The organism is Streptosporangium sp. NPDC049046 (assembly GCF_040649155.1).
Taxonomy (GTDB): Bacteria; Actinomycetota; Actinomycetes; order Streptosporangiales; family Streptosporangiaceae; genus Streptosporangium.
Window position 1 is genome coordinate 57,672 of sequence record NZ_JBEZEZ010000017.1, and the last position, 57,671, is coordinate 115,342.

Sequence of the window (57,671 nt, forward strand, 5' to 3'; positions counted from 1 at the left end):
CTCCTCACAGAGGTGGCCGGTGCCGCTCCGGTCGAGCTGTCGCGGCGAGTCGGCCTTCGCAGGCCGCTCTCACCTCCCGGGGAAGCACCCCGAGAAAGTCGAGGCTGTCGAGGGCATCCAGACTCCGGAATGGTGTCGGGGTGGATTCACCGACTCGCCGGGTGCACCGCAGGACCGCTTCCCCACCTTCGCGGTGGGCGTACCTTCCCGGACTCACCGCAACCGGTTCGCCCTCTCCGGCTCACCGTCCCGGAGCCACTGCCATCGGTTCGCTTTCCCAGGTCTCCGGGATCGGCGAGATCACCCTTCCATCGCCTGCAGCGACCCCGGAGCCATCGTGCCGATGATGCGCTCCAGATCGTCGATGGTCGCGAACTCCACCACGATGCGTCCCTTGCGGCGGCCGAAATCGACCTTCACGCGGGTCTCGAAGCGGTCGGAGAGACGGTCGGCCAGATGCCGGAGGGCCGGCTCCTCGTCGGGCTTCGCCCGAGGAGCTCGCGGAGCGGGTGCCGGGGCCGCCTTGGCATCGCCCACGGCGACGATCTCCTCGACCGCGCGGACCGACAGCAGTTCGGCCGAGATCCGGTTGGCGAGATGTTCCTGGGCGGCGGGGTCGTCCAGGCGGAGCAGGGCTCGGGCGTGGCCCGCGCTGATCGTTCCGGCCGCCACCTTGCGCTGCACCCCGGGCGGGAGCTTCAGCAGGCGCACCGTGTTGGTCACGTGCGAGCGGGAACGGCCGATGCGGGCGGCGAGCTGCTCGTGGGTGGCGCCGAAGTCGTCGAGCAGTTGCTGGTAGGCCGCCGCCTCCTCCAGGGCGTTGAGCTGCTCGCGCTGGAGGTTCTCGATGAGCGCGTCGAGCAGGAGCTTGTCCTCCTGGGTCTCCCGCACGATCGCAGGGATCTCGGAGAGCCCGGCGAGCTTGGAAGCGCGCCAGCGGCGCTCACCCATGATCAGCTCGTAGTGTCCCTCGCCCGTGGCGCGCACCACGATCGGCTGGAGCAGGCCGACCTCGCCGATCGAAGTCGCCAGATCCTTCAGGGCGTCCTCGTCGAAGATGTCTCGCGGCTGACGTGGGTTGGGCGCGATGTCGTCGACGGGGATCTCAAGGAAGTAGGCGCCCTCGACCGGGGCGGGCCCCGGCCGCTCCGGTGTCACCGGCTCCGGGGCGACCATGGTCGCGGTCATCGACGCGGGTGGCTCCGCGACGACGGCCGGGCCCGTCGGGATGAGCGCCCCCAGCCCTCTGCCCAGCCCTCTCGGCTGCTTGCTCACTTGCCCCTCCCGAGACTCAAGGTGTCGCACTCACTGACAGGCCCGTGACCGCGGCCACGAGATTCCCGGCGCTCATACGGCCGCACCGCGATAAGCGATCTCGCGGGCGGCGTCCATGTAGGCCATCGCACCGCTGGAGCCCGGGTCGTACGTCATGACCGACTGACCGTAACTCGGCGCCTCGGAGACGCGCACGCTTCGGGGGATGAGGGTACTCAACACCGTCGCGCCGAAGTGGGAGCGAACCTCCTCGGCGACCTGGGAGGCGAGGCGGGTGCGTCCGTCGTACATCGTCATGAGGATGGTGGAGAGGTCGAGTGTGGGGTTCAGGTGCGCGCGGACCAGATCCACGTTTCTCAGCAACTGGCCAAGGCCTTCCAGCGCGTAGTACTCGCACTGGATGGGGATCAGCAGTTCGTTCGCGGCCATCAGCGCGTTGACCGTGAGCAGGCCGAGCGAGGGAGGGCAGTCAATGAGGATGTAGTCGAACTCGACGGCGTCGTACGCGGTCAGCGCGCGCTGCAGGCGGGCCTCACGGGCGACCATGGAGACCAGCTCGATCTCGGCTCCGGCGAGGTCGATGGTGGCGGGAGCACAGTAGAGGCCCGGCATGTCCGGAACCGCCTTCACGACCTCCGCGAGCGGCAGATCCTCCACGAGCACCTTGTACATGTCCGGTACGTCGCCACGGTGCTCGACCGCGAGGGCCGTCGAGGCGTTGCCCTGGGGGTCGAGGTCGACCACGAGCACCCGCTGGCCGTGCATGGACAGCGCCGCCGCCAGATTGACCGACGTGGTGGTCTTGCCGACGCCGCCCTTCTGGTTCGCGACGGTGAAAATCCGGGTTTTGGCAGGACGCGGCCAGTCCCCATCCCGGCCCCCGGTGGAGCCTCCGGGAGCGGTGGCGGTCTTCTGGGCCGATGTTTCACGTGAAACCACTGAGCTGAGTGCCTCTCGTACCAGCGGCGAGTCGCCGGGATTAAGGGGGGTCTGGGTCACGGTCGTCTTCCTTTCAACCGGCCTGACTACGGCACCGGGAGCCGGTGCCGGCCAGCCCAGACCGGAAAGCCGTCCATGGGGCAAAACGGCAGGAACCTCGGGCCAGCCGAGACCGCTCCTCGCGCTGGCGATCGCACTCGAATGGTCTTCCACTGGCCTCGTACTCGCTTTGCTCGGTCTATCTGGGGGCCTCGCGCTACCTGCCGCGCGAGGCACGATCCTTCCGGCGAGAGGTCTTCCGCGCTCCCTCGGGAGCTCGACCGGCGACCACTCGGATGAGAGTTGCGGGCGGCTCGACCTTACCGCGCCCAACCGATGCGAGCTCGGCGGTTTGCACCCCACTCGACCGTAATTGCGCCTCTGCGTCCGCCAACTCCTCAGCGGCACGCTCGCCCTTCATGGCCAGTAGCTCACCGCCCTCGCGCAGGAGGGGCAGTGACCATTTCAGCAGGCGGTCGAGCGGCGCCACCGCGCGGGCGGAGGCGACGTCGAACTCCCGCCTGCCCGCGAACTCCTCGGCCCGGCCGCGCAACACCTCGACGTTGCCGAGTTTCAGCGACTCCACGCACTCCTCCAGGAAGACCGTCCGGCGAAGGAGCGGCTCCAGGAGGGTGACGGTGATGTCGGGCCGCACGATCGCGAGGACCAGACCCGGCAGACCGGCACCGGAACCGATGTCGACCAGGCGTACGTCGGCGGGCACGACCTCGGCGATCACCGCACAGTTGAGCAGGTGGCGGTCCCAGATGCGCGGTACCTCCCGTGGGCCGAGCAGCCCGCGCACCACCCCGGGACCGGCCAACAGCTCCGCGAAGGCCTCCGCTCTCGCCCAGGCGTCGCCGATGAACACCTCGCGCGCGACCTCGGGCGGTTCGGGGATCTGGTCACTCACTCGACGCTCACTCTTCCCTCGGAAAAATCGGGCTCAGGCCGGTCTCAAGGCTAATGGCCCGCCTCGGCATCGGGTGACGTCGCCACCGTGGGTTGGGACGTGACGTCACCAGAACGGGCGTCGGCACCGCGATGGATCGAGACGTGGGGTTACGAGAACGAGTGACATCGCCGCCGTGGATCGGAATGTGACGTCACGAGAGCGGATGACGGCACCGCGGTGAATCGGGATGCGGCGTCACGAAAACGAGTGACATCGCCGCCGTAGGTCAGGTGTGACGTCACCAGAACGAGCGACATCGCCGCCATGGATCGGAATGCGGCGTCACGAAAACGGGTGACGTCGCCCTCCTGGCACAGGGTGTGGAGTCACGAGAAAGGCCGCCGCCCCCAGAAAAAACGGGGGCGGCGGCCTTTTGTCAGCGCGTAGCTTCGCGCCAAGGGGTGCTAGGCGGGAAGGACCACCACGAAACGACGGGGCTCCTCGCCCTCGGACTCGCTGCGCAGGCCCGCCGCGGCGACGGCGTCATGCACGATCTTCCGCTCGAACGGGGTCATCGGCTGCAGCGACTTGGGCTCGCCGTTCCGCTTGACGTCCGCTGCGATCTTGGTGCCGAGCTCGCTCAGCTCGCTCCTGCGGCGGTCGCGGTAGCCGCCGATGTCGAGCATCAGGCGTGAGCGCTCACCCGTCTGGCGGTGGACCGCGAGGCGGGTCAGCTCCTGGATGGCCTCCAGCACCTCACCGTTGGGGCCGACCAGGTCGCCGCCCTTGATATCGACGACCGACACCACGGCGCGATCGCCTTCGACATCCATGTCGATGTCACCGTCGATGTCGGCGATGTCGAGCAGACCCTCGACATAGTCCGCCGCGATCTCGCCTTCCTGCTCCAGGGCGGCGAGATCGGGAACCGCCTTCGCGGGCTCCTTCTCGGCCTCGGCCTCGGTCACGTCCGGCCACTCCTTCGTGCTGTCGGGATGAGACGTCAGGACTTCTTGCTGCCGGTCCGCTTACTGCGGGGCTGGCGGGTGGGCTGCTGCCGGATCATCTTGGTCTCCGGTACCGCAGGTGCCTCGGGCTCGGGAGCGGTCTTCTTGACCTTGCTCAGCAGGCTCGGCTTGGGCTCGGGAGTGGTGACGTTGCCCTTGGCGTCGACCACCGGGGAGGGGTTGCGGCTGTAGAACCAGTGCTGCTGGCCGAGGGTCCAGACGTTGGTGGTGACCCAGTAGAGGATCAGGCCGAGGGGGAAGTTCAGCGAGAAGATCGCGAACAGCGGCGAGACGTACATCAGGATCTTCTGCTGCTGCGCCATCGGGTTGTCCGGCATCTGGGCGATCGAGCGGGTCACGCTCTGCCGGACGGTGAGGAAGGTCGTCAGCGAGCTGACCGCCACGAAGATCGCGAGCACGACCTTGGTGATGATCGGGTCGGCGTCCAGCTGGACGATGTCGGCAGAGCTCGTGAAGAACGTCGCGGGGATGGGGGCGCCGAAGATGTGCGCGGCCCGGGCGCTGTCGACGAGGGTCTGCGTCATGCCGAACTTGGCGTGCCCGCCGGCCATGGCCTGCAGCACGGTGAACATCGAGATGAAGATCGGGAACTGCGCCAGGATCGGCAGACAGCCACCCAGCGGGTTGGCGCCCTGCCCCTGGTACAGCGCCATGACCTCCTGGTTCATGCGCTGCTTGTCGTTCTTGTACCGCTTGCGGATCTCCTGGACCTTGGGGGCCAGCTCCTGCATCTTCTTCGAGGAGCGCATCTGCTTGAGGAAGAGCGGGAAGATCAACAGTCGCATCAGCACGGTGAGCGTGATGATGGTCAGCGCCCAGTTGAGCCCGCTGTTCCTCGGAATGAAGGTGCTGTAGCCCTCGTGAATCCAGGTGATTACTTGGGCGACGGCTGTGTACAGCCAGTTCAGCCAGGACAGCTCCACCGAGCTAGCTCCCTTGCGTTTCGTCGGACCGGCCCGGGCGCGGGGGCACCGGGTCAAAGCCTCCGGGATGGAATGGGTGGCAACGCCCGATTCTCCGGATCGTCAACCATGTGCCGCGCAGCGCGCCGTGAACGGCCACGGCTTCGAGGCCGTAGGCACTGCACGAGGGGTGGAAGCGGCAACGGGGACCCAGCAGAGGGCTCACGAAGGCCCGGTAGAACCGGATCGGAGCCATCAGGATCCTGGCAGCCGGAGAAATTCCAGCGGTCTGCTGCGCCGTCATCATCGCCCATCCATGCGAGCCCCTGAGGGCTCCAGCCGCCTGAGTAAACGATCCAGCGCGACATCGAGTTCGGCGGCGATGCGCTCGCTTCGCGCGGACGCGGCCGGTGGATTGGCGCGTACCACCAGCAGGCTACCTCTCGGAAGCCGGTCGAGACGGTCTCGCATGAGGTGTCTCAACTGACGTTTGACGCGATTCCTGATGACCGCGCCTCCCACGGCACGGCTCACCACGAATCCCACCAGGGGGGGAGCATCCCTGTCAGAGCGCATGCCGAGGTGCGCGACCAGGGTGGGGCGGCCTACTCGGCTTCCCCTTCTGATCGCGCCGGCGAACTCGTCGCCCCGGCGCATGCGGGACCCTGACGGCAGCACGAGAGATCTTGTTCACCCTGGGCAGGTACGCCTGTCGCCCACCGGCAGCGATGCCGGTGGGCGACAGGCGCTACTGCCTCGGCCCGGCGAACGGGCGCAACGGATGCGTCAGGCGGAGATCTCGGCGCGGCCCTTGCGACGGCGAGCGGCAAGGATGGCGCGGCCGGCGCGGGTGCGCATGCGGAGCCGGAAGCCGTGGGTCTTCGCACGACGGCGGTTGTTCGGCTGGAAAGTACGCTTGCTCACGAGTGGGCTCCAGGCTCAAGACGCATCCCCAGCACATGGGGACGCTCGACAATGGCTGACCTGCCGGATGCGGGGCATGCGAAATAGCCGCCGCGTGACAAGCCGACCGTCGTACGTTACGGGTCAGGCGTGTCCCAGGTCAAACCAGAGGCTGTTTCCCAAGCACGCCCACACAGGTTATCCACGTTTCCACAGGCACGTTATCCACCGGCGCCTCGCCGTCCACAGGATGTGCGCTCCGTCCCCCTCGTACGCCACTAGGCTGTGGACAACGTCTTGTACACAGCTGTGGACAGGGCTACTGTCGGCCCTTCCAGACCCTCTCTCCGCTGCGAGGACGCGTCGGACCGCAGGTAACGGGCTGTGCACAGCCTGTGGATTCGATGTGGATTTCGTATGGCGCCCACGAAGGGGCCACGGGACTCCCGGCATGTGGACAACGACGAGATCCGGTGCGCCCGGCGGCCACCGTTGTGGATAAACAGATCGCGGTAGGCCAGCGGGGGCCGCGTCGGGAGGAGGGGAGCCGGACCATGGACGAAACGGACCTCAGCGCTGTCTGGGCGAGGGCTCTTGAGAACTCCCTGAACGAGAACGTCCCGTCCCAGCAGCGGGTCTGGCTCAACATGACCCGGCCCTTCGGCCTCATGAACGACACCGTGGTCCTCGCCGCCCCCACGGATTTCGCCAGAGATGTCCTGGAAAACAAACTTCGTCCGCTCATCAGCCAGGCGCTCTCCCAGGAGTTCGGCCGCCCGATGCGGGTGGCGGTCATGGTCGACCCCAGCGCGGCGGGCCCCGAGTCAGGGCTCACCCCCCGCCAGGACACTTATCCCCAGGCCCAGCCGCAGGGTTATACACAGCTCGGCGGGGCCCAGCAAGGTTATGCACAACCCTCTCAGGGCCAGCACCACGGGGGTTCCGGGCCGCAGCACCCCTATCCGGGGGGCAACCAGGCCTCGCAGTCGTCCACCGACTATCCACAGGCACAGGCGTTCTCCTATCCGTACCAGCAGGGCGAGGAGCCGCCCCAGCCGTACCTCCCCGCGGAGCCCTCGCAGAGCTCCTCGCAGGGGGAGCAGAGCCCCGGATACGGCCGTGGTTACAACCCCCAGCCGTCCCCGCCCCGGCCCGAGCCCGACTCCTTCGACCGCGGCGCGCCACCCGTGCCCGGCGCGGGCGGCGCCGGAGGGGTTCAGAACAGATGGGACGGGCGCGGGAGCAGGACGCAGGGCGAGCCGGCCCGGCTGAACCCGAAGTACACCTTCGAGACCTTCGTGATCGGCTCCAGCAACCGGTTCGCGCACGCGGCGGCGGTCGCGGTGGCCGAGGCGCCGGCCAAGGCGTACAACCCGCTGTTCATCTACGGTGACTCGGGCCTGGGCAAGACCCACCTGCTGCACGCGATCGGCCACTACGCCCAGAGCCTGTACGACGGCGCGCGGGTGAGATACGTGAGCTCGGAGGAGTTCACCAACGACTTCATCAACTCCATCCGCGACCACAAGGCCGACAACTTCCGTGGCCGCTACCGGGCGGTGGACATCCTGCTGGTGGACGACATCCAGTTCCTGGAGGGCAAGGAGCAGACGCAGGAGGAGTTCTTCCACACCTTCAACACCCTGCACAACTCCAACAAGCAGATCGTCATCTCCAGCGACCGGGCGCCGAAACAGCTGGTCACGCTGGAAGATCGGCTGCGCAACCGGTTCGAGTGGGGTCTGATCACCGACGTCCAGCCGCCCGAGTTGGAGACCCGGATCGCGATCCTGCGCAAGAAGGCGATCCAGGAAGGGCTGGCCGCGCCGCCCGAGGTGCTGGAGTACATCGCGAGCCGCATCTCCACCAACATCCGCGAGCTGGAGGGCGCCCTGATCAGGGTGACCGCGTTCGCGAGCCTGAACCGGCAGTCGGTGGACCTGCAGCTCACCGAGGTCGTGCTCAAGGACCTGATCACCGAGGACGCGGGCTCCGAGATAACGGTCGCCACGATCATGGCCTCCACCGCCGCCTACTTCGGCCTGTCGATCGACGACCTGTGCGGCGGGTCGCGCTCGCGGGTCCTGGTCACCGCCCGCCAGATCGCCATGTATCTGTGCAGGGAGCTCACCGACATGTCGCTGCCGAAGATCGGCCAGCAGTTCGGCGGCCGCGACCACACCACGGTCATGCACGCCGACCGGAAGATCCGCTCCCTGATGGCCGAGCGACGCTCGATCTACAACCAGGTCAACGAGCTGACGACCCGGATCAAGCAGCAGTCCCGCAATGGATGATGAGGTTTTTCACCCCGTGATGCACAGGCTGTGGAAAACCTTGTGGATCAACGGTTCGCGCGGGCCCCGGGAGCTCGGAGGCGCCGAACCATGATCATCCGGAAACCCGCTGGTCCGAACGCTGTTCGGCGTCTGTGGACAACTCTGGGGACAACCTGGGGACAACCTGGGGACAACTCGTGGATAACCTGGGGACGCCCTGTGGGGAGAGTTTTCCACAAGGACAAAACGACCTCCTACCCCGTGGATAACCTGGGGAAACCTCGTGGAAAACTTGGGGACAGAGGGCACCGAATCTGGGGACGGCCTGTGTGTACTCCGGAGTTCTCCCCAGCCCCAAGAGTTGTCCACAGCGGCCACCCACAACCCCGGTGGATGAAAAAACAGCACTTGACCTGCGGAAACAACGGCTTTCCACAGTATCCACAGCCCCTAATACGAAGGCCACTTGTATCTCTAACTAGGAAACCCAAGAGCCATAAGAGGGGTTCCGAGGGAGCGCGGGTGCGCGAGAGTGAACACTTCAACCCCAGGCACCGAGCGGATGGCGCTCGACACACAGGAGGCGGATCCACGTGATGTTCCGGGTCGACCGAGACGTGCTCGCTGAGGCGGTCGCATGGACGGCGCGCAGCCTGCCCGCGCGTCCCTCCGTGCCGGTGCTGGCCGGCATGCGTCTTGAGGTCACGGAGGACGGGCAGCTCAAGCTCTCGGGCTTCGACTACGAGGTCTCCGCGGAGGTGACCCTCGAACTGCAGACGGGCGAGGCGGGCGTGGTGCTCGTCTCGGGCAGGCTCCTGGCCGAGATCACCAGGGCGCTTCCCGCACAGCCTGTGGATCTCGTGGTGGAGGGCGCGAAGGCCGTCGTCACCTGTGGCAGCGCCCGCTTCACCCTGCTCACCATGCCTGTGGAGGACTACCCCTCCCTGCCCACCATGCCCCCCGCCGCGGGACGGATCGGCAGCGACGTGTTCGCCTCGGCCGTCGGCCAGGTCGCCGTGGCCGCGGGCAAGGACGACACCCTGCCGATGCTCACCGGCGTACGCGTGGAGATCGAGGGTGACACGGTCACCCTCGCGGCGACCGACCGCTACCGCCTCGCCGTACGCGAGCTGAAGTGGCAGCCGGGCCAGCCCGACTTCTCGGCCATCGCGATGATCCCCGGCAGGACCCTCGCCGACACGGCCAAGGCCCTGGGCGGCACCGGGGCCGAGGTCGAGATCGCGCTGAGCTCGGCCGGCGGCACCGGCGAGGGCATGATCGGCTTCTCCAGCGCGGGACGCCGCACCACCACCCGGCTGCTCGACCCCGAGTTCCCCAAGTACCGCTCGCTGCTGCCGACGGAGTTCTCCGCCCGCGCCGAGCTGCCGACGGCCGCCTTCGTCGAGGCCGTCAAGCGCGTGGCCCTGGTCGCCGAGCGCAACACGCCCGTACGGCTGGCCTTCCGCGGCGACGAGGTCGTCCTGGAGGCGGGCAGCGGCGACGAGGCACAGGCGGTCGAGGTGCTCCCCGTCGACTTCGAGGGCGACGACATCAACATCGCCTTCAACCACCAGTTCCTGCTCGAAGGGCTCGGCGCGATCGACTCCGACGTGGCCCGCCTGCAGATGACCACGTCCACCAAGCCCGCCATCCTCACCGGGGGCAAACCCACGGACGACGGGAGTGTTCCCGACTACCGCTACCTGATCATGCCCATCCGCCTGTCCAGCTGATGCCCGCCCACCCGACGGGGGCCCGCGAAGGCCGGGCACGGCGGATCCCTCCTCCACAGGCCATGGGACGGACCGGGAAAAGGATCTCGCGGCGGCACCGGAGACCGGCGGGGAACGCGACCCCGGGGTGGACACAACGGTGGACACGGTGACGGGTGGGGACCCGGGACCGTCCGGCGGGGCCGGAGGGGGAGCGACGTGGCTCAAGGCGTGCCTGAACGGCGCCAGGAGGCCCGGCGAGCACCCGGCCCTTCCCCTGAGCCCTCTGGAGCTCGCTGAGGCGGCCCGTGAGGCTCGTGGGGCGGGTGCGGACGCCGTTCACATACATCCGCGCGACGAGGCGGGCAGCGAGTCGCTCAGCGCCGCGCACATCGGGGCGGCCGTGCGCGCCGTACGCGAGGCGTGCCCCGGTCTCCCCGTCGGGGTGAGCACAGGGCTGTGGATAACCGGCTGGGATGTGGACGCGCGGCGCGAGGCCGTGCGCGGCTGGGCCGGGCTCGCCCCGGGCGAGCTGCCGGACTTCGCGTCGGCGAACCTCTCCGAGCCCGGATTCGAGGCCCTGTGGCACGACCTGCGGCGGCTCGGCGTCGACGTGGAGGCGGGGGTCTGGTCGGTGGAGGACGCCGACGCCCTCGCCGCGACCGGCCTGGAGTGCGCGCGGGTGCTCGTCGAGATCATCGGCGGTTCCGCGGACACCGCCGTCCCACGGGCGCGTGCCATCCTGGTTCGTCTCGCCGAACTCGGCGTCCCAGGCCCGAGGCTGCTCCACGGGGAGGGGGACCCGACCTGGATTCTCCTGGACGAGGCGGGGCAGGCTGGACTCGCCACGCGTATCGGCCTGGAGGACGTTCTCCACAGCCCTGTGGGTGGCCCTGTCGGCGGGAACGCCGAGCTGGTAAGACTTGCGCGGGCGCGCTTGGCGTAGGTGAACACGAAACCCTGAAGGGGGTGCTCGTATGCAGATCGGCATGGTCGGGCTGGGCAAGATGGGCGGCAACATGGCTGAGCGCCTGCGCCGAGGAGGTCACGACGTCGTCGGATACGACCGTGATCCCGAGGTCAGCGACGTCGCCGACCTGGAGGAGCTCGTGGAGCGGCTCCAGGCGCCGCGCACCGTGTGGGTCATGGTGCCCTCCGGTGAGCCGACCAGGGCGACGGTCAGGGCACTCGGCGACCTGTTGTCACCCGGCGACATCCTCGTCGACGGCGGCAACTCGCACTACGTCGACGACCAGAAGCACGGCGCCGAGCTCTCGGCCAAGGGCATCGGTTTCGTCGACTGCGGCGTGAGCGGCGGCGTCTGGGGATTGCAGAACGGCTACGCGCTCATGGTCGGCGGCGACAAGGCCGAGGTGGAGCGGGTCATGCCGATCTTCGAGACCCTCAAGCCGGAGGGCGACGACGGTTTCGTCCACGCGGGCACGGTCGGCGCCGGCCACTTCGCCAAGATGGTCCACAACGGCATCGAGTACGGCATGATGCAGGCGTTCGCCGAGGGCTGGGAGCTGCTTCAGGCCTCCGACATCGTGACCGACGCGGCCGGCTCGTTCAAGAGCTGGCGGCAGGGCACCGTCATCCGCTCCTGGCTGCTGGACCTGATGGTCCGCGCGCTGGAGGAGGACCCGACCCTGGCCGAGCTGGAGGGCTACGCGCAGGACTCGGGCGAGGGCCGCTGGGCGGTGCAGGCCGCCGTGGAGCTGGCGGTCCCGCTGCCGGTCATCACCGCCGCCCTGTACGCCAGGTTCGCCTCCCGCCAGGACGACTCGCCGGCGATGAAGGTCGTCGCGGCCCTGCGCAACCAGTTCGGCGGCCACGCGGTCACCTCCAAGGCGGGCGCGACCGAGAAGGGCGCGGACTCCCCCGGCGCCGACGTCACGCCCCCGGTCGAGACGGCCGGATAGCCAGGCCGGCCCGGCATCGGCCCACTGCCGGTCCACTGCGGGCCCTCTGCAGGACCATCCTCGGTCCACCGTCGGCGGCTCGCGCCATGACCTTTTTCACTGGGTGCGAGCCGTACGGGCACGGGAGGCCGCGGTGACGGACGAGGCCGACTAATCTTCCTGGGGTGCATGTCGCCCATCTCTCCCTCACCGACTTCCGGTCCTACGAGAACGTCGACCTCGGCATGGAGCCGGGGGTCACGGCCTTCGTCGGACCCAACGGCATGGGGAAGACCAACCTCGTCGAGGCGCTGGGTTACGTGGCGACGCAGGCCAGCCACCGGGTCGCCAACGACGGGCCGCTGGTCAGGCAGGGTGCGGCGCGGGCGGTCGTCCGCTCGTCGGTGGTACGCGACGACCGGCGCGCGCTGATCGAGCTGGAGATCAACCCGGGCAGGGCCAACCGGGCCAGGCTGAACCGTTCCCCGGTCCCCCGTCCCCGCGAGGTCGTCGGCCTGTTGCGCACGGTCCTGTTCGCCCCCGAGGACCTCGCCATGGTCAAGGGCGATCCCTCGGAGCGGCGCCGGTTCCTCGACGACCTCCTGGTGGCCAGGACGCCCAGGTTCGCGGGGGTGCGCGCCGACTACGACCGGGTGCTCAAGCAGCGCGGCGCCCTGCTGCGCACCGCCGCGCAGGCCAGGAGGGGCCGGGGCAGGAGCACGCGGCGGGCGGAGAGCGACGCGGCGTTCGCCGAGGCGGGGGCGGGAGACCCGCTGAGCACCCTGGAGGTCTGGGACGCCCACCTGGCCACGCACGGCGCCGAGCTGCTCGCGGCCAGGCTGGAGCTGGTCGAGACGCTGCGCCCGCTCGTCGCCGCCTCGTACGCCTCCCTCGCGCCGGACTCCGCGGCCGCCGCGCTGGAATACCGGGGCACCCTGGCCGCGGACGCCGGGACCGATCGCACCGAGCTGGCCAAACGGCTGCGCGCCGGCCTGCTGGAGGTCCGGGCCTCGGAGCTGGAACGCGGTGTCACCCTCGTCGGCCCGCACCGCGACGACCTGTTCCTCGGCCTGGGTGAGCTGCCCGCGCGCGGCTACGCCAGCCACGGCGAGTCGTGGTCGTTCGCGCTGGCGCTCAGACTGGCCGCCTACGACCTGCTCAGGGCCGACGGCGGCGATCCGGTCCTCATCCTCGACGACGTCTTCGCCGAGCTGGACAGCAGGCGCAGGCGCCGCCTGGCCGAGATGGTCGCCCCCGCCGAGCAGGTTCTGATCACCGCGGCGGTGTCCGACGACGTGCCCGCCGAGCTGGCCGGAGGCCGTTTCGACGTGACCGAGGGAGGCGTGGCCCGTGTCCGATGACGCAGGGGAGCGCGCGAGCGGCCCGGTGCCCGTGCCGCGGGCCCCGGAGCCGAGGGGGCGCGCGGCGGCGGGGGAAGGCCGGGAGCGGGGCGGCGCGCGCCGGGCGGCCGGGCCCGCCCCGGGTTCGCGGGGCCCGGCGGACCCGGTCGGTAAGGGCCCGGCGGGCTCGGCCGGTAAAGGCTCGGCGGGCACGGGTGCGGACGGGGCGGCCGCAGGGTCCGCGAGGAGCGCGGCGGCCAAGGGGGCCGCGCTGGCGAGGGAGAAGCTCGCCCAGGCCAAGTCGGACGCCGCCAGACGGGGGCAGCTGCCCCGCCGAGAGCCGCGGCGCAGGGCGTCGGGGGCGCGCAGGGACGCCGGCGACCCCCAGCTCCTCGGCAGGGCGATCGCGGACCTGCTGTCGGACCGAGGCTGGGAGCAGCCCGCCGCGATCGGCGGCGTCTTCGGCCGCTGGCCCGAGATCGTCGGCGCCGACATGGCGGCCCACACCAAACCGGAGACCTTCGCCGACGGCGAGGTCGTGGTGGTCGCCGACTCCACCGCATGGGCCACCCAGGTCCGTCTCCTGGCGAGGACGCTCGTCCGGAGGTTGAACGAGGAACTCGGGGACGGAACGGTACAAAAGGTAAAGGTTCGCGGCCCGCAGAACGGTCCCCGCTCCAGTGGCGGTCTGCGTGTCACCGGGAGCCGCGGTCCGGGCGACACGTACGGCTGACACGGGCCTGAAAAACGGATCAGCGGCTCTTCTGGCGCGACGAACCCCCTCCGCGTAGGGGGATGTCCAAGACGATGATCGTCGCGCGACAGGCCATTCCAGAGGCTGTCAATGCCACATGATGTGTTCTGAGCCGCTAGAATGAAATCGAATTCCGGACACGTCCGTTTGCGTGCCACCCCCCGGCGAGCATGTCGGCTCCCCTGGGTGAGCGCATCGGGGCATTCACGACGGTGACGGGCACGGCGGGGCTACATCTTGTCTCCCTGCCGCGTGTCCGCGGCAGGAGGATTTCGCACTTGTCCTACGACGCTAGCTCAATCACCGTTCTCGAAGGGCTTGAGGCGGTCCGTAAGCGCCCCGGTATGTACATCGGCTCGACCGGCGAGCGCGGTCTGCACCACCTCGTCTACGAGGTCGTCGACAACTCCGTCGACGAGGCCCTGGCCGGGCACGCCGACCGGATCGAGGTCACCCTGCTCGCCGACAACGGCGTTCGGGTCGTCGACAACGGCCGTGGCATCCCCGTCGGCATCGTCCCCGGTGAGAACCGTCCCGCGGTCGAGGTCGTCCTCACCGTGCTGCACGCGGGGGGCAAGTTCGACGACAAGTCGTACGCGGTCTCCGGCGGACTGCACGGCGTGGGTGTCTCCGTCGTCAACGCCCTGTCCAGCAAGCTCGACGTGGAGATCCGCACCGACGGGCACTACTGGCGGCAGAGTTATGTCGAGAGCAGGCCCACCGCGCCCCTGGCGAAGGGGGAGAAGACCGACTCGACCGGCACCTCGATCACCTTCTGGGCCGACGGGAGCATCTTCGAGACCACGACCTGGCACTTCGAGACCCTCGCGCGTCGCTTCCAGGAGATGGCCTTCCTCAACAAGGGCCTGACGATCTCGATCAGGGACGAGCGCCCCGATTTCGTCGACGGAGAGGAGGGGGAGCCCCGGGAGGTCACCTACCACTACGAGGGCGGCCTGTCCGACTTCGTCAAGCACCTCAACTCCAAGAAGGAGCCGGCCCACCTCTCGGTGATCGACTTCGAGGCGCAGGGTGAGGGCATCGCCGTCGAGATCGCGATGCAGTGGAACAACTCCTACAGCGAGTCGGTCTACACCTTCGCCAACACGATCAACACCGCCGAGGGCGGCACCCACGAGGAGGGCTTCCGCGCGGCGCTGACGTCCATCGTCAACCGCTACGCGCGCGAGCAGAAGTTCCTCAAGGAGGGCAAGGACGACAACCTCGCGGGAGAGGACATCCGCGAGGGGCTCACCGCGATCATCTCGGTGAAGCTGACAGACCCCCAGTTCGAGGGACAGACCAAGACGAAGCTGGGTAACACCGAGGCGAAGTCGTTCGTCCAGAAGGCCTGCAACGACCACCTGCGCGACTGGTTCGAGCGCAACCCCGGCGAGGCCAAGGACATCATCACGAAGTCCCTGCAGGCCTCCCGCGCCCGCCTCGCGGCCCGTCAGGCCCGCGACCTGACCCGGCGCAAGTCGCTGCTGGAGTCGGGCTCAGGGCTGCCCGGCAAGCTGGCCGACTGCCAGTGGAGCGATCCGGAGAAGTGCGAGCTGTACATCGTCGAGGGTGACTCGGCGGGCGGCTCGGCCAAGGGCGGCCGCGACTCCAAGTTCCAGGCGATCCTCCCGATCCGCGGCAAGATCCTCAACGTCGAGAAGGCCCGGATCGACAAGGTCCTGCAGAACAACGAGGTCCAGGCGCTGATCACCGCCATGGGCACGGGCGTGCACGACGAGTTCGACATCACCAAGCTCCGCTACCACAAGCTCATCCTGATGGCGGACGCCGACGTCGACGGCCAGCACATCACGACGCTGCTGCTCACCCTGCTGTTCCGCTTCATGCGGCCCCTGATCGAGGCCGGGCACGTCTACCTCTCCCAGCCGCCCCTCTACAAGATCAAGTGGGACAGGAAGGGCGAGGACGCCTCCTACGCCTACTCCGACCGCGAGCGTGACGCGGTCATCCAGGCCGGTATCGACGCGGGCAAGCCCGACCCCCGGCCGCGCGACAACGTGCAGCGCTTCAAGGGACTGGGCGAGATGAACGCGGGCCAGCTCTGGGAGACGACCATGAACCCCGACACCCGCCTTCTCCTCCAGGTCACCCTCGACGACGCGGCCCAGGCCGACGAGCTGTTCAGCGTGCTCATGGGTGAGGACGTCGAAGCCCGTCGTTCCTTCATCATTAGGAACGCCCGGGATGTCCGTTTCCTCGACGTGTAGCGGTAGCCGTACCAGAAAAGGATCCTGACCTGTGACGGAAGTCAACACTCCGCCCGGCCCTCCGACCGACCGCGTCGAGCCGGTCGACATCCAGTCCGAGATGCAGCGCAGCTACATGGACTACGCGATGTCGGTCATCGTCTCGCGTGCGCTGCCGGACGTCCGCGACGGCCTCAAGCCGGTGCACCGCCGCGTGCTGTACGCCATGTACGACGGCGGTTACCGGCCCGACCGCGGCTACTTCAAGTGCTCCCGCGTCGTCGGTGACGTCATGGGCTCCTACCACCCGCACGGTGACACGTCGATCTACGCGACCGTGGTGCGGATGGCGCAGCCCTGGTCGCTGCGCTACACGCTGGTCGACGGGCAGGGTAACTTCGGTTCCCCGGGCAACGACCCGCCGGCGGCGATGCGCTACACCGAGTGCAAGCTCGCGCCCATCGCGATGGAGATGCTGCGCGACATCGACAAGGACACCGTCGACGTCGTCCCCAACTACGACGGGCGCTCCCAGGAGCCCCTCGTCCTGCCCTCGCGCTTCCCCAACCTGCTGGTCAACGGGGCGGCGGGCATCGCGGTCGGCATGGCCACCAACATCCCGCCGCACAACCTGCGGGAGGTGGCGAGCGGTGTCGTCTGGTGCCTGCAGAATCCCGACGCCGACGACGAGGAGCTCCTCGAGGCGCTGATCGCCCGCGTCAAGGGGCCCGACTTCCCCACCGGCGCGCTGATCGTGGGCAGGCGCGGCATCGACGACGCGTACCGCACCGGTCGCGGCTCGATCACCATGCGGGCGATCGTCGAGGTCGAGGAGGACGCCAAGGGCCGCCAGTGCCTCGTCGTCACCGAGCTTCCGTACCAGGTCAACCCGGACAACCTCGCGCTGACCATCGCCGAGGCGGTGAAGGACGGCAGGATCAGCGGCATCGCCGACGTCCGCGACGAGAGCTCCTCGCGGGTGGGCCAGCGTCTGGTGATCGTGCTCAAGCGCGACGCGGTCGCCAAGGTCGTGCTGAACAACCTCTTCAAGCACACCCAGCTGCAGACCACCTTCGGCGCCAACATGCTGGCCCTGGTCGACGGCGTGCCGCGCACGCTCAGGCTCGACCAGTTCGTCCGCCACTACGTGGCGCACCAGATCGACGTCGTGGTCCGCAGGACCCGATACCTTCTGCGCAAGGCCGAGGAGCGGGCACACATCCTGCGCGCGCTGCTCAAGGCCCTGGAGCGGATGGACGAGGTCATCGCCCTGATCCGCCGGTCGCCCTCGGCGTCCGCGGCGCAGGGGGGCCTGATGGCGCTGCTGGAGATCGACGAGATCCAGGCGCAGGCCATCCTCGACATGCAGCTGCGCAAGCTGGCCGCCCTGGAGCGCCAGCAGATCACCGACGAGTACGACGCGCTGATGGCGCAGATCACCGAGTATCAGGCGATCCTCGCCTCGCCCGAGCGGCAGCGCTCGATCGTCCAGGAGGAGCTCACCGAGCTCACCGGGCGGTACGGCGACGACCGCAAGACCGAGATCATCGCCTACGAGGGCGACATGTCGATCGAGGACCTCCTGGCCGAGGAGGACATGGTCGTCACGATCACCCGCGGTGGCTACGCCAAGCGAACCAACACGGACCTTTACCGGGCGCAGAAGCGCGGCGGCAAGGGCGTGCGGGGCGCGCAGCTGCGCCAGGACGACATCGTCGACCACTTCTTCGTCACCACGACGCACCACTGGCTGCTGTTCTTCACCAACAAGGGCCGTGTTTACCGGGTCAAGGCGTACGAACTGCCCGACTCCGGCCGCGACGCGCGCGGGCAGCACCTGGCGAACCTGCTGGCCATGCAGCCGGACGAGGTCGTGATGGAGGTCCTCGACCTGCGCGACTACGAGGTCGCCCCGTACCTCGTGCTCGCCACCCGCAGCGGCCTGGTGAAGAAGACGCGCCTTTCCGAGTACGACTCGCCGCGCACGGGTGGTCTCATCGCGATCAATTTGCGCGAAGATGACGAAGTGATCGCTGCCAGGCTGGTGTCGGAGGACGACGATCTTCTCCTCGTCTCGCGCGGCGCCCAGTCCATCCGCTTCACGGCGTCCGACGAGGCCATGCGCCCGATGGGCAGGGCGACGAGCGGAGTGATCGGCATGCGATTCCTCGACGGGGACGAGCTCCTCGCGATGAACCGGATCGCCGACGGCGACAACGTTCTCGTTGCGACCGAGGGCGGATACGCCAAGCGCACCCCCGTGGATCAGTACCCTCTTCAGGGAAGGGGCGGAAAGGGAGTCCTGACCGCCAAGATCGTAAGCGCCCGTGGCAAGCTGGTTGGCGCGGTCATGGTCAGACCCGAGGACGAGGTTTTCGCCATCACGTCCGCCGGAGGGGTTATCCGGACGAGTGCCGGGGAGATCAAGCAGTCTGGCCGCCAGACGATGGGGGTTCGGCTGATGAATCTGGCGGAGGGGGACAGCGTCGTGGCGCTGGCCCGCAATGCGGAGGCGCTGGAGACCGGGGAGAACCCGGTGACCGGGGAAGGCGCCGAGACGCAGGTGGAGACCGGTGAGAACGGGGAAGGGGAGAATCCGTGAATGCTCAGGGCAAGCCGGGATCGCGCCCCGCCTCCTCGTCGACACGCGATCAGGCGACGGAGAAGATGGACAAGATCGCTGGAACGAAGGACGTCGAGGCGGCCTCGTCACCGGTTAACGGTAGCGTGCCCGCGCCGGAAACCGATGGATCGGTATCCGACAATCGCAAGGGCAGGCCAAAAGTGACGACGACAGAGGACGGCAAGCAGGCCGACACCACGGTGCGGATCCGTCCAAGCGGATCTCCACCACCATCCGCGCCACCGCAGTCCTCACATCCGCAGGGAGGGCAGCAGGGGCGTTCCTCCTCCGCGCCCTCGCCCGGGGGACAGCAGGGCCGTCCCCCGTCGGCCCCGCCGACGTCCCCAACCGGCGGGCAGCAAGGGCGTTCTCCGTCCGCCCCGCCGCCGGGACAGCAGAGCCGGCCGTCGGCCGGGCAGCAGAACAACCGGGCCTCGTGGTCGCCCGGCAGCCTGTCGTCGCCCCAGGCCCCGGCCGACGCGGCCGACAGGAAGGCCGCGGACGTCGGCGGCCCGAGGTCGCCCCGCAAGGCGCATCTCGTGTTGCGCAGGATCGAGCCGTGGTCGGCGATGAAGTTCAGCTTCGTCGTGTCGCTGGTCTGCTTCGTGGTGCTGTTCATCGCGGTCGCGGCCCTCTACATGGTGCTGTCCAGCCTCGGGGTGTTCGAGAACATCATCCAGACGGTCACCCAGCTCACGACGGCCGACGGCAACGCGACCAACGGCGTGGACATCGCCTCCTGGTTCGAGCCGGTCCGCATCCTGGGCTACACCGCCCTGATCGGCGCGGTGAACGTCGTGCTGATCACCGCTCTCGCCACCCTCGGCGCTGTGATCTACAACATCGCCTCCGACCTGGTCGGTGGCGTGGAGGTCACCTTCAGCGAGGCCGAGTAGTCGTCCTGCCGAGTGTCCCCGCCCTCTTTCCGGGGCGGGGACATGGCGCGAGCAGGTGCCGAAACAGGGTAAGCTTTTCCCTGTTCGAGCGAACGGGTTCGTCTCCGCCACATGGATACGAGACCGTTCGTCTGTGTGATGAGGGGCTATAGCTCAGACGGTTAGAGCGCTTCCCTGATAAGGAAGAGGTCCCAGGTTCAAGTCCTGGTAGCCCCACCCAGCTCAGAGGCCATTTCCCGGCAGGGAAGTGGCCTTTTTTGATCTTCCGGGTGACTAAGTGAGTGACTACGCTCCCCTGGTCTCACCGGGAAAGATCAGGTTCATTGCCTCAGCCCCTTCGAGGAGTACCGGCCGGAGTTGCTTGCGGTAGACCTTCTCCGTCACCACGGTCCCCTTGTGGCCGACCAGGCGGGAGATGTTCTCCAGGGCCATGCCGGAGTCCGACAGCAGCGAGACGAAGCTGTGCCGCATCTCCCGAGGAGTCCACTCGTCAGGGTCCAGGTCGGTCCTCTTGAGGATCACGCGGAAGGCCCTGCGGACGTTGGCCGCGTCCAGTTCGGTGCCGTGCTTGCTGGCGAAGACGAGATCGTTCTCCTGCCACAGGTCCCCCGCCTTCTCCCGCGCGAGCGCCTGCCGCTCACGGTGCCCGCGCAGTGCGTCCACGCACAGCCTGGGGAGAGCGAGGGTTCGCCGGGACTTCTCGGTCTTGGTGTCTCCCCCCACCCGCACCGAGCGCCACACCATGATTGACGGAGGCACCGGAGGATCAGCGTTCGGCTGGCCGTCCAGGTCCACATGCGCCCAGGTAAGCGCCCGTAACTCCTCAGTTCTGGCGCCGATGAGGAGCGACACCACGATGTAGGCGTACAGGATCGCCCCCTCGGCGGCCTTGAGTACCGACGCCGCTTGGTCGAGCGTCAGTGACTTCGAGGGACGGCCCTCCTGTCCTTTGGGGATCTCGCACAGCATCACCACATTGCGCTTGACCTTGTCGCGCGCCTGGGCACGGGCGATGGACCTCTTGAGAACCGAGTGGATCTTACGCAGGGTCTCCGTGCTCAGGATCTTCGCTTTGGCCGCCAGCCACCGGTCCACGTCGTCGGCGGACAGCTCGCGGAGCTTACGAGCGCCCAGAGCGGAGATCACATGCTGTTCTGCCAGGATACGACGGTTCGTGATCGTGGAGGCTTCCCGCCCGTTGAGACCGAACTCCAGCCAGTCGCGTACGGCGTCACCCACGGTGTAGTTGTGCGCAGCCGTGGTCAGGCCGTCGTCGTAGTCGCGGATGATCTCTTTGAGCTTGGCCTTGGCTTCGGTCTTGGTCTTGCCGCTGGCCTTCTTGACGATGCGCTTTCCGGCCGGGGTGTAGCCGACCGTCACCGAGGCGATCCAGCGTTCGCGGGTCTCGTCCCAGTGGAGGCCGCCGTCTCCCCGGCTGCGTCGTGTGGTCATGATGCCCTCGCTTCCTGTTCGAGTAGTGCCACGTAGTCGGAGATGGCCGAGGCCGGGATGAGCCGGGTCCGGCCCTGGGTGACCGAGCGCAGACGGCCCGATCGGATCTGTTCGTAGATCACGCTGCGACTCATGCTGAGCAGGTACATGGCTTCGCTGACGCGATACAGCCGCCGGTCGGCGGACGGTCGGGGTGCGGTCAACCGTCCTCCCGCTTCTTCGCGGCGATGGCGCGGGCCTGAGAGACGCGGTGCCGGATGTGTTCGGCCATGATCGCCTCACCGGGGGTGTAGCCCATTCCGGCGAAACGCCAGTGCCCGAGCACGAGCGTGCTCTCATCAGCCAGGGCAGGAAGGCCGTGCCGCTCGCGGGCCTCTGCCGCCCGATGCTTCGCCCTGTCCTGGCGCAGGTCGCCGAGGGTGGTGGAGTAGCGGCGCGACTTGGAGGAGAAGTGGCCGCGAAATCCCAGCATGTGCGCCCAAGGTCGCAGCCGCAGTGCGGTGAACTCCCGTCGTGCGCCCAGCTCCCAGCAGGTACGGATCATGCGCCGGGCGTGCTCGGTGACCGGGAGCGCGTCCAGGTGCAGGCCCGGCTTGAGTCCGGTTCCGTGGCAGCGCCCGCACGAGGCCGTCAGGCTCAGCCGTCCGCGCCCCTTGCAGACCGGGCACGACAGGCGGTGATCCACCGTGCCCGACGCCTCTGCGCCCTTGGTCGCGTACTTGGCGATGTAGGAGGCCACCGCCCTCTCGCTCAGCCCGTCCGCAGTCTGGTCGACGACGATGGGCCGGATGTCGAGCTGATCACCCCACGTCAGGTTCCACCGGCCGAGCCCGCTGGCAGGAGTGCGAACGATGACCCGCCGTACGGCCGGAGCGATGGCCCGCACGAGGAGATTGTGATCAGCCCAGGCCGGGGGAACATCGGTGCTGCCCTCGGGACCGTCCAGGCGGATCACCGCGTGGAAGTGCACCAGGCCGCGCCGCTGGTACTCGGAGACCTTGGCGAAGGAGACCCGGACCTGTTTGGCGAACGCCGTCCGCGTCAGATCTGCCTCAGCAGCCAGGGTGCGCCGCATTTCCAATGTGAAGCGATGCCACAGCGCGCCCGCGTGTGCCTGCCACAGCACCGCTCCCATGTAGTCGTAACACTCCGCACAGATGGGTTGGCCGAGTCGTTCGTCTCCGATCTCGTGGCGGGTGTGGCAGCCGACCGGCCGCCCGTGCTCGCACAGCGTGTCGCGGTTACGAGGACGGCAGGCCCGCAATGCGCCGTTCTTCTCGCGCCGGGTGTGCACCGACCCGAACGAGGGAGCCGTCAGGGTGACGAACGCGCGAGGGTGCGCGCTGACGGTTTCCGGAGTGCCTTTGCCGCCGGACAGGCCCGCCCGGATGAGCTGGAAGGTGTCGCCCTGGTAAACGCGTGAGCACGACGGGCAGACCGAGGCTCGCCGGTTGCCGCAGGCCACCAGCAGGTACCCGCGTACCTCGTCGGTGGTGCGGTAGTCGTGCAGTACCTCGCCCGTGTCGGCGTTGACGATGCTGGATTCTCCGGCCAGGTGGATCGGGTGGGAGCATCCGCCGGTCGCGGCCACCATGAAGCGCCACCGGTCATAGCCCGGATCGTTGATCAGCTGTGCTACGTCGATCATCCATTGCGGATGTCCTGACCGGTTCAGTCCCTCAGCGTCGCTGTTCGGTTCGGTGGTGATGTGGGTTTCCTCCTTGCCGTTCATGGTCACCATCCCCTCATGCACACTCGTACGGTTGACTTGTAGTACAAGGGTGAGCGCGTTGCCGTGCCTTGTCAACATGTAGTACAAGAGAAACGTACGTCTATGCCGAAGGAGTTCCCGTGAACAGCAGCAACTACGAACCCGACCTCGCCGATCTCGACCTCAGCGCGGAAGAACAGGAACGGCTCGCCGACTCCCAACGCCCCCTGTGGGAGGTCATCGCCGCATCACTGCGCGCCGACATCCTGGAGGCCCGCTACACCCCCGGCGCACCCCTGCCCAGCGAGACCGCCCTGTCAGCCCGCTACAGCGTGTCGCGCCCCACCGTTCGTGATGCCGTCAAGGCTTTGGTCGGTGAAGGACTCGTCAGCGTGGTCCGCGGACGCGGCACCTTCGTCCGCGCCGTTCCCGACCGCCACGCGATCCTGCTCGGCGCATGGCCCCGCCACGACATCGCCGAGGCGGAGTTCATTCCCACTGCCCGTCAATGGGGATGGACCCAGCTCCCCGCCCCGCACGCCGATGACGCCGAAGGCCAGCAGATCTACAGTCGCAGCGAGTTCAGCGCCGCCAACCGCGACATCGCCAGCACCCTCGGCCTGCGCACCGGCCACACCGTCTTTCACCGCTCCAGCCGATGGCGCCACACCACCACCGGCCTGATCATCGCCATCAGCTCCTACACCGTCCCCGAGATCATCCCTGCCCCGACCCCCAAGCAGACCGTTGGCGAAGCCTTCGTTCACGCCCTCACCCAGCCGTCGTTCTACGAGACGATCACCAGCGGACGCGGCCCGACCAGCTGGGAGACCACCGTCACCGCCCGCATGCCCTACGCAGACGAGCGCGACCTGATGGCCCTATCGGTCGGCAGTCCCATCCTGATCATCCGCCGCATCCTCGCCGACAAAGACGGCCGCCCCCTGGAAATGACCGAGATCAAGGCCGACGCCGAACGCTTCGAGACCGTCTACGCTCGCGAGAACTCCACCAGTGATCTCCCCGACGGATTCGACCCCGACATCCACGACGTTGAACAACTCACGGACAGGCCCGATCCCGAACCGACCGGCCGCATTCTGTTCCTGCTGTGACAGGTCATTGCGACTGGCATTGGCTCAGAGTTTCTTTACTGGTTCAAGACGGCAGCGCTCCGCGCCGCCGCACGGCGGGGCGTGCCCGCCCCCGCCGCCCGGACATCGGGACCGGGCATGCGGCGTGGGCGCCGGTCCCGTCCCGCGCCCGCGCCGCGCGGCCGGGCAGACCCCGCCGCCCACCGCACCAGCCCGCCGCCGCACCAAACGCCCTCCGCCGACCGTCAACGCGCTGCCGCCATCCGTTTCCCACGATCATGGATTTGCAGCGAACCTCCGGGGTATTCTGCACAACCGGAGGTTCACTGCAATTTCCCCGAGAAAAGGCACAGCCACAGGCTTGTTGAGCTGCGACTTTACCTTGGGGTCCTCATCGCCCCTACGAGGGGTCGCAACATGTGCTTGATCGCGCTGGCGGTGCTCATGTGCTGCGTCCTCATCGCCCCTACGAGGGGTCGCAACCGTGGAAAACGGTGTTGGGGGTCATGTCATTCTCCTGTCCTCATCGCCCCTACGAGGGGTCGCAACTGAGCCGGTCTCTGCGGACAGCGCTCGCGGGCTGGTTGTCCTCATCGCCCCTACGAGGGGTCGCAACGAGGACAGCGCGACCACAGCGCCCTGGTAGGTGTAGTCCTCATCGCCCCTACGAGGGGTCGCAACTCTCGCGCTGCCAGCCACTCCGCGTTACCGGGCTGGTCCTCATCGCCCCTACGAGGGGTCGCAACATGACGCCCAGCTCCAGAAGGTGCAGCAGCGCCTCAGTCCTCATCGCCCCTACGAGGGGTCGCAACGCATGCAGATCGCCCCCCAGATTGATGTGGAGCGTCCCGTCCTCATCGCCCCTACGAGGGGTCGCAACTGGATGTTCCACAGGGCGCGGATCCACGTGCGGGTCGTCCTCATTGCCCCTACGAGGGGTCGCAACACCACCGTGACCTCTACTCGCGGAGTCTCAGCGATCAGCGTCCTCATCGCCCCTACGAGGGGTCGCAACAGGTCGAGCGCGAGCTGCGTGGTGTCGAAGACATCAAGTCCTCATCGCCTCTGCGAGGGGTCGCAACGTGACGTGAGCCTAAGCGCATCGCTGGGACGGAACGTCTTCATCGCCCCTTTGAGGGGGCGCAACAATACTTCAACATCTATTTGATATCTGAAAAGTCGAGTCCTCATCGCCCCTTCCAGGGGTCATAACCGCATCACGTGCATGTTGTCTCACCTGGTTAGCCCTCACCATGAAGGCCGTGACGATCGCTCACTTCGGGTTTCGCCGTGCGTGGTTGGGCGATCGGCTGCCGCGCCCCTCCTACGTCGGGACTTGCCACCGGAGGACCATGGCGACGTGAGCGACGGCCACGCTTCCGACGTTCCGGCGTCCGCTCTGCGGGCCACGAGTCCTGGCAGCCAGCGGTCAAGAATGATCAGGGGGCATCCGAGGCCGGTTCGGACGTTGCGCCCGCTGCGACCACCGGCCCCAACCGCTACGCGGCCCCTTTGGGGTGCTTCGCATTGGCGCCGGCCATCTCCGCTCCCGCCCATGGCTCAGGAAGAAACGAGCCAGGAAGACCCCGCGGCTGTGGTGAGGTACGGCAACGCGGTTACGGGGGAAGACCGCGTTGCCGTACCGGCTTTCACCGGAGGCGGTACCGGTGTGCTCCGCGTGGGAGCTACCGGGGTTGGACCACCACCAGGGCGTCACTGGCAACGGTGATCGCCAGCGACTCGGTCGCCGTGAACTCGAAGTACAGGGCGATCGAGTAGACCGAAGACTTCTCCCCACGGTGGCCGCCGGGCAGTGGTTCGAGGTCGGCGACCTGTGCCCACAGCAGGCCCGCGAACCGGTGACCTGTCCGCTGCCAGTCCTCACCCCGAGCCGGAGCGACCGCGAAAGGGGTATCGGCGCAGCGTTCGAACAGCACCGCGTGTCCGGTGCGCAGGTCCGCCGCAGGCCGCACGCTCACCCCGACCTCACCGGCACGCCTACGGTCCACGATGACCCGGCTGTGCACGGTCACGCCCGTTCGCCCGGACGAGCGGCGAGGATCAGGGCAACCACCTTTTCCGGATGCTCGCTTCGCACAGACTGGAGGCCGGAGCCGTCGCGAAGAGAGACCATGTAGCTGCCCGAGCGCGGCCCCACGGTCACCGTGGCCACACACCAGCCCTGCGGACCCTTCACGGTCAACTCCGGCGGGTAGCGCTCCATCCACGACCGCAACGGCGGCTGATCGGGCCAGGCAGCCGCACTGTTGGCAAACAGTCCCAGGCTGATCGTGTGATGACGGTGAGCACGGATTCCCCGCTCGATGAGAAGCCGCTGGACGACGGCCAGCGCCTTGTCGTGGCTCTCCACCGTCGCCTCATCAATGGCGGGTGGGACGGTTCTACAGTTGTCCACGGGTCGCACCTCCAGTGTGCGATCAAGGGACCCGTACGGCGTTACCGCGCCTGCGGGTCCCGCCATTTGCACGGTCTCTCCATCACATCGCCGCAGACACGCCCGCTGACAGTGCGACTAGGGGAGACTGGGGGAGACGAGCGGATCCCCGACTCTCCCCTGAGGAGTACGCGATGCGCGATCTTCCGGGCTGGGCCGTACGGCTACGCGCCGAACGACGGCAACGGCTGTGGACGCAGCGGGACATGGCCAAGCAACTCACTGAGGCCGCCGACGCCCGCACTCGTGAGCGCTTCCCTGAACGGGAGTCCTTGGTGCGCATGATTAAGGACTGGGAGGCGGGCAGGCACCAGCCCAAAGACCCCTACCGCGTCCTGTACTGCCGTACGTTCGACATTGATGAAGCCGAACTGTTCGGCGATCGGCAGGCGGTTCAGGATCGTACTCCCGCCGAGGTTCTGAGCGTTCCGATCCCCGCATTGCCGTTGCCGACCATCGCGCCCGACGCGGACATGTTCGAACGGATCACCCGCACCCTTCAGCAACCGAGCCGCGTGGATCAGCAGACCGTGAAGTGGTTGGACACCTGCTTGGCCGAACACCGCAAGGTCGAAGACACCATCGGTTCCCGCCCGCTGCTCGGGATCGTGCGCCAGCAACTCGGCGTGGTGGTCGAACTGGCTCAGCACGCCCGTGGCTCGCTCGCCGACATTGTGGTTGACCTGGCCGCCCAGTACGCCCAATTCGTCGCGTGGATGTCGCTGGACGTCGACGACCAGGCCGCCGCTTTGGCCTGGTACGACCGCGCGCATGATTGGGCGTTGGAGATCGGCGACGTGAACATGGCCACCACCACGCTCAGCATGAAGGCCCACCAGGCATGGAGTGCGGGCAACGCCCGCAGGTGCGTCCGGCTCGCCGACGCGGCCCGCTGGCACGATGGCCAGGTGACGCCGGGGGTACGAGGGATGGCCGCGCAGATGGCAGCCCGAGGTCACGCGCTCGCAGGCGACGCCAGGCCCGCTCGCACGCTGCTGGACGAAGCCGAGGCACTGATCCGCCGAGCCGCCGAGCACGCCGACGACGAGCCGGTGTGGATGTACTTCTACGACGAGACATGGTTCCGTCTCCAGCGCGGCATGACCGAGTTGCACCTTGCCAACTGGTCGAAGGCGATCGACCTGCTGACAGATGGACTGTCCGGCCTGCCGGAGAGCTACAAGCGCGATCGCGCCTGGTATGGCTCGTGCTTGGCTAAGGCACACGCCGAGGCCGGAGACGCGGCGGCGGCCCTACAGGTGAGTCTTCCCCTCGTAGTCGACGCCGTCACGTTGAACCGCCATGCGAGCAAGGAACTGGTCGACGTCGAGGTCTTGCTTGCCGGACGCAAGTCACCTCAGGCTGTCACGTTGAAGGAGGCGCTCACAGCCGCTGGTCGTACGGGTGGAAGCACGCTCTGACCGGCTCGGACAGATGAATCTCTGGGTGACTAACTGAGTGACAACGACCACGGACGAGGCTGGATGCCGGTGGATCACCATGGACCGTATGCGCAGGTGGGAGCGGGTATTGCCCATGGTCCCGCTCCCTCCCGTCTTGCCTGATAAGGAAGAGGTCCCAGGTTCAAGTCCTGGTAGCCCCACCTCGATAAACGCCCCGAAGCGATCATGCTCCGGGGCTTTTTGCTGCAACGGATACTGCAACGGCCTCATTCGAACAATCCGTTGACCTTCTTGATGGCGTCCTGGCGGCTCTCGCCGTCTCCGTGGGTGTAGATCTCCATCGTGACCGAGATGCGGCTGTGCCCGAGGATCTCCATCGCGTCACGCGGCGCGACCCCCAGCTTCTTGAGTAGCGACGCGGCGGTGTGCCGCAGGTCGTGAACGCGGATCGGCCGCAGCTTGTTCGCCGCCACGATCCTGGCGAAGGACCGGGCGAGGTTGCGCGGCTCGATCGGCCGCCCCGACTTGGTGGTGAACACGAGCCCGGTGTCCACCCAGTCCTCGCCCGCTTTCTCCCTGCGGATCTTCTGCCCGTCCCGCTGGATCTCCAAGGCTTCACGGACGACACCAAGGCGGCGGCGCGCCGCGCCGCCGCAACCGGCCCTCCGCCGCCCGCCGGCCGGGCGTGCGGCGTGGGCGCCGGTTCCGGACGGCGGCGGCCCGGGCCTCCACCGACCCGCGCACCCGCCGACCACCGGCACGCCGCCGCCTCCTGACACCCGGGAGAGCGGACGGTACGGTCGGCAGAAACGTCCCCTCGAAAGGGCGCCTCATGCTGGTCATAAGTACCGAGGAACCGCTGGCACTTGCCGTAGTAGACACGATCCACACCGGCGACCAAGCCGCGTTGCGTCGACTGCTCAGCGAGAATCCCGGTCTCGCGACGGCCCGACTCGGCGATAGCCCGGATACAGAAGGCGGTATGTCGCGCTCGCTCCTGCACGTAGTCACCGACTGGCCCGGCCATTTCCCCAACGGTGCCGCGACCGTCGCCACTCTTGTCAGCGCAGGAGCCGACGTCAACGCGAGATTCACCGGCCCGCACACCGAGACCCCGTTGCATTGGGCCGCGAGCAGCGACGACGTCAAGGTCCTGGACGCCCTGCTGGACGCGGGCGCCGACATCGAGGCCACGGGAGCAGTCATCGCCGACGGCACGCCGTTGACCGATGCTGTCGCCTTTGCTCAATGGAACGCGGCGCATCGCCTCGTCGAAAGAGGAGCCAAGACCTTGCTTGGTGACGCGGCGGCTCTGGGCATCCTCGATCTCGTCACGGACTTCGTCGCGGGAGACCCGCCTATCCAAGAGGAGATCAGCCATGCGTTCTGGCTGGCCTGTCACGGAGGGCAGCGCCGCACCGCAGAGTTCCTCCTGTCCCAGGGCGCCGACCTGAACTGGCTCCCAACCTGGGAGTCCCTGACGCCCCTGGACGCCGCAATCCGCAGCAATGGGACCGAAGTGATCGACTGGCTCCGCTCACAAGGAGCTCTCAAGGCCGAGCAGATGAGCTGACAGCCCGGATCAATCGCGAACGGCTTACAGCCCGACGACGGAACGCGACGCCCCCGAACCACCGGCGCTCGGGCTACCCAACACCTTGATGCCTCCGGTGGGGGCCTCGGCTCCGGGATGATCGCCGGGAGCTGGCGTGCGGTCCCAGGTGGCTGAGGTGGTGGCCTGATCGTCCCGCAGCCACGTCCCAGGCAAGCCCAGCAGGCCCGCTCCTACGGGTCAAGCCCGTCTGTGACCGTTGGCATCCCATGACCGTGGAACGGCGGCCCGTCGAGGTACACGCGAAGACGGGCTTGACCCTCCGTCGCCGGCCTGCTGCCGCTTCGTGGTGGGACGAGGCAGACGGGACGATCAGGCGGACCAGGTATGCGCGCCCGCGTCGGGTACGGGCAGACCAAGGGGACGGGGCGGGTACTGCAACGTGTACTGCAACGGCCCCACACAACCGCTTACGGCCACGGCCATCGGTCACCGTCGCCGGACAGGCCGAGGCCCCGCGATCTCGTGGTGAATGGTCCTGATAAGGAAGAGGTCCCAGGTTCAAGTCCTGGTAGCCACACCCAGCTCAGAGGCCATTTCTCGATAAGGGGAGTGGCCTTTTTTGATCTTCCGGGTGATCAGGTGAGTGACCATGCTCCCCCTGGCCTCACCTTCATCGCGGGGCCGTGCCGGTGGTCGTCGTGTCGTGCTCCGGCGAAGCGGCGGGCGGGGCGGGTGAAGGCGTCCTTTGGCTCGGCCGGGTCGACGACCTCGATGTCGGCGTCGAACCTGCCGATGGCGGAGGCCAGAGCGATCCACGTTCGTGACCTCGGCTGATCATGGGGGCGGGCACCACGAGGTGTTCGCGGGTGGTGCGTGGCTTTTCGCAGGTAGGGGATGGCGAGGGCGAGTGGCGGTTGGACGTTTGCCCACGAGGGAGCGGGTAAAGACCTGGCCTCACGTGGAAAGAAGCGCCGCTCATGGAGTGTGGAGTCGCCGGGTAGGGCACACGTCCGAACGAACGATGTCCGCACCCCGTGTCGCGGAGCCGGTCAAGAACGGGGATTCCGGGTCGTGAGCAGCGGGATCCCATAACCGTGATCAGGTCATGTGCCGAAGCCGGGGCATCGCGTAACGCCGCCGGCTCTCGACGGTTCGACCGCGCCCTGGGCGCGTCGGCCGCCGAGGACCGGACGTGATCTCACACGGTGCCGTCACACCTTGAGGGGGAACGATGGAGAAGTCTCATCCGATGAAGGAAACGGTCGACAAGGTCGTCGACAAGGTGGTCGACGCCGTGTCGGGCGATGGATCTTCGGGCGTGGTCCCCGGCCGGCCGAGCAGCGGGACACCGTCGCCGGATGAGCCGACCGAGCCCCGGGCGCCTCTGCCGCCCAAGCCCGACCAGAGCGGCCCCGATCCCTTCACCCCGACCGGGCAACCCACCGATGTGCCGCCGGCGGCGCGGGCGCAGGGGGGCGAGTACCTGACGACGGCGCAGGGCCTGCGGCTGGCGGATACCGATCACTCACTCAAGGCCGGCCCCCGCGGACCGGTGCTGCTGCAGGACCACCACCTGCGCGAGAAGATCATGCATTTCGATCACGAGCGCATTCCCGAGCGCGTCGTGCACGCCCGCGGCGCCGCCGCGCACGGCGTCTTCCGCGCCTACGGCAACGCCTCGACGGTGACCAGGGCGGCGTTTCTCGCCGAGGGCGTCGAGACGCCGGTCTTCGTGCGTTTCTCGACCGTCCTCGGGTCACGGGGGTCGGCGGACACGGTGCGCGACACGCGGGGATTCGCCACGAAGTTCTACACCGGCGAGGGTGTCTTCGACCTGGTGGGCAACAACATCCCGGTGTTCTTCATCCAGGACGCGATCAAGTTTCCCGACGTCATCCACGCGGCCAAGCCGCACCCCGACCGGGAGATCCCCCAGGCCCAGAGCGCGCACGACACGTTCTGGGATTTCGTGTCCCTGCACACCGAGGCCACCCACCACACCATCTGGAACATGTCCGACCGGGCCATCCCCCGCTCCTACCGGACGATGGAGGGTTTCGGCATCCACACCTTCCGGCTCGTCAACGCCGAAGGGGCGACGACGCTGGTGAAGTTCCACTGGAAGCCCAAGGCCGGGGTGCACTCACTGGTGTGGGAGGAGGCCCAGATCATCAACGGCATGGACCCGGACTTCCACCGGCGCGATCTGGCCGACGCGATCGAGGCGGGCGCCCACCCGCAGTGGGAGCTGGGTATCCAGGCGTTCCCCGACACCCCCGAGCAGACCTTCGAGGGCATCGACCTGCTGGATCCGACGAAGATCGTTCCCGAGGAGCTGGCGCCGGTCCAGCCGATCGGCCTGCTCACCCTCAACGCCAACCCGACCAACTACTTCGCCGAGACCGAGCAGGTCGCCTTCCACCCGGGTCACCTGGTACCCGGTATCGACATCACCGACGACCCGCTGCTCGCGGGGCGCCTGTTCTCGTACCTGGACACCCAGATCAGCCGGTTGGGCGGCCCCAACTTCGCGCAGATCCCGATCAACCGCCCGCACGCCCCGGTGAACGACATGCTGCGTGACGGCCTGCACCAGACGGCGGTGCACGCGGGCGTCGCCCCCTACAAGCCCAACTCCCTCGACGGCGGCTGCCCCTTCTTCGCGGGGCAGCAGGAGGGCGGGTACGTGGAGAGGCCGGTGCAGGTCGAGGGCCGGAAGGTGCGCGAGGCTCCGGCGTCGTTCGCCGACCACTTCAGCCAGCCCCGCCAGTTCTGGCTGAGCCTCACCCCGGTCGAGCGCGAGCACATCATCTCCGCGTACACCTTCGAGCTCGGCAAGGTCTACGAGCAGCCGATCAAGGAGCGCACCCTGCGGGTGCTCGCCGAGATCGACTCGTACCTGTGCGCGCAGGTGGCCGCGGGACTGGGGCTCCCCGTGCCGAAGCCGACAGGTCCGCCGGCTCCGGTCGAGCCCAGCCCCGCGCTCTCCCAGCTCGGCCGGACCTGGCCCACCACCGGCCGGGTCATCGGCATCGTCGTCGGCGAGAACAGCGGCCTGGAGACGGTGCGCGCCGTTCGCCAGGCGATCCTGGACGGCGGCATGGTACCGCTGGTCATCGCCCCGGCGGGTGGCGTGCTCGGAGCGGACGGAGCCGATCCCGTCACCGTGCAGCGCACTTTCGCCACCGCCCGGTCGGTGGAGTTCGACGCCCTGCTGCTGGCCGGTGCGCCCGCACCGGGCAAGGACGCCTACGGCGCCCGGGACGCCAAGGCGGGCACCGGCACGCTCGCCGCGGGAATCGACCCGCGGGTGCTGCTGATGCTCGGCGAGGCGTTCCGCCATGCCAAGCCGCTCGGTGGCTGGGGAGATGCCGAGCGGGCGCTCACCGCCGCGGGGATCGACACCGCGGCACCCGGCGTGCTCGTCGGCGAGAGCGGTGACGGCGTGCTCGGGGAGGTCGTGCGGCTGCTGGGGCAGCACCGGGTCTGGGAACGCTTCCCCACCGCGATCGACATCGCCTGACGGGAACGCCCGGAGCGAGGCGGTGGCCTCGTGGGCCGATGAGCGCGTACTCCGGTTCATCGGCCCACAGACGGCCATCGGCCTCTCCCCGCACGCCGGTGACGCCGGCCAACCTCGACGTCAACGCGCGCGATCACGGCGGCCTCTCCTCGTGCGCCGGTGACGCCGTATCTCTGGCCGCGCCACCTCAGGGGGCGCGTCGACCACGAGAACATTAATCCTTTTAGCGTGTTATGTCGTTTTTGTCAGGGTAAATCGACTCTGCACGAATGGGAGTCGAGCCATGACAACACGAGATGGACGACGCGTCGTAGTGATCACCGGAGCCAGCGCGGGTATCGGCAGGGCCACCGCCCGCCGTTTCGCCGCCCGGGGCGATGCGGTGGCGCTGATCGCCCGAGGTGTCGACGGCCTGGAGGGGGCCGCGCGTGAGGTGCGTGAGGCGGGCGGAAAGGCGCTGGTCATCGAGGCCGACACCGCCGATCATGATCAGATCGACGCCGCCGCGGAGCGGACAGAGGACGAACTCGGTCCCATCGACGTGTGGGTGAACGTCGCCTTCGCGTCGGTGTTCGCCCCCTTCACGCAGATCACACCCGAGGAGTTCCGCCGCGCGACCGAGGTCACCTATCTCGGCTTCGTCAACGGCACGCGCGCCGCGCTGAAGCGGATGCTTCCCCGCGATCACGGTGTGGTCGTCCAGGTCGGCTCGGCGCTGGCGTACCGGGGGATTCCGCTGCAGAGCGTGTACTGCGGAGCCAAGCACGCCATTCAGGGATTCAACGAGTCGCTGCGCTGCGAGTTGCTGCACGACAAAAGCGGTGTACGGGTCACCATGGTGCAGATGCCGGCGGTCAACACACCGCAGTTCGACTGGGTGCTGTCGCGCCTGCCCGGCCATCCCCAGCCCGTTCCGCCGATCTACGAGCCCGAGATCCCGGCCGACGCCATCCTGTACGCGGCGGAGCACCCGCGGCGGCGCGAATACTGGGTGGGAGTCTCGACCGCGGCGACACTCCTCGCCAACGCGGTGATCCCCGGCCTCCTGGACCGATACCTGGCCTGGACGGGTTACGCCTCCCAGCAGACCACCGAGGTGACCCACCGGACCTCTCCCAATCTGTGGCGTCCGGCCGACGAGGAACCCGGTACCGACGAGGGGGCGCACGGCTCCTTCGACCACAGGGCGATAACGCGCAGCCCTCAGCTCTGGGCCTCCCAGCATCACGGACTGCTCGCGGGGGCCTCGGCCCTGACGGCGGGGCTGGGCGCTCTGGCGTGGGCGCACGGGCGTACGGCGAAGGGAACGAGGTGGCGCGGGTCGTTCGAGGAGCGGTCGATGCCACCGGTGCGGGCGATCGAGGTCACGCGCGCGGCATGGGGGCTGGCACTGCTGCTGGCGCCCTCGCAGGTGCTCCGCGTTCTCGGGGGGAGAAGGAGTCGCGGGGCGAAGGTCGTCGCCCGTCTGCTGGGGGCCAGACAGCTGGGCCAGGCGGCCTGGTCGGGCCTTCGCCCCAGCCGGTCGGTGCTCGCCGGTGGCGCCGTGATCGACCTGGTGCACGCGGGCACCGCCGTGGCGCTCGGGGTGGTCGACGACCGCTGGCGCCATGTCGCGCTCTCCGACGCGGGGGTCGCCCTCGCCTGGAGCCTGGCCGGACTGCGCGACAGCGGCAGGTCGTGACGCCGGCCGCGTCACGGGAGGGTACGCGCACCGCTTCGCCCGGTTCCCCGCGCCGAGAGTGTCACCGCCGACTCCAGCAGCAGTGCGTGCACGAACGCCTGGGGCAGGTTGCCGCGCGACTGCCGCTGGCCGATGTCGTACTCCTCGGTGTACAGGCCCGGTGAGCCGCACGCGGCACGGTTGCGCTCGAACCAGCGGACCGCCTCGACCTCGTCTCCGCTCTGGTAGGCGGCGAGCGCGGCCATCAGCCCGCACATCACGAAGGCGCCCTCCGCCTCGCCGAGAGGCCGCTCGTCCTGCCGGAAGCGGTAGAGGTAACCGTCACGTTCGAGGTCGGTGTGTACGGCCGCACGCGTGGCGACGGTCCGCGGGTCATCCGGTGCGAGGGCGCCGCGGACGGCCGGGATGAGCAGGGCCGCGTCCACTCGTCGATCGTCGAAAGCGCGCTGCCAGCGGCCGGACGGGTGGAGTCCGTGCCGTGCGGTGTGGGCCAGGACGGTATCGGCGAGAGTGCTCCAGCGAGCGGCCTGCCTGGCCGGGGCGACGTCGGCCGCCGCCTTCAGCCCGGCGACGCAGATCAGCTTGGAGTGCACCCACTGCCGCGGGGGCAACTCCCAGATTCCCGAGTCCGGGTCCCGCCACCGTCGTGCGATGGTGTCGAGCGCGCTCTCCAGGGCGTTCCAGGAGTCGATGTCCAGCCGATCCCGGCGCGCGGCGGTGGCGAGGAGCAGCAGCGCCTCGCCGAACGCGTCCAGCTGGAACTGCCCGGTCACCCGGTTGCCCACCCTGACCGACGACCCCGGGTAGCCGGGCAGGAACGGCAGCGGGCGCTCCTCGGGCACCCGGCCGCCGCCGGTGGTGTAGGCGGGGGCCAGATGAGGGCCGTCGGCGAGCAGCCGTGCGGTGACGAACGCGACCGCCGCGTCCAGCAGATCGTCGAGACCGGCGACCGCCGCCGCGCGGCCCGCGTAACACTGATCGCGGATCCAGGTGTAGCGGTAGTCGTAGTCGCGGCCGGCCTCGGCGCGCTCGGGCAACGAGGTGGTGGCCGCGGCGACCATGCCGCCGCCCGGTGTCGTCATGCCCCGCAGCACCGTGTGGGCGTGTACGGCGTCGCGGTGGGCGACGTACCCCCGCAGGGAGGGGTCGGTGACGAGCCACGACTGTTCGGTGGTGCGCCATGCCGTCACCGGATCGACGGGCGCCACGTCGAACGGCCGGCAGGCCAGTTCCAGCACGAGGTCGTGATGCCCTCCCTCGGGCACCCGCAGGTCGGCGCGTAGCTCTCCCCCCGCTCCTTGGCCGGCGTGTTCGGCACCCGTCCAGCGCAGATGGAGGTCGCCGGTGCGCCCGGTCCAGACCCCCGACTCGCGGTGCGGTTCGCGCAGGGACCGCCTGCCGAAACCCGCCCGCGGATCGAGGATCACCGCCACCCGGGCGGGGCCGTCCACGGCCCGTATCCGGCGCAGCAGCACGGCACGTTCCGGATCGGCGGGGAAGGCGAGGGCCTCGCGGCACTCGACGATGCCGTGCGAGGTCACCCACCGGCTGTTCCAGATCAGCGAGCCGTCCTCGTAGAACCCGCCCCACACGAACCGCGCGTCGACGGGTGTGACGGCGTACACGCCGCGGCCGCCGAGCAGGTTCGTGAACACGGCGTCGGAATCCCATCGCGGCACGCACAGCCAGCAGATGTCCCCGCGCGGACCGATGAGGGCACCGCGGTACCCGTCGGCGAGAAAGGCGTACTGCCGAAGCACCTGCGGAGCGAAACCCACGGTGTCCTCGCTCGTCATGGAGTCGGCCTCCCTTCTCGGCGTGTCAGGGCCGCATGGAATCGGACTCCCCTGTCTGGGGGGCAGGGCGCTGACGGCCCGCTTTCCCTCCGTCGGATACGCGACGGGAGGCCGGGGTCGGCGAGACGGTTCAGCGGGCGCCCGAGCGCACCCGTTCCTGCTGCCGGTGCGCGGGGGTCGGTGGCGACCGCAACAGCACCTCGGCGAGGAGTTCGGCCAGATGAACCGGTTTCGCGTGGGTGCCGGACTCGATCTGGGTACGGCAGGAGAAGCCGTCGGCGAGAATCCTGGTCCCCTCGTCCGCCGCCCGCACGGCGGGCCACAGTCCCAGCTCGGCCACGCCGGTCGAGATCTCGTGGTGGCCGCGCTCGAAGCCGAAGTTGCCCGCGAGCCCACAGCAGCCCACGTCCAGCACCTCGACCTGGATCCCGACGCGCTCCAGCAGCCTGGTGTCGGCCTCGAAGCCCCAGATGGCGTGCTGGTGGCAGTGCGGCTGGGCGAGCGCGCGCACTCCGGTACCCGGCGGCGGGGCGACCTGTGCCCGGTCGAGCAGCATCTCCGACAGCGACCTGATCCGGTGGCCGAGCAGTTCCACGTCCGGGTCGCCGGGCAGCAGTTCGGGCGCGTCGGAGCGCAGGACGGCGGCGCAACTCGGCTCCAGCCCGACGACCCGCATCCCCCGCCGCAGCCGGGGGGCGAGCGCCGCCGCGGTCCGGCGCAGCACGCGCCTGGCGGTGCCGAGCTGGCCGGTGGAGATCCAGGTGAGCCCGCAGCACAGCGGCACCGGCGGCACCTCGACCCGGTAGCCGTGCGCCTCCAGCAGGCGCGTCGCCGCCACGGCCGCGCCGGGACGGAAGTTGTCGGTGAAGGTGTCCGGCCACAGTACGACCGGCTCGCCCCCGTCGAGATCTCGTGGCGGCCGGTCGCGGAACCAGTCGGTGAAGCGCTCGGCGGCGAAGCGCGGCAGCTCGCGACGCCGGTCGACACCTCCGGCGAGCCGGACCAGCCCGCTCAGGCCGGGCGTGTGGGTGAGCGCGTTGACCGCTCCGGGCGCGAGGGCGGCGATCCTGGCCCACAGGGGCAGCCAGCCCATCGAGTAGTGCGCGACCGGCCGTGGCCGTCCCCGGTAGTGATGGGAGAGGAACTCGGCCTTGTAGGTGGCCATGTCCACGTGCACCGGGCACTCACCTCGGCAGCCCTTGCAGGACAGACACAGGTCGAGCGCGTCGTGCACCGCCCTGGAGCGCCAGCCGCCGGTGACCGTCTCGCCGCGCATCATCTCCATCAGGATGCGGGCCCGGCCCCGGGTGCTGTGCCGCTCCTCCCGGGTGACCCGGTAGCTGGGGCACATCACCCCGCCGGAGTCGGAGCGGCACTTGCCGACGCCGACGCAGCGGGCGGCGGCGTGGGTGAACCGGTGGTGGTCGTCCGGGTAGTCGAAGTACGTCTTCGGCTCGGCGGGGTGATAATCCAGGTGGTCGAGGTTCTCGTCCAGCCGGTACGGATCGACGATCTTGCCGGGGTTCATCCGCCCTTCCGGGTCCCAGATCCGCTTGAAGACACCGAACAGTCCGACGACCTCGGGGCCGAACATGATCGGCAGCAGCTCGCCCCGTGACTGCCCGTCGCCGTGCTCGCCGGACAGCGATCCGCCGTAGGAGGCGACGAGGCGCGCGGCGTCCTGCACGAATCCGCGATATTTCGCCACTCCCTCGGGGTCGTCCAGGTCGAACGGTATCCGGGTGTGCACACACCCCTGCCCGAAATGCCCGTAGAGAGAGGAGTTGTGGTAGCCGAAGCGGTTCAGCAGCGCCTGGAAGTCGCGCAGGTAGTCGCCGAGCCGCTCCGGCGGGACGGCCGCGTCCTCCCAGCCCTCGTGGGTGTCGGGATTGTCCGGTGGGTAGGCGGTCACGCCCAGTCCGGCCTCGCGGATCCTCCACACCCGCTCCTCTTCCGCGGGGTCGTCCAGATAGGTGGTGTGCGCGCCCGCGGCCTCGCCGAGCAGCCTCCTGGCCCGCTCGTCGGCCTCCTCGCGGGTGTCGCCGCCGAACCGCACCATCAGCCACCCCGAGCCTTCCGGCAGCCTGTTCAGTACCTCCTGCCCGGCGACGTGTTCGACCCTGGCCAGGTCCATCAGCTCGTGGTCGAGCCCCTCCAGCGCCAGCGGCCGGTGCTTCACGATCTTCGGCACCGCGTCGCCCGCCGTGGCGATGTCGGGGTAGCCCAGCACCGCCAGCGACTGGAACCGGGGCACCGGGAAGAGGCTGATCTCCGCGTGCAGCACCGTGATCAGCGTCGACTCGCTGCCCACCAGCGCGCGGGCCACGTTGAAGCCGTTCTCCGGCAGCAGCGAGTCCAGGTTGTAGCCCGAGACGCGGCGCGGGATCTTCGGGTAGCGGGTCCGGATCAGCGCGAGGTTCTCGTCGCGCAGCCTTCGCATCGCCCGGTAGATCTCCGCCCGGCGCCCACCCAGCGTGAGGATGCGCTCGTACTCCTCCTCGGAGGTCTCCCCCACCCACATCCGCAGGCCGTCGTAGGTGAGCACCTCCAGCCGGATCACCGAGTCGGCCATCTTCCCGTACGCCTGTGCCGAGGCGCCGCACGAGTTGTTGCCGATCATCCCGCCGATGGTGCAGGTGTCGTGGGTGGAGGGCTTGGGGCCGACCATCAGGTGCCGGTCGGCGAGTTCGGCGTTGAGGTCGTCCAGGCAGATGCCGGGCTCGACCAGGGCCCGCTCGCCGTCCACCGACAGCAGTCGCGTGCAGTACTTCGACCAGTCGATCACCACGCCCTCGTTGCAGCACTGCCCGGCCAGGCTGGTTCCCCCGCCCCGGGAGTGCACCGGCGTCCGGTGCTCGTGGCAGACGCGCACGGCCTCGGCCCCGGCCTCCACGGTGCGGGGCACCACGACCACGGACGGGGTCTGGCGGTAGTTCGAGGAATCGTGGGCGTAGGCGGCGAGCGACCCCTCGTCGCGTCGCACCTCCCCGTCCACCCGGGCCCTGAGGTTGCGATAAAGGGACACGAATCGCTACGTACCCGACATAATTCACATTAGGGTGAAAAAAGGTAATTTTCCGGCGTGGAGTTCTTTCGTTTCCGCCGGGATCGGGGCGTGTCCTCGGACCTTACCGCCGCTGAAAGCCATACCTGGTCGGCCACCGGGCGGCACGCCGTCAGCCGACCCGGTACGGTTCGGCATCGGCGTCGCGCAGGCTCAGCCCGTGTCCCGGCGCGTCCCGGCGAAGCCGCAACAGCCCGTCGTCCGGGTCGAGGGCGCCGTCGAAGAACATCGTCTCGATCCGCGCGTGGTCGTGGAACCACTCCAGGTGGCGCAGGTTGGGAACAGCCGCGGCGACGTGCGCGTGCAGGTGCGGCGCGCAGTGTCCGGACAGCTGCAGGCCGTACGAGGCGGCGACGGCGGCGACCCGCAGCCACTCGCTGATCCCGCCGCAGCGCGACACGTCGGCCTGCAGGCAGTCCACCGCCCCCGCCTGGCACATCCGCCGGAAATAGGTGAGGTCACCGCCGTACTCCCCGGCGGTGACCTCGGGCGGCACGGCGGCGCGGACCTCGCGCAGCCCGTCGAGGTCGTCGGAGGAGACGGGCTCCTCCAGCCAGCGCACATCCAGCCCGGCCGCCTCCCCCATCACCCGGACGGCCTGCTTGACGGTGTAGCCGCCGTTGGCGTCCACGAACAGCTCGACGTCCGCACCCACGATCTTCCTGGACAGGCGCATCCGCTCCAGGTCGCGACCCGGGTTCGCGCCCCAGGACTCCCCGATCTTGATCTTCACGCGGGGGATTCGCCGTTCCTGGGTCCAGTGGGCGAGCTGGCGGGTGAGCGCGCCGTCGTCGTAGGTGGTGAAGCCGCCGCTGCCGTAGACCGGTACCTCCTCGCGGGCCGCGCCGATGAGCCGGTGCAGTGGCAGGTCCAGCAGGCGGGCCTTGAGGTCCCACAGTGCCACGTCCACGGCGGAGAGCGCGTACCCGGCCACCCCCTGCCTGCCGTCGTTGCGCACCGCGCGGACCATGGCCTGCCAGGCGCCGGTGATGTCCAGCGCCGCGCGGCCCCGCACCGCCGGGGCGAGCCGGTCGCCGATCACGGCGGCGCAGGCGGCCGGCCCGTACGTCCAGCCAAGTCCGGTGCCGCCACCGGCCCGCACCCGCGCCAGCACGATCGTGGTCGAGTCCCAGGCCAGCGTCCCGTCGGCCTCGGGCGCGTCCGTCGGGACGGTGTAGGCGCTCGCCTCGACCGCATCGACGAGTGGGCCGGTCACGGGCCGCTCACCCGCCGCCGTCGCGGTGCGGCAGGAACTCCTGCATCTTGGTCCTGATCCCCTCCCGCAGGACGCCCCAACGGTTCTCGTCACCCCGCAGAAGCGCCTCGGCGGAGTCCTTCATCTGCTCGAAGGTCGCGTGCGGCGGGATCGGAGGCACGTCAGGATCGACGTACACGTCCAGGAGGACGGGCCGGTCGGCACCCAGCGCACGTTCCCAGGCCGGCGCGACCTGTTCGGGGCTGTCGACGGTGAACGCCCCCATGCCCAGGCTCGCGGCGAAGGCGGCGTAGTCCACGTCCGGCAGGGTCTGCGACTGGGGGAACTTGGGCGAACCCTGCATGGCGCGCATCTCCCAGGTGACCTGGTTGAGGTCGTTGTTGTGCAGCACCGCGACGATCAGCCGCGGGTCGGACCAGTCGCGCCAGTAGTGCTTGACGGTGATCAGCTCGGCCAGGCCGTTCATCTGCATCGCCCCGTCACCGGCGAACACGATCACCGGGCGGTCCGGGTGGGCGAACTTGGCGCCGATCCCGTACGGTACGCCCGGCCCCATGGTGGCCAGCGTGCCCGACAGCGAACCACGCACGCCGTCGCGGAAGCGCAGGTTGCGGGCGTACCAGTTGGCGGCCGAGCCGGAGTCGGCGGTGACGATCGCGTCGGCGGGCAGCAGCGGGGACAGCTCGTGGAACAGGCGCATCGGATTGACCGGCTTGGCCTCGACCATCGCCTCCATCCGCATGGTCTCCCACCACCGCTCGACGTCGGCCTCGATGCTCTCGCGCCAGGAGCGGTCCTGCTTGGGTTTCAGCAGCGGGATGAGGGCCCGCAGGGTGGTCGCGGCGTCGCCGACCAGGTTCACCTCGTACGGGTAGCGCATGCCGATCAGCTTGGGGTCGATGTCGATCTGCACGGCCCGCGCCTGGTCCAGGTCCGGCAGGAACTGGGTGTAGGGGAAGCTGGAGCCGACGGTGAGCAGCGTGTCGCAGCCCTTCATCATCTCGTAGCTCGGCCGGGTGCCCAGCAGCCCGATGGAGCCGGTCACGTACGGCAGCTCGTCCGAGAGCACGTCCTTGCCCAGCAGTGCCTTGGCCACGCCCGCCCCCAGCAGTTCGGCGACCTCCATGAGCTCCGCGCGGGCACTTCGAGCGCCGGAACCGGCCAGGATCGCGACTCTCTCACCGGCGTTGAGCAGGTCGGCGGCGTAGTGGAGCGCCGCGTCGTCCGGAAAGATCTTCGGCCAGTCGATGCCCAGGCTGGAGGGCACCATCTTGAACTCGTGGCCCGGCGGGGTGTACTCGAGTTCCTGTACGTCGGCGGGCAGGATGATCGCGGTCGGGGCCCGCTCGGCCAGTGCCACGCGGATCGCCCGGTCCAGCACGTTCGGCAGTTGCTCGGGCACGGTGACCATCTGCACGTACTCGCCGGCCACGTCCTTGTAGAGCGAGAGGAGATCGACCTCCTGCTGGTAGGAGCCGCCCATCGCGCTGCGGTTGGTCTGGCCGACGATCGCGAGCACCGGGACGTGGTCGAGCTTGGCGTCGTAGAGACCGTTGAGCAGGTGGATCGCGCCCGGTCCCGAGGTCGCCGCGCAGACCCCGAGGCGCCTGCCGAACTTGGCATAGCCGACCGCCTCGAACGCGCTCATCTCCTCGTGCCGTGCCTGGACGAACACCGGTCGGTCCCCGGCCCGTCCCCACGCGGCGAGCAGGCCGTTGATGCCGTCGCCCGGATAGCCGAAAATCCTCTGGACCCCCCACTCGCGCAGGCGTTCCAGCACATAGTCGGCAACGGTCGTCGAAGTCATCGGTCATCCCCCCTTGGTTGGGATACAGGCGGCCGACCGCTCTCACCCCGTCTCTCGCCCACCTCGTCGGTCTGCTCCGGGCCGGCCGGTCGTCCCGAGGTTCCCGTGGGATCCGGGTGTTCTCCCGTCGGCCGCCGGTCGTCGGAGCTCAGCGGCGCCGGGGTCCGGACCTGGTGGGACCGCCCCTGCGCAGGGTCGCCAGCCACTCCCCGGTGACCAGCGCGTAGGCGGCGGCCAGCGCGGTCAGCGCGATGCCCGCCAGGAAGAGCGGCCACCTCTGGGAGATCCCGGCCCCGAGGGTGAGCGCCAGCAGGATGATGAAAGCGATGCAGGAGACGATCAGCCGGGCGTTCGGCGGTTTCCTCATGACCCTCCTCCCGGCCGGTGGTGCCGTCGGTCATCTTTCCTGCTGCTCCCCTACCCCGACCAGCGTCAAACCACCACAAAAGCTGACATATAACTCAATCGGCTTGTTTATCGACACCCGCTTCGTGATCCGGGGGTCCGGCGGCGGGTGCGCCGATCAGCGGACGCAGTCCGGCTCCTCGTGCCCGGAAGGTCCAGCGGTGGTGGCGAGCCGAATTCGGCCGGTGCCCGCATGTCCGGAAGGCGTTGGGGCACGGACCGGACAAGGGCACGAACGACGAAAGGATCAAGGAAAGGGGATCGTCATGCCTCGGGGATCGAGTCCCAAGCGGGAACGACAGTACAAGCACATCAAGGAGAGCGCACGCGAGCGCGGCGAGAGCGAGAAGCGGGCGACCGAGATCGCGGCCCGCACGGTGAACAAGGAGCGGGCGAGGGCCGGTGAGTCGCGGACCGCGAGCCGTACCTCGACCCAGGACATCTCCTCCTCCCGGCGCGGCGGGCTGCGTTCGCACTCGGGTGCGGGTGGCCGGACGCGGGACCAGCTGTACGCCGAGGCCAAGCGCCGCAACGTCAAGGGGCGTTCGAAGATGACGAAGGCCCAGTTGGAGAAGGCGATCGGCTAGCGATCGGCCACTGATCGGCCGTCAGGGCCCGGTCGGCTTCGGGCGCGACGGTGAGGCGACCGTCCTGAAGGCCGGTGCCACACGGACCGCGATGTCAACGGTGCTTGTCGAGAACACCGTTGACATCGTCCGGATGCCGGTGGCACCGGTCAGGGGATGCCGGGACTGCCGGAGATGTCGGAGATGCCGAGAGCGCGGCCGTCTCGTGCGAGGTGAAGGCCCATACGCCGGGCGAATGCGGACCACGGTGTCCGAGCCTGGCCGTGCGGTTTCGTGAATCTCCGCCGGGTGGACGGAGGCGGTGCGACCATGCCGTCCCCTACGGGATGTCATTCTCTATTCGGGGAATTCCCCATGGTGCTTACGGTCGCATGGCCGGGGGATTTATATGAGATGCCATGTCAACAGTGCGGCGATATGTTGAAAATGTTGTACGCGCATAATGTTGATCCTATGATGACTCGAGTTATGGATCCGTGCGGGTGAATTGAGGCCGAAACTCGGGATTCGGGCATGTTTCCTAACGCGCCGGACGAACTCGCATCGGCCTCGATCCGTGCGAGCCCGGCCGTGGACGTGCTCACCCTCGCCGTCTCCGGGGTGTGGTCTGGCCGGCAGTTCGCCGATCGGTGCTGTCGCGGCCGACATCCGCGTCGAACAGTTCATATCCGGGGAGAGGGTGCCATGAAGGACGATCAACCCATGGGGTCCGGAGAACCTTCACGAATCAGTGCCTATCGCATTGTCCGGAGGATCGGGGAGGGCGGGCAGGGCGTCGTCTATCTGGGTAAGGCGGATTCCGGCACTCCTGTGGCCATAAAGCTCTTCCATATCCGGCTCGGCAGGGACAGCGCCGTCCGTGATGACTTCGAACGTGAGCTGAAAGTCGCGAAACGGGTCGCCCGTTTTTGTACGGCACAGGTGCTGGATTTCGGCATCTGGGGAAACCACCCGTACATCGTGAGCGAGTACGTCCCTGGCCGTTCGCTCCAGGAGGTGGTGACCGAGGAGGGGCCGCGCTCGGGCAGCGCCCTGGAGCGCCTGGCCATCGGTACGGCCACCGCACTGGTCGCCCTGCACGACGCCGGAATCGTCCATCGGGATTTCAAGCCGCAGAACGTGCTGATCGGCCCGGACGGGCCCCGGGTCATCGACTTCGGCATCGCCCGGGACCTCGCGGTGACCGGTGCGGTGACCAGCAGGGTCGTGGGAACACCCGCCTACATGGCACCCGAGCAACTGAGCGCCGGTCGGCCCGGTCTCGCCCTGGACGTGTTCGCCTGGGCCTCCACCATCGCCTTCGCGGCGACGGGCCGTCCGCCGTTCGGCGACGACGCCATCCCCGTGATCATCAACAGGATCGTGAACCTCGATCCCGACCTCGACGGGATCGAGACACCGCTGCGGGACCTGCTCGCCGCGTGCCTCGCCAAGGACCCCGGCCGAAGGCCCACGGCGCAGCAGATCCTCGATCGGCTGGTGCGCGGAAACGGGGCCGCTCCCGTCGACTCACGGGAGACCTCCGCCGTCGACCGACCGGACGCCCCCACGGGAGACGGCGCTTCGCGATCATCGGTCCGAGATGGGACGCCCGGTTCGCCGGGCGGGAACGGCGGAGGTGGCTCGCCGGCCAGGGATAGGGAGTCGAGTCTCCCGAGCGGGGGCGGAGCGGTGAGTTCGCCGGGCGGAGTGGCGGGTTCGCCGGGCGGAGCGGATGCTTCCGGCGTCATGGGCGCCGCCACGGACCCGGACACGCTCAAAAGGCGCGGGAAGAGGCGTACGAAGGTCCTCGCGGTAGCCGCCGCCGTGGTCGTCGTGGGAGTCGCCGGGGCCTTCGTCGCTCTGGTGCCTGTCGGGGACTCGACCGTGCCGGTGGCCGGCGGGCCGCGGACCTCGTCGGCGCCGACCGGTGGGACAGGAACGATCGACGAGTCGGAAACGAGCGGTGGGACAGGAACGATCGGGGAGGCGGAAACGAGCGGTGGGACAGGAACGCCGAGGGACGTCGCGGGCCCCATCTGGGCCTCCATCGGTGTGGGGACCGTCTCTCCGGAGGCGGTTCCCACATCATCGGTGTCCGATCCCGTCGCGAGCAGCCGCCCCGCGACGAAACCGGCGGTGCCCCAGCCCTCCCGCGAACCCTCCGTCGGCACCGAACCTTCGAGCGGAGACTCGCGCCCCGGACGCTCGTCGCCCGAACCGACGCGGCTCGTCGAACTCGGTCCCGGCCATTTCACCGAATACTGCAGGACGATCGGCTGGGAGTGGGTGGAATACCGGAAAACTCCCACGCCGGGGGCGTACTGCGTCATGCGGAAGGGAGACCGGACCATGTATCTGACCCAGGCCAAACGTGACGCCGGCTGCCGGTGGCGGTTCGACGAGCCGAAGGCCGTCCACCGCTTCAAGAACAGTTCGAACTACTGCTACGTCTCCCGCTGACGGGGCCGCGAGCGGTATGTGTACGGTCTGCTGAGCAATGGGCTGGTAAATCGATGGAGCCGGGGACGGTCCGTCAGGGCGCGGAACCGGTGTTTTCTCCGGGGCGCGGTGGGCACAGGGGCGATATGCGCTCAAAAATGGATGATTCGGTCACAGTGACCTCCTGTGAGGACGGGCCACTGCTGATCCGAGGGCCGTTCACCCTGCTCACTCAGGACGGGGCCGTCATCGATCCCGGCCGGGTGACGGTGGCGCTGTGCCGTTGTGGCCTGTCCGCTTCCAAGCCGTTCTGTGACGGCTCGCACAAGCGGGCCGGTTTCCGGGCCGCGAGCGAGCCGGACGCGGCGGCCTGAGCAGACGTCTGAGTCTGAGCACACGTCTGAGCAGGTGTCCGAGCGCGCCTCTGAGCACGCGTCCGAGCGCGCCTTCTGAGCAGGCGGGGCGGGTGGGCGGCGGCCGGTATCCGGCGTCCGGCGTAGAAGACGCCGCCGCGCAGAAATCGGGTCGCGAGGGCGAGCCAGCTGCAGACGGCCCGTTCCAGCAGCCATACCGGGGCGAACAGCGCGGCGGTAAAGGGAAAGACCCGTGGCCCGCCCGCGCGGCGACGACCGATCTCGGCCAGGCCCACCGCCAGCCCGGCCCCGGCCAGGGCCGGTCCGGGGCGCCGTCGTAGCAGCGCGACGGCGAGAGCGGGTGCGACGGCGAGAAAGAACGCCATCCGGGCCGGTTGCGCGAGGTCGTCATAGGCCTGGCGAACCCGCTGGGACCAGAAATGGCGCGGATCGGGCGGCAGGCGGCGAACGTAGAGATCGAGCGGGCGATCCTCCCGGCCTCCGTGGGCGCGGACGGTGCGGATCAGCTCAAGGTTTTCGAACAGGACGTCCCCGTCGTAGCCGCCCATCGCGAGGAAGGTCGAGCGGCGCACCCCGAACGTGCCGGGATAGTCGGCGCCGAAACCGCGGTTGAGCAGGGTGCGGGCGGTGTCCCAGCGGGCGTGCCAGGGCATCGGATCGAAGTGGTTCTGCGGGCGTACCAGGTCGGCGTTCCTCAGCAGGGCGTCGACCCTGGCCAGTTCGCCCTCGCCGTAGCGGACGTCGTCGTCGGCGATGACCACGTGTTCCGCGCGGGCCAGGCGCAACCCGGTGATCACGCCGTTGACCTTGCCGTTCACGAAGTCGAGGTCACCGTCGGGCCGTACGTGCAGCGCGAGGCCCTCCCAGCGGGCGGCGTGCCGGGCGAACAGCGCGGCGGGTGAGCCGTCGACGACGATGACGCGGACGAGCGGGCGCAGCCGGCGCAGGTAGGCGGTGAGCTCCTCAAGACCGGCGTCGTCACTCCAGCGCAGCGGCAGCACGTAGTCCATGCCCGGATCCATGCCGGGGTCCACGCCGTAGTCCTTGTAGGGGTCCATGCCCGGGTCCGTGTCGGGGTCTATGTCGGGGGCCGCGTCGAGGTCCATGTCGAGGTCCGTCTCCCTGTCGGGGGCCGCGTCGAGGTCCATGTCGAGGTCCGTCTCCCTGTCGGGGGCCTTGTCGGGGTTCGTCAGCGGCTCTCCGCCATCACGTTCGTCTCGCGCAGTGAGGAGGCACCGCACCGCCAGTGATCCATGACGTGCTCGGCGAAGAGCCGATCGAGGGTGAGGGCGCAGGCCGCTCCGTACAGGACGTCGCCGGCCCGCGAGGGGTGCTCGCGGACGAAGCCGCCGCACATGTCGTGCGCGGCGATCTGCTCGTGGACGGCGTCCGCCTGTACGTGCTCGTCGTAGAAGCGCCTCGCGGCCTCGTCGCCGCCCAGCCTGCGCAGTCCGGTGGAGTAGCGGCGGTTGGGGGCCGAGGAGGTCATCTCGAACGCCGCCAGGTGACCGAGCAGCGCCCCGAGGTGGCGCCGGTGAAGACCGAAGAACGACATGGTGTTGGAGATCGCCAGCGTGATCGCCGGGACCCGGTCGAGGTAGGCGCCGTAGGAGTCGTCCAGGCCCAGCCCGCGCATGGTGGCTCGAAACAGCTCGGAATGCATCTTCTCGACGCGCCCGCCGCCGTACTCGTCCGCCTGGATCTCCACCAGCGCCGCCTTGGGGCGGCCGTCCAGCCGGGGGATCGCCCAGGTGTGCGGATCGGCCTCCTTGAGGTGGTAGATCGACCGGTGCGCGACGAACTCGCGGAACTGCTCCAGATCGGCTCGCCGGGCGAGGAAGGCCGACAGGGAGGGGCCGTCGTCGGCGGTCACCAGTTCGGCCAGGGCATGTCGCACGGACAAGTCCGGTGGGTACGGCGGGCGGGGTACGGCTCGTGCGAGACCGTTCTCCAACCGTCGCTCCAGCACCTTCCTCATCGCCAGCAGCGACGGTTCCCATTCCCACTCCTCGTCCACCTCCTCGAAGCCCCGGTAGTGCAGCTCGTAGCAGGTGAAGAGCGCCAGCTGGAGATCCTCGTCGGCGATGGCGGGAGTTTCGGCCGGTGCCGACGGTGGGTCGAAGGGGTGGGGCGGACGCCTCAGCCGTTCGAAGAGCGCGGCGGTAAGGGGACCCCGAGGCGTGGGAAGCTGCATCACGATCTCCCGTGTCGGCGAAAGGCTGCGGGTGGAAGGGTGGGTGATGGACCGGTGGAGCTTCAGGTTCCCGAGGGGTCTCTCCCCGCGAGGCCGCGCGGCGGGTTCTCCGGCCCGGTGGATGAATGGGTCCCGATGCGCATGCGACCGTCTGTGGATATGTGGCCGTATATCGACTTATCGAACACCCGTACCATATGTCCCTGATGCCCTCATCTTTACCGAGCTAACCTCCCGGCGGTGCAAGCCGTGAGGAGAGTCGCGGCCGAGGGGAGGAGCGATCAGGGTGAACACCGTCATCCCAGGTGACAGCGGTCGGCGGGCGCCGGAGCCGGTGCCGGGTGCGTCGAGCCGGGGGTCATCCCAGGCAGCGTTCGGCGGGAAGGAGTTCGGCGCGCATGTTGCGCTCCATCATCCGCAGTGACGCGTCGGCGAGGTCGGGATGGATGTGGGCCACACAGTCGGAGGCCACCCGGATGGAGAAGTCGCGCACATAGGCGTCCAGGGCGCTGTAGAGCACGCACTGCTCGGTCACCTGGCCGGCCAGCACGACGGTCTCGATCTCCTCGCGGCGCAGCAGATACTCCAGCGGCGTGCCGAAGAACGCGCTGTGGCGCACCTTGGACATGAAGGCGCAGCCGGCCGGGGGAAGCACCGGCTCGACCAGGTCGGGGCGTCGTCCCTTTAGAGCACGACGCCGCAGGTCCTCGGCCGTGGCGGCGAAGTCGCCGTGGTTGTCGTTGACCACTATCAGCCGGGCGTCCCGATGCCGGTGGGCACGCCTCATCAACTCCGCCAGAGGCTCCACGATCTGCTCGGCGCTCTTCTGCAGCGCGTCGGCGTCCTCGTGGTCATAAGGGTTCAGCATGTCCACCACGACCACCGCGACAGCACTCATGTTTCCGTCCTCCGTGATCCGAGCCGAGGGTGATCACGGCTCTCGCGGGACAAAACCATGATCACCCTTCGGTCTCAGCCCTGTCCGGTCTCTTCCTTGCCGTATCCGAGTGCCTGAGCCACGTCCGCCAGGGTGTCGAAGGTCTGTTCCGGCAGTGACCGCACCGCCCCGAGCACCGCGTCGGGCGCGCCCTGCTCCTCGGCTCGCGCCAGCAGGGTGGCGCGGTCGGCGGGAAAGGTGTCGGCGCCGCTGATCCACCGGGCCAGTTCGCTGCGGGCCTGTACGCCCTGCGGGGTGATGCCCTGCGGGGTGCCGGGTTCGTGGCCGGGCGCTCGCGATGTCGGTGTCATATCGTTCTCCCTCGATGTGACCATGAAGTTCGTCCCTTCTCGGGACGGACTTTGGCGTCAGGTGAGCGTCTCGTATGGGTGTCGGGCGTCATGACTGGCATTTCCAGTCCATGGTGCTTTTGTCCCGAATCGGCCCTTACCCGCTCCCTATGGGGCAAACATCCATGTGGAAGGGCGATCACCGGCCGACGCCGCGGGCCCGGCTCGCCGGTACATACCCGGATAGGGACGTCACCGGAGCGGAATCGACGTCGATGTCCAGCATGAGGCGGTCACCGGGTTGAGGGCTCAGACGGAGCCGATCACCCGTCGGCTCTACAAGGAGATCGGGCTGATCAAGGAGGAGCACGTCACTACGAGTCGCTGGTGGACCCGGGCGAGACGCCGTCCTGCGCGTCGACCGGTGTAGTCCTGGGCGCTGGGCGCTGGGTGCCGGAGCCGGGGAGGGGGCTCCGGCATCCGGCACCCGGGGGTGAGATCTCGCTCCACGCGTGCGGCCCGCGTTCCCCGATCGGGGAACGCGGGCCGGGGCGACGACCCGTTCAGCCCTGTTTGCCCATGGCCTGGCGGATCACGTCACGGGCCCGGTCCATCATCGCGACCGGTGTGCCCACCAGCAGGTTCTTGGTCGCCGACTCCACCCCGGGATGCGGGTGGGTCGGCGCCATCGCCTCGGCCGCCTTCACCCCCACCGCCATGGCCCGGCGCTCGGCGGCGTTGGTCTCGGCGCGCAGCCGGGTGAACTCGTAGCGCTCCTCGCTGCGGGCGTGGGCCGTCACCGCCGCCCGTAGCACCGCCAGGTTCTCCGCGAACCGCGGATCGTCGGCGCCGGCCTTGTCCATCTCCATGAGCAGTTGCTTGGCCTCGTTCTCCTCGGCCAGCCGGTCGTCCACCACCGCGTCACCGTCCTCGATCTTGTGGCGCGCGTACGGGTGGACGATCTCCTCCTCGGCGGTCTCGTGCACCGCCAGCAGCCGCACTAGGCGCTGGAACGCCTCCGGCCGCTCGCTCGGCGAGGCCTTCTTCACCTCGTCGAACAGGTCGCGGATCAACGCGTGCTGGGCCAACAGCAGATCCACCACATCGTTCTCGCCCATCAGCTCGGGCACTGTCTGATGATCACCCATGTCCTCTCTCCCCTCGTGTCCGGCCTGCCCTACCCTTTTGGCGCGACAAATCCATCCGAGGGACGTGGGAGAGCGGAAGGCGAACCAATAATTTCCCTACGGATGGTCCTGGCTCGCCCGGGGCGTCACCTCCGCCATCCGCGACCAGCCCTCGCCGGGCACCTCGACATTGATGATCTCCGGCGTCGTCGCCACCACATCGGGCATCCAGGCCATGGCGGTCTTGAAGTGCTCCGATCCCACGTGCGCCGCACCGGCGGCGGACGAGGCGAACGCCTCCAGGAGAACGAACTGGTCGGGTGTGTCGACGCTCCTGGACCATTCGAAGAAGATGTTTCCCGGCTCGTCGCGGGTGGCCCGGGTGAAGTCGTCGACGAGTGCGAGCCACTCGTCGGCTCGCTCGGGACGGACGGTGAACTTGACGGCGATGAAGATCACGAATTGGCCCCTTCGGCTCTGTTCGGGAATCTGTTTCGTTGGAAGTCTGGCCTTGTTTACGTCGAGACGGATGTCGCCGGGGACGACACCCGGCGTTATGGCCAAGATAAGTGGCGGACACCCTCGCCCGGGCACCGCCACCACCAGAGAAGGAGCGGATCATGCAGGCTCCGCCGTCCCCTCACCTGTCCCACCCGGTCATGTACCACCGCTGGTCCGAGATGACCTTCATGCACTGGCGGTACCCACCCGCCGTGATCCAGCGGCTGCTGCCTCCCGGGCTCACGGCCGAGACCTTCGACGGCACGGCCTGGGTCGGCCTCACCACCTTTCTGATGGAGGACGTGCGGGCACCGGGCGTGCCCGCCCTGCCGTGGCTGTCGCGGTTTCCCGAGACGAACGTGCGCACCTACGTACGGGACGAGCAGGGGCGTGACGGCATCTGGTTCCTCTCGCTGGACGCCGGGCGCCTGCTCGCGGTGCTCGGCGCGCGAGTCGGGTACGGATTGCCGTACTTCTGGTCCCGGATGGCGGTGAGTGCCGTCGGCGAGCGGCGCGGCTACCGTTGCCGGAGACGCCTGCCGGGGCCGGTGGGGGCGCGGTGCGACGCGATCGTGGAGCACGGCCTGCCGTTCACCGAGCCCGAGCGTGACGAACTGGCGCACTTCCTGACCGCCCGCTATCGGCTTTTCACCACGATCGCCGGTAAAACGGTCACCGCCCAGGTCGAGCACCCCGACTGGCCGTTGCGCCACGCCCGGCTGGTCCATCTGGACCAGGACCTGCTCCAGGCAGGCGGTCTCGACGCACCCGATCACGCTCCCGTACTGCACGCCTCCCCCGGGGTGCCGGTGCGGATCGGGATGTGGACTCGGTGACGCGCGGGCTCTCCCCTCGGCGGACCCGGTGACGCGGGCCCTCCCGCCCGGACCCGGGGGCGTGGCGTGACCCGGGCCGCAGTGACCTTTGCTTGAGGTGACCTTTGCTTGAGGTGACTCCTGCCGGAGAGGGACGACCGTACCGTCCGTCACCCCTGCCTGACGAGAAGGTGGCGCGGGCCGCGCAGGACCGCGCTCTGCCGGTACGGGGGCGGATCGGCGACGAGCCGGGGGTTCTCCAGGTTGCGCACGAGTTCGGTCAGCGCGATCTGTGTCTCCAGCCGGGCCAGTGGAGCGCCGAAGCACAGGTGGACGCCCCCGCCGAAGCCGAGGTGCTGGTTGTCCCGCCGGTCGGGATCGAACCGGTCGGGGTCGCGGAAGCAGGAGGGGTCGCGGTTGCCGGAGGCGAGCACGAGCGTGATCTGCGAGCCTTTCGGGATGACGGTGTCCGCGACGGTGAGGTCGCTGTAGGCGGCCCGCCAGGGGATGAGATGCACCGGAGGTTCGTAGCGCAGCAGTTCCTCGACCGTACGAATGATCATTTCGGGCTCGCGGCGCAGGCGTTCCAGCACGTCGGGGTGGCGCAGCAGCGTCAGCACGCCGTTGGTGATCAGGTTGACGGTCGTCTCGTGGCCCGCGATGAGCAGCAGGTTCGCGGTGCTGACGATCTCCTCGTCCGTCATGCGCCCGTCGGGCCCCTCGTCGTTGGCCAGCCGGGAGAGCAGGTCGTCGCCCGGCGGCCGGCCACGACGGCTCTCCAGGAGTTCGGCGAGGTAGGCCCTGAGGTCCTTGCGGGCCTGGATACCCTCCCGTACGCGTTCCTCGGGGTCCGTCGCGGGGTTGAAGTCGAGCACCGCGACGATCGCCTCGACCCACCCGTGGAACCGCGGCTCGTCCTCGCGGGGTACGCCGAGCAGGTGGCAGATCACGGTGACGGGGAAGGGGTAGGCGAAGTCGTCGACGATGTCGATCTCGTCCTCGCTCACCAGGTTGTCGATCAGGTTCGTGACGACGGCCTTCAGGTCGGGACGCATGTCGTCCACCAGCCTGGGCGAGTGCGGGGGGCCGAAGTACCGCATCGCCATGCGGCGCAGCCGGTCGTGGCGCGGCGGGTCGAGGCCGATGAACGCCGGTGGGTCCTCGCGGTCGGCGGCGGGCCCGGGGTTGTCGAGATTGTCGGTGTCGGAGCTGAGATGCGGGTTGTGAAGCAGCGCGGTGATCTCCCGGTAGGTGCTGACGATGTAGCCACCGTCCTCCTGCCGGGCCACCGGGGTCCTGCGCAGCTCGGCGTAGAGCGGGTACGGATCGGCCCGGCTGGAGTGGTCGAGAATGCGCTGGAAGACGCTGGACGGATGGGTGACTGTCATGACCGCTTCTCCTAGGGTGTCGCCGGTTCCCGCCGCCCCGGCCGGATCGGTTCGAACGGGTCGGTCATCCGGCCGGGCGAGTCGGCAGGGGCGGCCTTCCGGCCAGGCGGGTCGGCCGGTTCGAACGGGTGAGCCGTCTGACAGGACAGGTCGACGGCCCGGTTCAACGGATCAACCGCCCGGTCGCGCGAACGCCACGCGCCGCTCACTCGGCTCGTAGCCGGTGACCACCACCGTCGCCCCGTGGGTGATGATCTCCCGGTCGGGGAAGTGGGCGGGCACGGGCTTCATGTCGGCGGGCTGGTCGGGGGTGGGACAGGAGGGCGGGAACGGGGCCGCCGTCTCGATCAGGTGCCGGTAGTGGTCGAGCCACTTGGCGTTGTCGAAGCTGACCGCCGCGGTGACCCGGCCGCGGTAACCGTACGCGGCGACGAAACGGTGCTCCTCCACCGACCCCTGCGTCACGACGACCTCGTCCGACAGGACAGGGACACCGACGGACTTGATGTTGACGCCGAACTGCGTCGACCAGAACGCCGGCATGGACAGGTGCGGCCAGCGGTCGGTCGGTGAACTCACCATGTTGTGGGCCGCGACCTGGGCCTGTTCCACCGCGTTGACCCAGTGTTCCAGCGACAGGAATCGATACTCGTAAACCGGGTGCGGGCAGCGTGCCACGTCCCCGGCGACGAAGACGTCGTCGGTGACGAGGCCGTTGACGTCGAACGCACGGCAGCCCGAGTCGCAGGCCACACCCCAGACACCAGCGGCCAGCCCGGAGTCCCGCAGCCACTCGGTGTTGCGCACGCCGCCGAGGGCGACCACCACCACGTCGGCGTCGACCGTGTCGCCGTCGGAGAAGTGGGCGCGGCGCACCCGTCCCCGTTCGTCCCCCTCCAGTCGCGTGACCTTGACGCCGCAGCGCAGGTCGACGCCGTGGGCACGCTGGAGGTTCGCGGCGATCGAGCCGACCATGCCTCCCAGGGCTCCCACCAGCGGGGCCTCGGCGCTCTCGGCGACGGTCACCGGTATGTCGAGCCCACGGCACACCGAGGCGATCTCGGAACCGGCGAAACCGGCCCCGACGACGAGCACCCGGCCGGGCCCGGCGGCGAGCCGTTCCCACAGGCGGCCCGAGTCCTCGCGCGTGCGTACCACGAACACGCCGTCCAGAGCCGCCTCGGACTCGTCGGCCCAGGGCCTGGCGCGCACGCCGGTGGCGATCAGCAACCTGTCGAAGGGGACCTCACGTCCGTCCGCGAGGTCCACCCGCTTGCCCGCGAGGTCCAGCCCGGAGGCGGGCACGCCGAGCAGCCAGTGCGCGTCGATCTCACGGCGCCGCGGTAGCGCGGTGCCGTTCGCGGGCACCCAGCCGGTCAGGACCTGCTTGGACAGCGGAGGCCGGTCGTAGGGTTCGCACACCTCGTCGCCGACGAGGGTGAGCGAGCCGGTGAAGCCCTCGTCGCGGAGCGCTTCGGCGGCCCGCAGTCCCGCGAGGGAGGCGCCGACGATGACGATGCGGCCGTCGTGCGGGAACGTCTCCCCGCTCCGCCCGCCGGTCACACCGTTCTCGTTCCGCTCGCCGCGGCCGTCGCCGCGGTCACGGGCGGGATCGCGACGGTGTCCAGCAGGTCGACGAGGATCGCCTGGACCGGGCAGGCGGCCGCCGCGCGCAGGACCGCTTCCCGCTGCGCCTCGTCCGGGCTGGAGTGGAACATGAGCGCCTCCTCGCCCTGCATCCGGAACGTGTCCGGGGCCAGGAAGGCACACTGCGCGTATCCCTGGCACCGCGCCAGATCGACGACAACCCTCATATTGACCATCCCTTCCGAACCTGCGTACGGCTGAGTGAGACGGAGAGAACCGGGAGAACGGGGGTCGGCTTCTGAGGCGGGCGGTCTCGGCATCGTTCCGGCGGGTGTTGACCGGGGCGGGTGGTTTCGCGCGCAGCCGGAGACGCGGTGAACTCCGGAAGGCCGCTCCGGAAGGCCCAGAGGGCCCGGGACGCCGTGGGAGCCGTGGGAGTGGTGTCGGTTTCCTGGTTTCGCTTTCCAGGGGGAGGCCGGTGTTCCGGAAAAGCCCTGCGGGCATCGCGGATGTTTTCTCCGCGAGGTCACCTATTAAGGCGCTGACCTGGCCGGATAATCATATCGCGGGCATTTGTCCGGTACGTCGATCTCCCGCCAGATGACGGTCAAGGATTGCGTACGGAGAAGGGGCGGACCGGGGGCGGCGCGACAGGTGATCCCTTCGCCGCGGCCGCCGGACCGCGAAGACCGCCCCTGAACGGCGTTTCGGAAATTCTCCGGGTTCTTTTGGAACGAGACCGGAACTCTTGGAACGAGACCCGGAGGCCCTAGATCGAGACCTGGAGTTCGTCCTGGCCTGGATCGTCCCGTGCGGGATCGGAGACACCCCGGCTGGGATCGGCGGCGCTGGAGATGGGGCTGGTCCGTACGTGGTCCATGGTGCTGGGGGTGGAAGTGAACCGCGCGGAGTCGGTGGCGCCGGAGGTGAGGGGGGACCGCGCGGAGTCGGCCGGATCACCGGCCCCGTTCCCCTCCGCCGGAGGGACGAGGCGCATGCGCAGGCGGACGCGTGACCCCTGCTCCGTCTGGTCGATGGCGAACTCGTCGCACAGCTGGTTCATCAGCCACAGGCCGAACCCGCGGACCGTCCCCGTGGGACGTTCGCTGGGAACGAACCGGGTGGTCAGGAGCCCCAGGGTGTCGGTGACGTCGACGGTCAGGTGGGTCTCGTTCTGCCAGATGGCCAGCGTGCCCTTGCCGCCGCCGTGCTCCAGGATGTTGATGACCGCCTCGTTGGTGACGAGGAGGAGGTCGTCCAGCCGTTCGCCCCGCATGCCTGCCTGAACGGCGTGATATTGGAGACGCTCCCGCAGACCGCTGAGGTCCTCGTCGATCGGCCAGTGCTGGCCGTGGTCGCCGGTCACGACACCCCCTTGAGATCGCCTTATCTGGCAGTCACCGGGGGGCGCGCCGACTTGCTCCAGAATCAGGGCGTTGCTGACGAGTTACACGATGCTAGACACCTGCCCGCTCATTGCCAACTTACGACCGCCGGGACCAACAGATGTTCGCTCGGTCGTGCTCTCGGTGAGCGGCGGCCGGGCGGGACCGGGATCGGTTACGACGGCTGACTCGGTCGCAGTGCCTTGAGCGCGTCGGCCACGGTGGGCTGGATGCCGAAGGCCTGGGCGAGGCCGGTCAGGTGGAAGAGCCTCTCCAGGCGGGGATGCAGGTTGGTCAGGACGATGTTGCCGCCGCGGTCCTGGACGGTCTGGCGGGTCTTCAGGAAGCTCTGGATCCCCGTGGAGTCGCAGAAGGTCAGCTCGGTCAGGTCGATGACGAGGTCGCCCCTGTTCTCGCCGATGGCGTCCTGCAGGTCGTGGTGGAAGCGCTCGGCGTTGTTGTAGTCCAGTTCGCCGGCCAGCGCGAGGAGAAGGGTCTCCTGCGCGGCGGGGTCGGACACGTCGGTCACGCGGACGGTAGCGCTCACGGATATACCTCTGCAGACGGTTGGTGGGAGGAGAGCACGGCCGAGAGACGGCAGCCGGGCGTGATGCCCGTATCGGAATGGGAGAGCATGATCGCCCCGGGAGCCGGGGCGGGGGCCGATCCGGTCACTCTCAGCGTACGATCCTCCGAATTCCTCTAGAGAACCCTTACGGTACAACTGAGGAGCAACCAGGCGTTATCCCACTGTGGTTACGGTGCCAGGACCCGCGGTCGGCACCGCCGTCCGGTCGCACGGTTCAACGATCCGGAGCGCGTGCGACAGAGACCGCCACCGACGAACCCCCGCTCGCAAGATCAATGATCTGCCATGTCTGTTCGACTGCTTTCCGCGACAGATCTCCTTTGTGAAGAAATTCGACCTTTCAGGGTGAATGTCCGGTTCTGTTGAGGGTTAAGCCGAGGCCGGGAATGAACGCCACGCGGGAACGGCTGACCAAGAGACCGTCGTACGACCGTATGGCGGCCCGGCGAAGGAGGACCACCATGCAGGCGGACGTCAAGCTCTCTCCCGACGGTGATTCCTTCGTGGCCGAAGTGGGCGGCAGGCCTGCCGGGCGGCTGGACCTCATCCGGCGCGATGGGGTCATCGTCTATCCCCACACCAAGGTCCAGCCGGAGTACGAGGGCCAGGGGATCGGTG

General features: G+C 68.8%; 48 protein-coding genes, 1 tRNA gene, 1 pseudogene and 1 CRISPR repeat array (1 of these 51 only partly in view). Of the genes and pseudogenes, 20 read left to right on the forward strand and 30 right to left on the reverse strand.

Going from position 1 to position 57,671, the window contains the following annotated elements; genetic code table 11:
• Nucleotides 1-300 precede the first annotated feature (300 nt).
• From AB0B96_RS23950 to rpmH, 8 genes are all read right to left on the reverse strand, one after another.
• Nucleotides 301-1,275, reverse strand: coding sequence for a ParB/RepB/Spo0J family partition protein (locus tag AB0B96_RS23950; protein WP_350941857.1), 975 nt, complete (start codon nt 1,273-1,275; stop codon nt 301-303).
• A 72-nt stretch (nt 1,276-1,347) separates the two neighbouring features.
• On the reverse strand, nt 1,348-2,274 hold the full coding sequence (locus tag AB0B96_RS23955; RefSeq protein WP_362901937.1) for a ParA family protein: 927 nt from the start codon (nt 2,272-2,274) through the stop codon (nt 1,348-1,350).
• Between the two features lie 196 nt (nt 2,275-2,470).
• The gene (gene rsmG / locus AB0B96_RS23960) at nt 2,471-3,166 is read right to left on the reverse strand and encodes a 16S rRNA (guanine(527)-N(7))-methyltransferase RsmG (protein WP_362513169.1); all 696 of its coding nucleotides are present in this window, start codon (nt 3,164-3,166) and stop codon (nt 2,471-2,473) included.
• A 446-nt stretch (nt 3,167-3,612) separates the two neighbouring features.
• Nucleotides 3,613-4,116, reverse strand: coding sequence for a R3H domain-containing nucleic acid-binding protein (locus AB0B96_RS23965; protein WP_350941863.1), 504 nt, complete (start codon nt 4,114-4,116; stop codon nt 3,613-3,615).
• Between the two features lie 35 nt (nt 4,117-4,151).
• Nucleotides 4,152-5,099: a membrane protein insertase YidC gene (gene yidC, locus AB0B96_RS23970; RefSeq protein ID WP_362901939.1), complete on the reverse strand. Its 948-nt coding sequence runs from the start codon at nt 5,097-5,099 to the stop codon at nt 4,152-4,154.
• A 4-nt stretch (nt 5,100-5,103) separates the two neighbouring features.
• Nucleotides 5,104-5,382, reverse strand: a complete 279-nt coding sequence (yidD, locus tag AB0B96_RS23975) for a membrane protein insertion efficiency factor YidD (protein WP_326646938.1) — start codon at nt 5,380-5,382, stop codon at nt 5,104-5,106.
• On the reverse strand, nt 5,382-5,756 hold the full coding sequence (gene rnpA, locus AB0B96_RS23980) for a ribonuclease P protein component (RefSeq protein WP_350941866.1): 375 nt from the start codon (nt 5,754-5,756) through the stop codon (nt 5,382-5,384). Before rnpA ends, yidD begins: the two co-directional genes overlap by 1 nt.
• Nucleotides 5,757-5,864: 108 nt before the next feature.
• A complete protein-coding gene (gene rpmH, locus AB0B96_RS23985; RefSeq protein WP_329088117.1) occupies nt 5,865-6,002 on the reverse strand; it encodes a 50S ribosomal protein L34 in 138 nt (45 codons plus the stop codon).
• A gap of 533 nt (nt 6,003-6,535) precedes the next feature.
• On the opposite strand from rpmH, the gene dnaA reads away from it, so the two are divergent.
• The 10 genes from dnaA (at nt 6,536) to AB0B96_RS24035 (ending at nt 19,912) form a co-directional block, all read left to right on the forward strand.
• Nucleotides 6,536-8,278, forward strand: a complete 1,743-nt coding sequence (dnaA, locus tag AB0B96_RS23990) for a chromosomal replication initiator protein DnaA (RefSeq protein WP_350941867.1) — start codon at nt 6,536-6,538, stop codon at nt 8,276-8,278.
• A 575-nt stretch (nt 8,279-8,853) separates the two neighbouring features.
• Nucleotides 8,854-9,993, forward strand: coding sequence for a DNA polymerase III subunit beta (gene dnaN, locus AB0B96_RS23995; RefSeq protein ID WP_362901942.1), 1,140 nt, complete (start codon nt 8,854-8,856; stop codon nt 9,991-9,993).
• 139 nt (nt 9,994-10,132) lie between these two features.
• Nucleotides 10,133-10,918: a 3-keto-5-aminohexanoate cleavage protein gene (locus tag AB0B96_RS24000; RefSeq protein WP_362901944.1), complete on the forward strand. Its 786-nt coding sequence runs from the start codon at nt 10,133-10,135 to the stop codon at nt 10,916-10,918.
• 31 nt (nt 10,919-10,949) lie between these two features.
• Nucleotides 10,950-11,894: a phosphogluconate dehydrogenase (NAD(+)-dependent, decarboxylating) gene (gnd, locus tag AB0B96_RS24005; RefSeq protein WP_362901946.1), complete on the forward strand. Its 945-nt coding sequence runs from the start codon at nt 10,950-10,952 to the stop codon at nt 11,892-11,894.
• Between the two features lie 164 nt (nt 11,895-12,058).
• Nucleotides 12,059-13,234 (forward strand): DNA replication/repair protein RecF, encoded by a 1,176-nt coding sequence (gene recF, locus AB0B96_RS24010; protein WP_350941874.1) that lies wholly within the window; start codon nt 12,059-12,061, stop codon nt 13,232-13,234.
• Complete coding sequence (locus tag AB0B96_RS24015) at nt 13,224-13,946, forward strand: DciA family protein (RefSeq protein WP_362901949.1); 723 nt, start codon at nt 13,224-13,226, stop codon at nt 13,944-13,946. The genes recF and AB0B96_RS24015 overlap by 11 nt, the downstream gene beginning before the upstream one ends.
• A 299-nt stretch (nt 13,947-14,245) precedes the next feature.
• Nucleotides 14,246-16,198: a DNA topoisomerase (ATP-hydrolyzing) subunit B gene (gyrB, locus tag AB0B96_RS24020; protein WP_350941877.1), complete on the forward strand. Its 1,953-nt coding sequence runs from the start codon at nt 14,246-14,248 to the stop codon at nt 16,196-16,198.
• Between the two features lie 31 nt (nt 16,199-16,229).
• Nucleotides 16,230-18,779: a DNA gyrase subunit A gene (gene gyrA / locus AB0B96_RS24025; RefSeq protein WP_362901952.1), complete on the forward strand. Its 2,550-nt coding sequence runs from the start codon at nt 16,230-16,232 to the stop codon at nt 18,777-18,779.
• A 182-nt stretch (nt 18,780-18,961) separates the two neighbouring features.
• Entirely contained in the window at nt 18,962-19,696 is a 735-nt protein-coding gene (locus AB0B96_RS24030; RefSeq protein ID WP_362901954.1) for a DUF3566 domain-containing protein, read from the forward strand.
• Nucleotides 19,697-19,838: 142 nt separating this feature from the next.
• Nucleotides 19,839-19,912 (forward strand) — tRNA-Ile (locus AB0B96_RS24035).
• A 69-nt stretch (nt 19,913-19,981) separates the two neighbouring features.
• On the opposite strand, the gene AB0B96_RS24040 is transcribed toward AB0B96_RS24035, so the two are convergent.
• The 3 genes from AB0B96_RS24040 to AB0B96_RS24050 are packed head-to-tail and all read right to left on the reverse strand — an operon-like array spanning nt 19,982 to nt 22,796.
• On the reverse strand, nt 19,982-21,148 hold the full coding sequence (locus AB0B96_RS24040; RefSeq protein WP_362901956.1) for a site-specific integrase: 1,167 nt from the start codon (nt 21,146-21,148) through the stop codon (nt 19,982-19,984).
• Nucleotides 21,145-21,351 (reverse strand): helix-turn-helix domain-containing protein, encoded by a 207-nt coding sequence (locus AB0B96_RS24045; protein WP_362901958.1) that lies wholly within the window; start codon nt 21,349-21,351, stop codon nt 21,145-21,147. Before AB0B96_RS24045 ends, AB0B96_RS24040 begins: the two co-directional genes overlap by 4 nt.
• Entirely contained in the window at nt 21,348-22,796 is a 1,449-nt protein-coding gene (locus tag AB0B96_RS24050; protein ID WP_362901960.1) for a replication initiator, read from the reverse strand. Before AB0B96_RS24050 ends, AB0B96_RS24045 begins: the two co-directional genes overlap by 4 nt.
• A gap of 203 nt (nt 22,797-22,999) precedes the next feature.
• Between AB0B96_RS24050 and AB0B96_RS24055 the strand changes: the two genes are divergently transcribed.
• On the forward strand, nt 23,000-23,974 hold the full coding sequence (locus AB0B96_RS24055) for a GntR family transcriptional regulator (RefSeq protein WP_362901962.1): 975 nt from the start codon (nt 23,000-23,002) through the stop codon (nt 23,972-23,974).
• A 366-nt stretch (nt 23,975-24,340) separates the two neighbouring features.
• Nucleotides 24,341-25,166: a CRISPR direct-repeat array (repeat unit 30 nt; unit sequence GTCCTCATCGCCCCTACGAGGGGTCGCAAC).
• 472 nt (nt 25,167-25,638) lie between these two features.
• On the opposite strand, the gene AB0B96_RS24060 is transcribed toward AB0B96_RS24055, so the two are convergent.
• Entirely contained in the window at nt 25,639-25,986 is a 348-nt protein-coding gene (locus AB0B96_RS24060; RefSeq protein WP_362901964.1) for a hypothetical protein, read from the reverse strand.
• Entirely contained in the window at nt 25,983-26,369 is a 387-nt protein-coding gene (locus AB0B96_RS24065; RefSeq protein ID WP_362901966.1) for a hypothetical protein, read from the reverse strand. The genes AB0B96_RS24060 and AB0B96_RS24065 overlap by 4 nt, the downstream gene beginning before the upstream one ends.
• 173 nt (nt 26,370-26,542) lie before the next feature.
• Here AB0B96_RS24065 and AB0B96_RS24070 point away from each other — a divergent pair, with 173 nt between their 5' ends.
• A complete protein-coding gene (locus AB0B96_RS24070; protein WP_362901968.1) occupies nt 26,543-27,829 on the forward strand; it encodes an XRE family transcriptional regulator in 1,287 nt (428 codons plus the stop codon).
• Between the two features lie 248 nt (nt 27,830-28,077).
• Here the strand turns inward: AB0B96_RS24070 and AB0B96_RS24075 are convergent, their stop codons facing one another.
• On the reverse strand, nt 28,078-28,422 hold the full coding sequence (locus AB0B96_RS24075; protein ID WP_362901970.1) for a tyrosine-type recombinase/integrase: 345 nt from the start codon (nt 28,420-28,422) through the stop codon (nt 28,078-28,080).
• 221 nt (nt 28,423-28,643) lie between these two features.
• On the opposite strand from AB0B96_RS24075, the gene AB0B96_RS24080 reads away from it, so the two are divergent.
• From AB0B96_RS24080 to AB0B96_RS24090, 3 genes are all read left to right on the forward strand, one after another.
• Nucleotides 28,644-29,384, forward strand: coding sequence for an ankyrin repeat domain-containing protein (locus AB0B96_RS24080; protein WP_362901972.1), 741 nt, complete (start codon nt 28,644-28,646; stop codon nt 29,382-29,384).
• A 1,213-nt stretch (nt 29,385-30,597) separates the two neighbouring features.
• Entirely contained in the window at nt 30,598-32,889 is a 2,292-nt protein-coding gene (locus tag AB0B96_RS24085) for a catalase (protein ID WP_362901974.1), read from the forward strand.
• Between the two features lie 283 nt (nt 32,890-33,172).
• Nucleotides 33,173-34,570: an SDR family oxidoreductase gene (locus AB0B96_RS24090; protein WP_362901976.1), complete on the forward strand. Its 1,398-nt coding sequence runs from the start codon at nt 33,173-33,175 to the stop codon at nt 34,568-34,570.
• Between the two features lie 11 nt (nt 34,571-34,581).
• On the opposite strand, the gene AB0B96_RS24095 is transcribed toward AB0B96_RS24090, so the two are convergent.
• The 5 genes from AB0B96_RS24095 to AB0B96_RS24115 all read right to left on the reverse strand — a co-directional run bounded on the left by AB0B96_RS24095 (nt 34,582) and on the right by AB0B96_RS24115 (nt 42,820).
• Nucleotides 34,582-36,366, reverse strand: coding sequence for a glycoside hydrolase family 15 protein (locus tag AB0B96_RS24095; RefSeq protein ID WP_362901978.1), 1,785 nt, complete (start codon nt 36,364-36,366; stop codon nt 34,582-34,584).
• A 130-nt stretch (nt 36,367-36,496) separates the two neighbouring features.
• Nucleotides 36,497-39,391, reverse strand: coding sequence for an FAD-binding and (Fe-S)-binding domain-containing protein (locus tag AB0B96_RS24100; protein WP_362901980.1), 2,895 nt, complete (start codon nt 39,389-39,391; stop codon nt 36,497-36,499).
• Nucleotides 39,392-39,542: 151 nt separating this feature from the next.
• Nucleotides 39,543-40,646: an enolase C-terminal domain-like protein gene (locus AB0B96_RS24105; RefSeq protein WP_362901982.1), complete on the reverse strand. Its 1,104-nt coding sequence runs from the start codon at nt 40,644-40,646 to the stop codon at nt 39,543-39,545.
• A 7-nt stretch (nt 40,647-40,653) separates the two neighbouring features.
• Nucleotides 40,654-42,453: a thiamine pyrophosphate-requiring protein gene (locus AB0B96_RS24110; protein ID WP_362901984.1), complete on the reverse strand. Its 1,800-nt coding sequence runs from the start codon at nt 42,451-42,453 to the stop codon at nt 40,654-40,656.
• A gap of 148 nt (nt 42,454-42,601) precedes the next feature.
• Nucleotides 42,602-42,820 (reverse strand): hypothetical protein, encoded by a 219-nt coding sequence (locus AB0B96_RS24115; protein WP_362901986.1) that lies wholly within the window; start codon nt 42,818-42,820, stop codon nt 42,602-42,604.
• A gap of 304 nt (nt 42,821-43,124) precedes the next feature.
• Here AB0B96_RS24115 and AB0B96_RS24120 point away from each other — a divergent pair, with 304 nt between their 5' ends.
• The 3 genes and pseudogenes from AB0B96_RS24120 to AB0B96_RS24130 all read left to right on the forward strand — a co-directional run.
• Nucleotides 43,125-43,445 (forward strand): plasmid stabilization protein, encoded by a 321-nt coding sequence (locus tag AB0B96_RS24120; RefSeq protein ID WP_362901988.1) that lies wholly within the window; start codon nt 43,125-43,127, stop codon nt 43,443-43,445.
• A gap of 702 nt (nt 43,446-44,147) precedes the next feature.
• Nucleotides 44,148-45,887: a protein kinase gene (locus AB0B96_RS24125; protein ID WP_362902164.1), complete on the forward strand. Its 1,740-nt coding sequence runs from the start codon at nt 44,148-44,150 to the stop codon at nt 45,885-45,887.
• A 137-nt stretch (nt 45,888-46,024) separates the two neighbouring features.
• Nucleotides 46,025-46,135 (forward strand): annotated as a pseudogene (locus AB0B96_RS24130) (hypothetical protein); the annotation flags it as partial.
• Here the strand turns inward: AB0B96_RS24130 and AB0B96_RS24135 are convergent.
• The 6 genes from AB0B96_RS24135 to AB0B96_RS24160 all read right to left on the reverse strand — a co-directional run bounded on the left by AB0B96_RS24135 (nt 46,099) and on the right by AB0B96_RS24160 (nt 51,247).
• Nucleotides 46,099-47,388: a glycosyltransferase family 2 protein gene (locus AB0B96_RS24135; protein ID WP_362901990.1), complete on the reverse strand. Its 1,290-nt coding sequence runs from the start codon at nt 47,386-47,388 to the stop codon at nt 46,099-46,101. The pseudogene AB0B96_RS24130 and the gene AB0B96_RS24135 overlap by 37 nt on opposite strands.
• Before the next feature lie 41 nt (nt 47,389-47,429).
• Nucleotides 47,430-48,434: an iron-containing redox enzyme family protein gene (locus AB0B96_RS24140; RefSeq protein WP_362901992.1), complete on the reverse strand. Its 1,005-nt coding sequence runs from the start codon at nt 48,432-48,434 to the stop codon at nt 47,430-47,432.
• Nucleotides 48,435-48,792: 358 nt separating this feature from the next.
• Complete coding sequence (locus AB0B96_RS24145) at nt 48,793-49,332, reverse strand: isochorismatase family cysteine hydrolase (RefSeq protein ID WP_362901994.1); 540 nt, start codon at nt 49,330-49,332, stop codon at nt 48,793-48,795.
• Between the two features lie 74 nt (nt 49,333-49,406).
• The gene (locus AB0B96_RS24150) at nt 49,407-49,682 is read right to left on the reverse strand and encodes a DUF2795 domain-containing protein (protein ID WP_362901996.1); all 276 of its coding nucleotides are present in this window, start codon (nt 49,680-49,682) and stop codon (nt 49,407-49,409) included.
• 542 nt (nt 49,683-50,224) lie between these two features.
• Nucleotides 50,225-50,809: a hemerythrin domain-containing protein gene (locus AB0B96_RS24155; protein ID WP_362901998.1), complete on the reverse strand. Its 585-nt coding sequence runs from the start codon at nt 50,807-50,809 to the stop codon at nt 50,225-50,227.
• A 96-nt stretch (nt 50,810-50,905) separates the two neighbouring features.
• The gene (locus tag AB0B96_RS24160) at nt 50,906-51,247 is read right to left on the reverse strand and encodes a putative quinol monooxygenase (protein ID WP_362902000.1); all 342 of its coding nucleotides are present in this window, start codon (nt 51,245-51,247) and stop codon (nt 50,906-50,908) included.
• 161 nt (nt 51,248-51,408) lie between these two features.
• On the opposite strand from AB0B96_RS24160, the gene AB0B96_RS24165 reads away from it, so the two are divergent.
• A complete protein-coding gene (locus AB0B96_RS24165) occupies nt 51,409-52,125 on the forward strand; it encodes a DUF2071 domain-containing protein (protein WP_362902002.1) in 717 nt (238 codons plus the stop codon).
• A 149-nt stretch (nt 52,126-52,274) separates the two neighbouring features.
• Here AB0B96_RS24165 and AB0B96_RS24170 read toward each other — a convergent pair whose 3' ends face one another.
• The 5 genes from AB0B96_RS24170 to AB0B96_RS24190 form a co-directional block, all read right to left on the reverse strand.
• On the reverse strand, nt 52,275-53,492 hold the full coding sequence (locus tag AB0B96_RS24170; protein ID WP_362902004.1) for a cytochrome P450: 1,218 nt from the start codon (nt 53,490-53,492) through the stop codon (nt 52,275-52,277).
• A 171-nt stretch (nt 53,493-53,663) separates the two neighbouring features.
• Nucleotides 53,664-55,055, reverse strand: coding sequence for an FAD/NAD(P)-binding oxidoreductase (locus AB0B96_RS24175; RefSeq protein ID WP_362902006.1), 1,392 nt, complete (start codon nt 55,053-55,055; stop codon nt 53,664-53,666).
• Nucleotides 55,052-55,306: a ferredoxin gene (locus AB0B96_RS24180; RefSeq protein WP_362902008.1), complete on the reverse strand. Its 255-nt coding sequence runs from the start codon at nt 55,304-55,306 to the stop codon at nt 55,052-55,054. The genes AB0B96_RS24175 and AB0B96_RS24180 overlap by 4 nt, the downstream gene beginning before the upstream one ends.
• A 542-nt stretch (nt 55,307-55,848) precedes the next feature.
• Nucleotides 55,849-56,445 carry an ATP-binding protein gene (locus AB0B96_RS24185; protein WP_362902010.1) on the reverse strand — a complete coding sequence of 199 codons (597 nt, stop codon included), beginning with the start codon at nt 56,443-56,445 and terminating at the stop codon, nt 55,849-55,851.
• 194 nt (nt 56,446-56,639) lie between these two features.
• A complete protein-coding gene (locus tag AB0B96_RS24190; RefSeq protein WP_362902012.1) occupies nt 56,640-57,011 on the reverse strand; it encodes an STAS domain-containing protein in 372 nt (123 codons plus the stop codon).
• 503 nt (nt 57,012-57,514) lie between these two features.
• Here AB0B96_RS24190 and AB0B96_RS24195 point away from each other — a divergent pair.
• Nucleotides 57,515-57,671, forward strand: partial view of a GNAT family N-acetyltransferase gene (locus AB0B96_RS24195; protein WP_362902014.1) — the 5' portion only. The gene runs 128 nt beyond the window's last position; only the first 157 of its 285 coding nucleotides appear in the window; it begins with the start codon at nt 57,515-57,517; the stop codon falls past the right edge of the window.

Excerpts from the sequence above, each read along its gene's own strand:
- yidD (WP_326646938.1), bottom strand. The coding sequence starts at position 5,382 with ATGACGGCGCAGCAGACCGCTGGAATTTCTCCGGCTGCCAGGATCCTG.
- dnaA (WP_350941867.1), top strand. The coding sequence starts at position 6,536 with ATGGACGAAACGGACCTCAGCGCTGTCTGGGCGAGGGCTCTTGAGAAC.
- gnd (WP_362901946.1), top strand. The coding sequence starts at position 10,950 with ATGCAGATCGGCATGGTCGGGCTGGGCAAGATGGGCGGCAACATGGCT.
- AB0B96_RS24040 (WP_362901956.1), bottom strand. The coding sequence starts at position 21,148 with ATGACCACACGACGCAGCCGGGGAGACGGCGGCCTCCACTGGGACGAG.
- AB0B96_RS24050 (WP_362901960.1), bottom strand. The coding sequence starts at position 22,796 with ATGATCGACGTAGCACAGCTGATCAACGATCCGGGCTATGACCGGTGG.
- AB0B96_RS24070 (WP_362901968.1), top strand. The coding sequence starts at position 26,543 with ATGCGCGATCTTCCGGGCTGGGCCGTACGGCTACGCGCCGAACGACGG.
- AB0B96_RS24080 (WP_362901972.1), top strand. The coding sequence starts at position 28,644 with ATGCTGGTCATAAGTACCGAGGAACCGCTGGCACTTGCCGTAGTAGAC.
- AB0B96_RS24085 (WP_362901974.1), top strand. The coding sequence starts at position 30,598 with ATGGAGAAGTCTCATCCGATGAAGGAAACGGTCGACAAGGTCGTCGAC.
- AB0B96_RS24090 (WP_362901976.1), top strand. The coding sequence starts at position 33,173 with ATGACAACACGAGATGGACGACGCGTCGTAGTGATCACCGGAGCCAGC.
- AB0B96_RS24095 (WP_362901978.1), bottom strand. The coding sequence starts at position 36,366 with ATGACGAGCGAGGACACCGTGGGTTTCGCTCCGCAGGTGCTTCGGCAG.
- AB0B96_RS24110 (WP_362901984.1), bottom strand. The coding sequence starts at position 42,453 with ATGACTTCGACGACCGTTGCCGACTATGTGCTGGAACGCCTGCGCGAG.
- AB0B96_RS24115 (WP_362901986.1), bottom strand. The coding sequence starts at position 42,820 with ATGAGGAAACCGCCGAACGCCCGGCTGATCGTCTCCTGCATCGCTTTC.
- AB0B96_RS24120 (WP_362901988.1), top strand. The coding sequence starts at position 43,125 with ATGCCTCGGGGATCGAGTCCCAAGCGGGAACGACAGTACAAGCACATC.
- AB0B96_RS24125 (WP_362902164.1), top strand. The coding sequence starts at position 44,148 with ATGGGGTCCGGAGAACCTTCACGAATCAGTGCCTATCGCATTGTCCGG.
- AB0B96_RS24135 (WP_362901990.1), bottom strand. The coding sequence starts at position 47,388 with ATGGACCTCGACGCGGCCCCCGACAGGGAGACGGACCTCGACATGGAC.
- AB0B96_RS24140 (WP_362901992.1), bottom strand. The coding sequence starts at position 48,434 with ATGCAGCTTCCCACGCCTCGGGGTCCCCTTACCGCCGCGCTCTTCGAA.
- AB0B96_RS24145 (WP_362901994.1), bottom strand. The coding sequence starts at position 49,332 with ATGAGTGCTGTCGCGGTGGTCGTGGTGGACATGCTGAACCCTTATGAC.
- AB0B96_RS24150 (WP_362901996.1), bottom strand. The coding sequence starts at position 49,682 with ATGACACCGACATCGCGAGCGCCCGGCCACGAACCCGGCACCCCGCAG.
- AB0B96_RS24155 (WP_362901998.1), bottom strand. The coding sequence starts at position 50,809 with ATGGGTGATCATCAGACAGTGCCCGAGCTGATGGGCGAGAACGATGTG.
- AB0B96_RS24165 (WP_362902002.1), top strand. The coding sequence starts at position 51,409 with ATGCAGGCTCCGCCGTCCCCTCACCTGTCCCACCCGGTCATGTACCAC.
- AB0B96_RS24170 (WP_362902004.1), bottom strand. The coding sequence starts at position 53,492 with ATGACAGTCACCCATCCGTCCAGCGTCTTCCAGCGCATTCTCGACCAC.
- AB0B96_RS24180 (WP_362902008.1), bottom strand. The coding sequence starts at position 55,306 with ATGAGGGTTGTCGTCGATCTGGCGCGGTGCCAGGGATACGCGCAGTGT.